The organism is Streptomyces sp. NPDC048473, from assembly GCF_043200155.1.
GTDB lineage: Bacteria > Actinomycetota > Actinomycetes > Streptomycetales > Streptomycetaceae > Streptomyces.
This window is the reverse complement of the sequence record NZ_JBICXE010000002.1, coordinates 565583-621235: the sequence shown is the minus strand read 5'-3', so window position 1 is coordinate 621235 and position 55653 is coordinate 565583. Positions and strand designations below refer to the sequence as shown.

Annotated in this window: 53 protein-coding genes and 1 pseudogene (2 of these 54 only partly in view); 29 read left to right on the top strand and 25 right to left on the bottom strand. The window is 70.0% G+C overall.

Annotated features, from left to right (window positions below; all coding sequences use genetic code 11):
• Positions 1 to 841 carry the 3' portion of a calcium-binding protein gene (locus ACGFU7_RS06265; protein ID WP_393692787.1) on the top strand. It extends 38 nt beyond the left edge of the window, so the window shows 841 of its 879 coding nt (coding positions 39-879); its start codon lies off the left edge, out of view; the stop codon is at positions 839 to 841.
• 101 nt (positions 842 to 942) lie between these two features.
• Positions 943 to 1743 carry a calcium-binding protein gene (locus tag ACGFU7_RS06260; protein ID WP_393692785.1) on the top strand — a complete coding sequence of 267 codons (801 nt, stop codon included), beginning with the start codon at positions 943 to 945 and terminating at the stop codon, positions 1741 to 1743.
• A 22-nt stretch (positions 1744 to 1765) separates the two neighbouring features.
• Here ACGFU7_RS06260 and ACGFU7_RS06255 read toward each other — a convergent pair whose 3' ends face one another.
• Positions 1766 to 4246: an HAD-IC family P-type ATPase gene (locus tag ACGFU7_RS06255; protein ID WP_393692783.1), complete on the bottom strand. Its 2481-nt coding sequence runs from the start codon at positions 4244 to 4246 to the stop codon at positions 1766 to 1768.
• A gap of 169 nt (positions 4247 to 4415) precedes the next feature.
• A complete protein-coding gene (locus ACGFU7_RS06250; RefSeq protein WP_393692781.1) occupies positions 4416 to 4730 on the bottom strand; it encodes a DUF2530 domain-containing protein in 315 nt (104 codons plus the stop codon).
• Positions 4731 to 4950: 220 nt separating this feature from the next.
• Here ACGFU7_RS06250 and ACGFU7_RS06245 point away from each other — a divergent pair, with 220 nt between their 5' ends.
• Positions 4951 to 6405, top strand: coding sequence for an NCS2 family permease (locus ACGFU7_RS06245; RefSeq protein ID WP_393692779.1), 1455 nt, complete (start codon positions 4951 to 4953; stop codon positions 6403 to 6405).
• Here ACGFU7_RS06245 and ACGFU7_RS06240 read toward each other — a convergent pair.
• On the bottom strand, positions 6398 to 6613 hold the full coding sequence (locus ACGFU7_RS06240; RefSeq protein WP_393692777.1) for a ribbon-helix-helix protein, CopG family: 216 nt from the start codon (positions 6611 to 6613) through the stop codon (positions 6398 to 6400). The two genes, ACGFU7_RS06245 and ACGFU7_RS06240, sit on opposite strands and share 8 nt — an antisense overlap.
• A gap of 145 nt (positions 6614 to 6758) precedes the next feature.
• On the opposite strand from ACGFU7_RS06240, the gene ACGFU7_RS06235 reads away from it, so the two are divergent.
• Both ACGFU7_RS06235 and ACGFU7_RS06230 read left to right on the top strand, forming a co-directional pair.
• Positions 6759 to 7199: a MarR family winged helix-turn-helix transcriptional regulator gene (locus ACGFU7_RS06235; RefSeq protein WP_093899797.1), complete on the top strand. Its 441-nt coding sequence runs from the start codon at positions 6759 to 6761 to the stop codon at positions 7197 to 7199.
• A gap of 96 nt (positions 7200 to 7295) precedes the next feature.
• Complete coding sequence (locus tag ACGFU7_RS06230) at positions 7296 to 8630, top strand: MFS transporter (protein ID WP_393692775.1); 1335 nt, start codon at positions 7296 to 7298, stop codon at positions 8628 to 8630.
• Between the two features lie 87 nt (positions 8631 to 8717).
• Here ACGFU7_RS06230 and ACGFU7_RS06225 read toward each other — a convergent pair whose 3' ends face one another.
• Positions 8718 to 9275 carry a Uma2 family endonuclease gene (locus tag ACGFU7_RS06225; protein WP_393692906.1) on the bottom strand — a complete coding sequence of 186 codons (558 nt, stop codon included), beginning with the start codon at positions 9273 to 9275 and terminating at the stop codon, positions 8718 to 8720.
• A 133-nt stretch (positions 9276 to 9408) separates the two neighbouring features.
• Between ACGFU7_RS06225 and thpR the strand changes: the two genes are divergently transcribed.
• Positions 9409 to 9981 carry an RNA 2',3'-cyclic phosphodiesterase gene (gene thpR / locus ACGFU7_RS06220; protein WP_393692773.1) on the top strand — a complete coding sequence of 191 codons (573 nt, stop codon included), beginning with the start codon at positions 9409 to 9411 and terminating at the stop codon, positions 9979 to 9981.
• Positions 9982 to 10265: 284 nt separating this feature from the next.
• Here thpR and ACGFU7_RS06215 read toward each other — a convergent pair whose 3' ends face one another.
• A complete protein-coding gene (locus ACGFU7_RS06215; protein ID WP_393692771.1) occupies positions 10266 to 11042 on the bottom strand; it encodes an alpha/beta fold hydrolase in 777 nt (258 codons plus the stop codon).
• Positions 11043 to 11129: 87 nt separating this feature from the next.
• On the opposite strand from ACGFU7_RS06215, the gene ACGFU7_RS06210 reads away from it, so the two are divergent.
• On the top strand, positions 11130 to 11660 hold the full coding sequence (locus ACGFU7_RS06210) for a PadR family transcriptional regulator (protein WP_393692769.1): 531 nt from the start codon (positions 11130 to 11132) through the stop codon (positions 11658 to 11660).
• Positions 11661 to 11771: 111 nt separating this feature from the next.
• Here ACGFU7_RS06210 and ACGFU7_RS06205 read toward each other — a convergent pair whose 3' ends face one another.
• Positions 11772 to 12767, bottom strand: coding sequence for an aldo/keto reductase (locus ACGFU7_RS06205; RefSeq protein WP_393692767.1), 996 nt, complete (start codon positions 12765 to 12767; stop codon positions 11772 to 11774).
• Positions 12768 to 13197: 430 nt separating this feature from the next.
• Complete coding sequence (locus ACGFU7_RS06200; protein ID WP_393692766.1) at positions 13198 to 14652, bottom strand: DUF4157 domain-containing protein; 1455 nt, start codon at positions 14650 to 14652, stop codon at positions 13198 to 13200.
• A 385-nt stretch (positions 14653 to 15037) separates the two neighbouring features.
• Here ACGFU7_RS06200 and ACGFU7_RS06195 point away from each other — a divergent pair, with 385 nt between their 5' ends.
• Genes ACGFU7_RS06195 through ACGFU7_RS06185 form a run of 3 tightly spaced genes read left to right on the top strand, consistent with a single transcriptional unit; the run spans position 15038 to position 17185 of the window.
• Complete coding sequence (locus ACGFU7_RS06195; RefSeq protein WP_393692764.1) at positions 15038 to 15496, top strand: MarR family winged helix-turn-helix transcriptional regulator; 459 nt, start codon at positions 15038 to 15040, stop codon at positions 15494 to 15496.
• On the top strand, positions 15493 to 16362 hold the full coding sequence (locus ACGFU7_RS06190; RefSeq protein WP_393692762.1) for an ABC transporter ATP-binding protein: 870 nt from the start codon (positions 15493 to 15495) through the stop codon (positions 16360 to 16362). The genes ACGFU7_RS06195 and ACGFU7_RS06190 overlap by 4 nt, the downstream gene beginning before the upstream one ends.
• On the top strand, positions 16322 to 17185 hold the full coding sequence (locus tag ACGFU7_RS06185; RefSeq protein WP_393692760.1) for an ABC transporter permease: 864 nt from the start codon (positions 16322 to 16324) through the stop codon (positions 17183 to 17185). The genes ACGFU7_RS06190 and ACGFU7_RS06185 overlap by 41 nt, the downstream gene beginning before the upstream one ends.
• A 376-nt stretch (positions 17186 to 17561) precedes the next feature.
• Here ACGFU7_RS06185 and ACGFU7_RS06180 read toward each other — a convergent pair whose 3' ends face one another.
• Both ACGFU7_RS06180 and ACGFU7_RS06175 read right to left on the bottom strand, forming a co-directional pair.
• Positions 17562 to 17741, bottom strand: a complete 180-nt coding sequence (locus tag ACGFU7_RS06180) for a DUF397 domain-containing protein (RefSeq protein ID WP_393692758.1) — start codon at positions 17739 to 17741, stop codon at positions 17562 to 17564.
• Positions 17738 to 18550: a helix-turn-helix domain-containing protein gene (locus tag ACGFU7_RS06175; protein ID WP_393692756.1), complete on the bottom strand. Its 813-nt coding sequence runs from the start codon at positions 18548 to 18550 to the stop codon at positions 17738 to 17740. The genes ACGFU7_RS06180 and ACGFU7_RS06175 overlap by 4 nt, the downstream gene beginning before the upstream one ends.
• Before the next feature lie 81 nt (positions 18551 to 18631).
• On the opposite strand from ACGFU7_RS06175, the gene ACGFU7_RS06170 reads away from it, so the two are divergent.
• Entirely contained in the window at positions 18632 to 19051 is a 420-nt protein-coding gene (locus ACGFU7_RS06170; RefSeq protein ID WP_393692754.1) for a hypothetical protein, read from the top strand.
• A 122-nt stretch (positions 19052 to 19173) separates the two neighbouring features.
• Positions 19174 to 21300, top strand: a complete 2127-nt coding sequence (locus ACGFU7_RS06165) for a serine/threonine-protein kinase (protein ID WP_393692752.1) — start codon at positions 19174 to 19176, stop codon at positions 21298 to 21300.
• Positions 21301 to 21384: 84 nt separating this feature from the next.
• Here the strand turns inward: ACGFU7_RS06165 and ACGFU7_RS06160 are convergent, their stop codons facing one another.
• On the bottom strand, positions 21385 to 22131 hold the full coding sequence (locus ACGFU7_RS06160) for an AraC family transcriptional regulator (protein ID WP_393692750.1): 747 nt from the start codon (positions 22129 to 22131) through the stop codon (positions 21385 to 21387).
• A gap of 250 nt (positions 22132 to 22381) precedes the next feature.
• Here ACGFU7_RS06160 and ACGFU7_RS06155 point away from each other — a divergent pair, with 250 nt between their 5' ends.
• Together ACGFU7_RS06155 and ACGFU7_RS06150 are read left to right on the top strand one after the other, a co-directional pair.
• The gene (locus tag ACGFU7_RS06155) at positions 22382 to 23050 is read left to right on the top strand and encodes an alpha/beta fold hydrolase (protein ID WP_393692748.1); all 669 of its coding nucleotides are present in this window, start codon (positions 22382 to 22384) and stop codon (positions 23048 to 23050) included.
• A gap of 129 nt (positions 23051 to 23179) precedes the next feature.
• Positions 23180 to 23368, top strand: a pseudogene (locus ACGFU7_RS06150) (transposase); the annotation flags it as partial.
• Here ACGFU7_RS06150 and ACGFU7_RS06145 read toward each other — a convergent pair.
• Together ACGFU7_RS06145 and ACGFU7_RS06140 are read right to left on the bottom strand one after the other, a co-directional pair.
• Complete coding sequence (locus ACGFU7_RS06145) at positions 23340 to 23624, bottom strand: nuclear transport factor 2 family protein (protein WP_393692746.1); 285 nt, start codon at positions 23622 to 23624, stop codon at positions 23340 to 23342. The pseudogene ACGFU7_RS06150 and the gene ACGFU7_RS06145 sit on opposite strands and share 29 nt — an antisense overlap.
• 110 nt (positions 23625 to 23734) lie before the next feature.
• Positions 23735 to 24634 (bottom strand): immunity 49 family protein, encoded by a 900-nt coding sequence (locus ACGFU7_RS06140; protein WP_393692744.1) that lies wholly within the window; start codon positions 24632 to 24634, stop codon positions 23735 to 23737.
• A 159-nt stretch (positions 24635 to 24793) separates the two neighbouring features.
• Here ACGFU7_RS06140 and ACGFU7_RS06135 point away from each other — a divergent pair, with 159 nt between their 5' ends.
• On the top strand, positions 24794 to 25378 hold the full coding sequence (locus ACGFU7_RS06135) for a cysteine hydrolase family protein (protein WP_393692742.1): 585 nt from the start codon (positions 24794 to 24796) through the stop codon (positions 25376 to 25378).
• 209 nt (positions 25379 to 25587) lie between these two features.
• Here the strand turns inward: ACGFU7_RS06135 and ACGFU7_RS06130 are convergent, their stop codons facing one another.
• Positions 25588 to 26355 carry a class I SAM-dependent methyltransferase gene (locus ACGFU7_RS06130; RefSeq protein WP_393692740.1) on the bottom strand — a complete coding sequence of 256 codons (768 nt, stop codon included), beginning with the start codon at positions 26353 to 26355 and terminating at the stop codon, positions 25588 to 25590.
• 451 nt (positions 26356 to 26806) lie between these two features.
• On the opposite strand from ACGFU7_RS06130, the gene ACGFU7_RS06125 reads away from it, so the two are divergent.
• On the top strand, positions 26807 to 27397 hold the full coding sequence (locus ACGFU7_RS06125) for a TetR/AcrR family transcriptional regulator (RefSeq protein WP_393692904.1): 591 nt from the start codon (positions 26807 to 26809) through the stop codon (positions 27395 to 27397).
• 35 nt (positions 27398 to 27432) lie between these two features.
• A complete protein-coding gene (locus ACGFU7_RS06120) occupies positions 27433 to 28053 on the top strand; it encodes a helix-turn-helix domain-containing protein (RefSeq protein ID WP_393692738.1) in 621 nt (206 codons plus the stop codon).
• Positions 28054 to 28450: 397 nt separating this feature from the next.
• On the opposite strand, the gene ACGFU7_RS06115 is transcribed toward ACGFU7_RS06120, so the two are convergent.
• Positions 28451 to 29197, bottom strand: a complete 747-nt coding sequence (locus tag ACGFU7_RS06115; protein WP_393692736.1) for a GDSL-type esterase/lipase family protein — start codon at positions 29195 to 29197, stop codon at positions 28451 to 28453.
• Between ACGFU7_RS06115 and ACGFU7_RS06110 the strand changes: the two genes are divergently transcribed.
• Positions 29196 to 30194 carry a WD40 repeat domain-containing protein gene (locus tag ACGFU7_RS06110; protein ID WP_393692734.1) on the top strand — a complete coding sequence of 333 codons (999 nt, stop codon included), beginning with the start codon at positions 29196 to 29198 and terminating at the stop codon, positions 30192 to 30194. The two genes, ACGFU7_RS06115 and ACGFU7_RS06110, sit on opposite strands and share 2 nt — an antisense overlap.
• 60 nt (positions 30195 to 30254) lie before the next feature.
• On the top strand, positions 30255 to 30761 hold the full coding sequence (locus tag ACGFU7_RS06105; RefSeq protein ID WP_393692732.1) for a GNAT family N-acetyltransferase: 507 nt from the start codon (positions 30255 to 30257) through the stop codon (positions 30759 to 30761).
• Here ACGFU7_RS06105 and ACGFU7_RS06100 read toward each other — a convergent pair whose 3' ends face one another.
• From ACGFU7_RS06100 to ACGFU7_RS06065, 8 genes are all read right to left on the bottom strand, one after another.
• On the bottom strand, positions 30762 to 31373 hold the full coding sequence (locus tag ACGFU7_RS06100) for a Uma2 family endonuclease (RefSeq protein WP_393692730.1): 612 nt from the start codon (positions 31371 to 31373) through the stop codon (positions 30762 to 30764).
• Between the two features lie 147 nt (positions 31374 to 31520).
• A complete protein-coding gene (gene serC / locus ACGFU7_RS06095; protein WP_393692729.1) occupies positions 31521 to 32639 on the bottom strand; it encodes a phosphoserine transaminase in 1119 nt (372 codons plus the stop codon).
• 99 nt (positions 32640 to 32738) lie between these two features.
• Entirely contained in the window at positions 32739 to 33947 is a 1209-nt protein-coding gene (locus ACGFU7_RS06090; protein ID WP_393692727.1) for a cytochrome P450, read from the bottom strand.
• Positions 33944 to 35224: a cytochrome P450 gene (locus ACGFU7_RS06085; RefSeq protein WP_393692725.1), complete on the bottom strand. Its 1281-nt coding sequence runs from the start codon at positions 35222 to 35224 to the stop codon at positions 33944 to 33946. Before ACGFU7_RS06085 ends, ACGFU7_RS06090 begins: the two co-directional genes overlap by 4 nt.
• The gene (locus tag ACGFU7_RS06080) at positions 35221 to 35883 is read right to left on the bottom strand and encodes an ATP/GTP-binding protein (RefSeq protein WP_393692723.1); all 663 of its coding nucleotides are present in this window, start codon (positions 35881 to 35883) and stop codon (positions 35221 to 35223) included. Before ACGFU7_RS06080 ends, ACGFU7_RS06085 begins: the two co-directional genes overlap by 4 nt.
• On the bottom strand, positions 35864 to 36226 hold the full coding sequence (locus tag ACGFU7_RS06075; RefSeq protein WP_393692721.1) for a DUF742 domain-containing protein: 363 nt from the start codon (positions 36224 to 36226) through the stop codon (positions 35864 to 35866). The genes ACGFU7_RS06080 and ACGFU7_RS06075 overlap by 20 nt, the downstream gene beginning before the upstream one ends.
• A complete protein-coding gene (locus tag ACGFU7_RS06070; RefSeq protein WP_393692719.1) occupies positions 36223 to 36669 on the bottom strand; it encodes a roadblock/LC7 domain-containing protein in 447 nt (148 codons plus the stop codon). The genes ACGFU7_RS06075 and ACGFU7_RS06070 overlap by 4 nt, the downstream gene beginning before the upstream one ends.
• Complete coding sequence (locus tag ACGFU7_RS06065) at positions 36666 to 38126, bottom strand: sensor histidine kinase (RefSeq protein ID WP_393692717.1); 1461 nt, start codon at positions 38124 to 38126, stop codon at positions 36666 to 36668. The genes ACGFU7_RS06070 and ACGFU7_RS06065 overlap by 4 nt, the downstream gene beginning before the upstream one ends.
• A gap of 276 nt (positions 38127 to 38402) precedes the next feature.
• On the opposite strand from ACGFU7_RS06065, the gene ACGFU7_RS06060 reads away from it, so the two are divergent.
• Positions 38403 to 41294 carry an FAD-binding and (Fe-S)-binding domain-containing protein gene (locus ACGFU7_RS06060; protein WP_393692715.1) on the top strand — a complete coding sequence of 964 codons (2892 nt, stop codon included), beginning with the start codon at positions 38403 to 38405 and terminating at the stop codon, positions 41292 to 41294.
• A gap of 132 nt (positions 41295 to 41426) precedes the next feature.
• Here ACGFU7_RS06060 and ACGFU7_RS06055 read toward each other — a convergent pair whose 3' ends face one another.
• Positions 41427 to 42365, bottom strand: coding sequence for a LysR family transcriptional regulator (locus ACGFU7_RS06055; RefSeq protein WP_393692713.1), 939 nt, complete (start codon positions 42363 to 42365; stop codon positions 41427 to 41429).
• 150 nt (positions 42366 to 42515) lie between these two features.
• Here ACGFU7_RS06055 and ACGFU7_RS06050 point away from each other — a divergent pair, with 150 nt between their 5' ends.
• Positions 42516 to 43493 (top strand): DMT family transporter, encoded by a 978-nt coding sequence (locus ACGFU7_RS06050; RefSeq protein ID WP_393692711.1) that lies wholly within the window; start codon positions 42516 to 42518, stop codon positions 43491 to 43493.
• A gap of 18 nt (positions 43494 to 43511) precedes the next feature.
• Here ACGFU7_RS06050 and ACGFU7_RS06045 read toward each other — a convergent pair whose 3' ends face one another.
• Positions 43512 to 44042, bottom strand: coding sequence for a GNAT family N-acetyltransferase (locus ACGFU7_RS06045; RefSeq protein WP_393692709.1), 531 nt, complete (start codon positions 44040 to 44042; stop codon positions 43512 to 43514).
• 125 nt (positions 44043 to 44167) lie between these two features.
• Between ACGFU7_RS06045 and ACGFU7_RS06040 the strand changes: the two genes are divergently transcribed.
• From ACGFU7_RS06040 to ACGFU7_RS06005, 8 genes are all read left to right on the top strand, one after another.
• Entirely contained in the window at positions 44168 to 44962 is a 795-nt protein-coding gene (locus ACGFU7_RS06040) for a TIGR03084 family metal-binding protein (RefSeq protein ID WP_393692707.1), read from the top strand.
• Positions 44959 to 46674, top strand: a complete 1716-nt coding sequence (locus tag ACGFU7_RS06035) for an acyclic terpene utilization AtuA family protein (RefSeq protein ID WP_393692705.1) — start codon at positions 44959 to 44961, stop codon at positions 46672 to 46674. Before ACGFU7_RS06040 ends, ACGFU7_RS06035 begins: the two co-directional genes overlap by 4 nt.
• A complete protein-coding gene (locus ACGFU7_RS06030) occupies positions 46671 to 48278 on the top strand; it encodes an acyl-CoA carboxylase subunit beta (RefSeq protein ID WP_393692703.1) in 1608 nt (535 codons plus the stop codon). The genes ACGFU7_RS06035 and ACGFU7_RS06030 overlap by 4 nt, the downstream gene beginning before the upstream one ends.
• Before the next feature lie 8 nt (positions 48279 to 48286).
• Positions 48287 to 50302, top strand: a complete 2016-nt coding sequence (locus ACGFU7_RS06025; RefSeq protein ID WP_393692701.1) for an acetyl/propionyl/methylcrotonyl-CoA carboxylase subunit alpha — start codon at positions 48287 to 48289, stop codon at positions 50300 to 50302.
• Positions 50299 to 51462, top strand: coding sequence for an acyl-CoA dehydrogenase family protein (locus ACGFU7_RS06020; protein WP_393692699.1), 1164 nt, complete (start codon positions 50299 to 50301; stop codon positions 51460 to 51462). Before ACGFU7_RS06025 ends, ACGFU7_RS06020 begins: the two co-directional genes overlap by 4 nt.
• A gap of 84 nt (positions 51463 to 51546) precedes the next feature.
• Positions 51547 to 53163: a 4-coumarate--CoA ligase family protein gene (locus ACGFU7_RS06015; RefSeq protein WP_393692697.1), complete on the top strand. Its 1617-nt coding sequence runs from the start codon at positions 51547 to 51549 to the stop codon at positions 53161 to 53163.
• A gap of 58 nt (positions 53164 to 53221) precedes the next feature.
• Entirely contained in the window at positions 53222 to 53971 is a 750-nt protein-coding gene (locus ACGFU7_RS06010) for an enoyl-CoA hydratase family protein (protein ID WP_393692902.1), read from the top strand.
• The gene (locus ACGFU7_RS06005) at positions 53959 to 54552 is read left to right on the top strand and encodes a TetR/AcrR family transcriptional regulator (protein ID WP_393692695.1); all 594 of its coding nucleotides are present in this window, start codon (positions 53959 to 53961) and stop codon (positions 54550 to 54552) included. The genes ACGFU7_RS06010 and ACGFU7_RS06005 overlap by 13 nt, the downstream gene beginning before the upstream one ends.
• A 33-nt stretch (positions 54553 to 54585) precedes the next feature.
• Here the strand turns inward: ACGFU7_RS06005 and ACGFU7_RS06000 are convergent, their stop codons facing one another.
• Positions 54586 to 55653, bottom strand: partial view of a citrate synthase 2 gene (locus tag ACGFU7_RS06000; RefSeq protein ID WP_393692693.1) — the 3' portion only. 42 nt of this gene lie beyond the right edge of the window; 1068 of the gene's 1110 nt are visible here — the last part of the coding sequence; its start codon lies off the right edge, out of view — the gene reads right to left on this strand; it ends in the stop codon at positions 54586 to 54588.

Sequence of the window (55653 nt, the reverse complement as noted above, 5' to 3'; positions counted from 1 at the left end):
CCTGGCTCTGTCCGCTCTGGCCGTCCCGGCCGCCCACGCGGGCGACCACTCTGCTGCGAACCTGCACAAGCCGACGTCGGCCGCCGAGGTCTTCGGCACCGCCGCCAAGGGTTCGTCGAAGGCCGGCGCGCGCTCTCTCGCGGCCGCGGCGGAACCCGTCATCTCCAAGGTCGTCGTCAACGGCGGCAAGGACATCGTCCTGGGCACCACCAACTCGAAGACGATCTCCGTCTCGGTCACGGCGTCGCACGCGTCCGGTGTCGTCGACGCCTACGCCGACCTGTGGCACGGCACGGACCCGTCCTCGGAGGACACCATCGACGGGGCCATCCTGCCGAACGACGCGGCGACGTGCACCAAGGTCAACGCGACGACCTCGACCTGCAAGCTGACCTTCACGATCTACCCGCGCTACGACCTGTACAAGAACTCCCTGGCCGGCAGCTGGCACGTCTCCGCGGGCGCCGCCAGCGCCACCGACGACGTCGCCTACACCAACTTCTACAGCACCACCCATGTGCAGCGGTTGTCGAAGCTGACGGTGAACGCGGCCCCCGAGCCCGTGAAGAAGGGCGGGACGATCACGGTCACGGGGAAGCTTTCGCGGGCGAACTGGGAGGACCACGCGTACCACGGCTACACCGGGCAGTCGGTGAAGCTCCAGTTCCGCAAGAAGACCAGCTCCACGTACACCACGGTCAAGACAATCAAGACGAACAGCACCGGCAACCTGAAGACGACGGTCAAGGCGTCGGTCGACGGTTACTGGCGCTACAGCTTCGCCGGTACGTCCACCACCCCGGCCGTCACGACCGCGGGCGACTTCGTCGACGTGAAGTAGTTCCTCCGTACGCATAAGCACCACCGCGCACCACTCCGGGCCGTGTCCGGGGACGGCTCCCGTCCTCCCGGCACGGCCCGTTCAGCAGACTGGAGAAACTCATGCGTATCCGTGCCACAGTGGCCGCCGCTTCCGGTGCTCTCGCTCTGTCCGCCCTGTTCGTCCTGACCGCGCCGGCCGCTCACGCGGGCGAGGCCGTGAAACCCGACTCCGCGCTCCCCGTCATCTCCAAGGTCTCCGTCAACGGCGGCAAGGACACCGTCCTGGGGACGACGGCCCCCAAGACGATCACCCTCTCGGTCACCGCCTCGCACGCCTCCGGCATCGTCGACGGCTGGGTGCTCCTGTGGCACGGGACCGACCTGGACGAGGGCCTGGACGGCGTGCTGGTGCCCGCAGGGGGTGTGACCTGCAAGAACACGAACGTCGCCACCACCGCCACCTGCTCGGTCGGCCTCACGATCGACCCGAGGACCGACCTGCGGAAGAACAAGCTCGCGGGCACCTGGCACGTCCTCACGGGCGTGACCGCCAAGGACGGCAGCAGCACGTACTACGACTCCTACGCCACCGCCCGCGTCCAGCGGTTGTCGAAGCTGACGGTGAACGCGGCCCCCGAGCCCGTGAGGAAGAGCGGGACGATCACGGTCACGGGGAAGCTTTCGCGGGCGAACTGGGAGGACCACGCGTACCACGGCTACACCGGGCAGTCGGTGAAGCTCCAGTTCCGCAAGAAGACCAGCTCCACGTACACCACGGTCAAGACGATCAGGACGAACAGCACCGGCAACCTGAAGACGACGGTCAAGGCGTCGGTCGACGGTTACTGGCGTTACAGCTTCGCCGGTACGTCCACCACCCCGGCCGTCACGACCGCGGGCGACTTCGTCGACGTGAAGTAGACCGTACGGAGCAGCACCGGTACTACACCGGGAAGCGGCGGCTGACCAGCCGCCAGGCGAACTCCAGGCCGGCCGCCGCCACCACCGCGATCCCCACCGCGGTCCATGGCATCGCCGTTCCCACCAGCTTCAGGGCGAAGAAGTCCTGCAGCCACGGCACCACCAGCACGATCAGGAACGCCAGCCCCATCGCCGCCACCAGGCAGATCCGCCACCAGGTGTACGGGCGGGCGATGATCGCCAGGACCCACATCGAGACCAGGAACAGCGTGAGTGTGGCCACGCTGGTCTCCGCGTCCAGCGCGCCCGTACCGGAGTAGTGGTTCCGGGCGATCAGATACATCACGAAGGTCGCGACGGCCGCGATGACGCCCGAGGGGATCGCGTACCGCATGACACGGCGCACGAAGTGCGGATGGGCCCGTTCCTTGTTGGGGGCGAGGGCCAGGAAGAACGCCGGGATGCCGATCGTCAGCGTCGACAGCAGGGTCAGATGGCGCGGCAGGAACGGGTAGTCGACCTGGAAGCAGACCACCAGGACCGCCAGCAGCACCGAGTAGACGGTCTTGGTCAGGAACAGGGTGGCGACCCGGGTGATGTTGCCGATCACCCGGCGGCCCTCGGCGACGACGGACGGCAGCGTCGCGAAGCTGTTGTTGAGCAGCACGATCTGGGCGACGGCCCGGGTCGCCTCGGAGCCCGAACCCATGGAGACGCCGATGTCGGCGTCCTTCAGCGCCAGCACGTCGTTGACGCCGTCGCCGGTCATGGCGACGGTGTGGCCGCGGGACTGGAGCGCGCCGACCATGTCCCGCTTCTGCTGCGGGGTGACCCGGCCGAAGACCGCGTTCTCCTCCATGGCCGTGGCCATGTCGTCCGGGTCGGTGGGGAGCCGACGCGCGTCCAGGGTGTTCTCGGCGCCCGGCAGGCCGAGCTTTCCGGCGACCGCGCCGACGGAGACCGCGTTGTCGCCGGAGATGACCTTCGCGGCGACCCGCTGGTCGGCGAAGTAGGCCAGCGTCTCCCCGGCGTCCGGCCGCAGCCGTTGTTCCAGCACGACCAGCGCGCTCGGTACGGCTCCGGCGGCGATGTCCTGCCCTTCGAGCCCGCCCTGCGCGCGGGCCAGCAGCAGCACCCGCAGCCCCTGTTCGTTGAGCTGCTCGATCTCGGTGAGCGCCGGGTCCTGGTCGGGCAGCAGCACATCGGGGGCGCCCAGCAGCCAGGCCGACGCCCGGCCGCCGCCCTCGTCGAACGCGGCGCCGCTGTACTTGCGGGCCGAGGAGAACGGCAGCGACTGCGTGCACCGCCACTCCTCGCCGTCCGGGTAGGCGTCGACGATGGCCTGCAGGCTGGCGTTGGGCCGGGGGTCGGACGCGCCGAGGGCGCCCAGCACTCGCTGTACGTACGTGTCGTCCGCACCGCCCAGCGCCCGCACCTCGGTGACGTCCATGCCGCCCTCGGTGAGGGTGCCGGTCTTGTCCAGGCAGACGACGTCGACGCGGGCCAGACCCTCGATGGCGGGGAGCTCCTGCACCAGGCACTGCTTGCGGCCGAGCCGCACGACCCCGATCGCGAAGGCGACCGAGGTGAGCAGCACCAGGCCCTCCGGGATCATAGGGACGATGCCGCCGACGGTCCGGGCGACCGACTCCTTGAAGTCGTTGTTCTTGACGACGAGCTGGCTGATGATGAGGCCGATCGCGGTCGGCACCATCATCCAGGTGACGTACTTGAGGATGGTGGAGATGCCGGTGCGCAGCTCGGACTGGACGAGGGTGAAGCGGGACGCCTCCTCGGCGAGCTGTGCGGCGTAGGCCTCGCGGCCGACCTTGGTGGCGGCGAACGAGCCGCCGCCCGCGACGACGAAGCTGCCGGACATCACGGGGTCGCCGGGCTGCTTCAGCACCGGGTCGGCCTCGCCGGTGAGCAGCGACTCGTCGATCTCCAGGCTGTCGGCCTCGGCGACGGTGCCGTCCACGACGACTTTGTCGCCGGGGCCCAGCTCGACGAGATCGCCGAGGACGATCTCGGAGGTGGAGATCTCGGCCGAGACGCCGTCGCGCCGCACCGTGGGTTTGGCCTCGCCGATGACCGCGAGGCTGTCCAGGGTCTTCTTGGCCCGCCACTCCTGGACGATGCCGATGCCGGTGTTGGCGATGATCACGAAGCCGAAGAGGCTGTCCTGGATCGGCGCGACGAACAGCATGATCAGCCAGAGCACGCCGATGATCAGGTTGAACCGGGTGAAGACGTTCGCGTGGACGATCTCGCGGACGGAACGGGACGAGCGGACGGGTACGTCGTTGACCTCACCGCGGGCGATCCGCTCGGCCACCTCGGCCGCGGTCAGCCCGCGGGTGTTCACGGCCGGGGCCGGCAGTTTCATCGGGTGGACCGGGTCGAGCTCGGACCCGGCGTCGATCATGGCCGGCCCGGGGCGGCCGGCGGAGCCGGATGCCCCGGGGGTCTGCTCGCCGAAGGAGTGGGGTGCCCGCTGCGTCATGGTTCCGACGGTACGGGTGGATCGTCCGATTCACCCACCGGGGGTCCGAAGATCAGACCGGGGGAGGAGGGGAATGGTCCTGCGGTGGTACGGAGGCCCTGATGCCGGGCGGTTTCAGGACGCGGTGTCAGGCGGCGTCAGGCGGCCGCGCCCGACGTGCCGGACGGCTTCACGCCGTGGCGCCCGACGTGCCCTCCGCGTCCGTCCCGGCGCCCGGCGCGGAAGCTCCGGAAGCCGCAGCCGCGGCCGCCCGCTTGATCGCCGCATCGCGCCCCCGTACGTACCAGATGCCGATCAGGCCGAGCCCCGCACCGGCCAGGCAGGTCCACACCCACCACAGGTGCCCGTGGTCGTCGAACCAGCCGTAGAACGGCAGCTGGACCAGGAAGAGGACGAACCAGAGGATCGTGCCGCCGGTGATGGTGGCGACGACGGGCCCCTCCAGGGGCTCGGGTGCCTCGTGCTTCGGTGTCCACTTAGCCATGACCTCAGTGTATGGGCCCACCTCCGGCCCCCTCCCGTACCCCGTAAAGACGGCATACATAAAGGCCGGCAGGCCAGGTGGCCCAAGGGTCTACGCGCGGAGATAGCGATCTTCGCCTTATGTATTCATACTGAATCTGCTTACGACTGTCTCGAATTATTCGTGTGAAAGTCCAAAGCTGATCACTTTTAAACCCCCCTACGTACGACTGAGGTCATACATGTCCCCCTCGGCCACCGCTTCGGTCGACTCCCAGCAGTCTCCGGCCCCTCAGCCGCACAACGGCCTGGATCGTTTCTTCAAGATCTCCGAGCGGGGGTCGTCGGTCGCACGCGAGATCCGTGGCGGATTCGCCACGTTCTTTGCGATGGCGTACATCATCGTGCTGAACCCGATCATTCTCGGCAGCGCGAAGGACATGTACGGGCACCAGCTCGACGGCGGCCAGTTGGTCACCGCCACCGTGCTGACCGCCGCGTTCTCCACGCTCCTGATGGGCGTCATCGGCAATGTGCCGATCGCGCTGGCCGCCGGCCTCGGCGTCAACACCGTCGTGGCCCTCCAGCTCGCCCCCAGGATGAGCTGGCCGGACGCGATGGGCATGGTCGTCCTCGCGGGCATCGTGGTCATGCTGCTGGTCGCGACCGGGCTGCGGGAGCGCGTGATGCACGCCGTACCGAAGTCGCTCCGCAAGGGCATCGCGATCGGTATCGGTCTCTTCATCCTGCTGATCGGCCTGGTCGACTCGGGCTTCGTCTCCCGTATCCCGGACGCCGCGCACACCACCGTGCCGCTCCAGCTCGGCAGTGACGGCCACCTCAACGGCTGGCCGGTCCTCGTCTTCATCCTCGGCGCGCTGCTCACTCTCGCTCTGATCGTCCGCAAGGTGCCGGGCGCCATCCTGATCTCCATCGTCGCGATGACGGTCCTCGCGCTGATCATCGATGCGATCGCCGATCTGCCGGGCGGGGCGTGGGGGCTGACCGTTCCGCAGTGGCCGGGCAATCCGGTCGCCACCCCGGACTTCGGGCTGATCGGCAAGGTCAGTCTGTTCGGCGGCTTCGACAAGGTCGGTGTGCTCACCGGCATCCTGTTCGTCTTCACCGTGCTGCTGTCCTGCTTCTTCGACGCGATGGGCACCATCCTCGGCGTCGGCGACGAGGCGAAGCTGACGGACAAGGACGGCAACTTCCCCGGCATCAACAAGGTGCTGTTCGTGGACGGCATCGCGGTCGCCGCGGGCGGTGCGAGCTCCGCCTCCGCGGGCACCTGCTTCGTGGAGTCCACGGCGGGTGTCGGCGAGGGCGCCCGCACCGGCTTCGCGAGCATCGTGACGGGTCTGCTGTTCACGGCGGCGCTGTTCCTGACGCCGCTGGCGACCATGGTCCCGTCGCAGGCGGCCACCCCGGCGCTGCTGGCGGTCGGCTTCCTGATCATCTCGGGTTCGGTGCGGGACATCGACTGGAGCGACTACACGCTCGCCATCCCGGCCTTCCTGGCCATGCTGATGATGCCGTTCACGTACTCGATCACCAACGGCATCGGTATCGGCTTCATCGCCTTCTCCGTGCTGCGGATCGTGGCCGGGCGCTGGCGCGAGGTGCCGGCGGCCATGTACGTGGTGTCGGCGGTCTTCGTCTTCTACTACGCGATGCCGGCCCTCGGCCTCACGTGACCTCTTCCGCCCCGATCCCGGCGGTCCCTTCCTGCCCGTAGAACTTCTCCGTCTCGTCGACGGCCGCCTTGAAGCGCTCGTCGAAGTCATCGCGAATGAGCGTCCGGACGACATAGTCCTGGACGCTCATTCCGCGTTTGGCGGCATGCTGCCTGAGCCGGTCGAGCAGCTCACCGTCTATCCGCAGGCTGAGCACAGTCGATCCCATGGCAAGCAGGGTTACGGCCCACGAGGTCGTTTCGCGTCACTTTACGGATCCGACTCACTCGTTCGGGTGATCGATTGGGTGATGTGGCTCTCGCGCGTGTAACACGAATGGTCTTTAGGGTAGGTAATGAGTTACGCTAATAAACATGCCTGACCTGATCCACGACGGCGACAGTGCGGCCGCCGTGAGCTCCCTTCGTTCCGCCGTGATGCTGCTCGGCCGACGCCTGAAGCACCAGCGCGTCGACGAGTCGCTGAGCCCCACCGAGATGTCGGTGCTCGGCACGCTCGCCCGGTGCGGTTCGGCCACGCCCGGTGAGCTGGCCCGCAAGGAGCATGTGCAGCCTCCGTCGATGACTCGCATCGTCGCGCTGCTGGAAGCGAAGGGGCTGGTCAGACTGGAACCGCACCCCGATGACCGTCGCCAGAAGATGGTCAGCCAGACCGAACAGGCGGAAGCCATGCTCGAAGAGAGCCGCTCCAAACGGAACGCCTGGCTGACCACCCTCGCCGAGGGCCTGGACGAGGAAGAGTGGGAGACGCTGCGCAAGGCGGCGCCCGTGCTGGAGAAGCTCGCCCACCTGTAGCGGGGCCGGCCGCGCCGGATCACAACCGGCGCACCGCCCGCACCGCCGCATCCCCGTCAGTCAGCGAAATGTATACGCCCGAGGAGGCGAACCCTTTTGAGTACGGGATCCGGAGCAGACTCCGCCCCCGCACCGACTTCCGCCCACGAGAGCAAGCCCGGCGGGACCTTCTCGTCGCTGAAGATCCGTAACTACCGCCTGTTCGCCACGGGCGCCGTGATCTCCAACACCGGTACCTGGATGTCCCGCATCACGCAGGACTGGCTCGTCCTGAGCCTCACCGGGTCCGCCGCCGCCGTCGGCATCACCACGGCCCTCCAGTTTCTTCCGATGCTTCTGTTCGGCCTGTACGGCGGCGTCATCGCCGACCGTCTCCCGAAGCGGAAGCTTCTTCTCGTCAGCCAGGCGGCTCTCGGCCTGTGCGGGATCGCCCTTGCGGTGCTCACGCTCTCCGGTGTCGTCCAGGTGTGGCACGTCTACCTCATCGCGTTCCTGCTCGGCATGGTGACGGTCGTGGACAACCCGGCCCGTCAGTCGTTCGTCTCCGAGATGGTCGGCCCGGCCCAGCTGCGGAACGCGGTCAGTCTCAACTCGGCGAACTTCCAGTCCGCCCGGCTCATCGGCCCCGCCGTCGCGGGTGTCCTGATCACCACGGTCGGCAGCGGCTGGGCCTTCATGTTCAACGGCCTGTCCTTCGCCGCCCCGCTCGTCGGCCTGATGCTGATGCGTACGAGCGAGCTGCACAAGACCATCGTCGTGCCGCGCGCCAAGGGGCAGCTGCGGGAGGGCCTGCGCTATGTCTCCGGCCGCCCCGAGCTGATCTGGCCGATCGTCCTGGTCGGCTTCGTCGGCACGTTCGGGTTCAACTTCCCGATCTGGCTCACGGCCTTCGCGGACGAGATCTTCCACGGCGGCGCCGGGATGTACTCGTTCTTCAACATCCTCATGGCGGCCGGCTCCCTCGCCGGTGCCCTGCTCGCCGCCCGCCGCCGCTCCTCGCGGCTGCGGATGCTGGTGGCCGCGGGCACGGCGTTCGGTCTGCTGGAGATCATCGCGTCCCTGTCGCCGTCCGTCTGGCTCTTCGCGATCCTGCTGGTCCCGATCGGCATGATCGGTCTGACGACCAACATCAGCGCGAACACGAGCGTCCAGATGGCCGCCGACCCGGCGATGCGCGGCCGGGTCATGAGCCTGTACATGATGGTCTTCGCCGGTGGTACGCCGGTGGGCGCCCCGATCGTCGGCTGGATCAGCGACGCCTACGGGGTCCGTACGGCCATGGCGGTCGGCGGTGCGTTCTCACTGGTGGCCGCACTGGGCGTCGGTTTCATGCTGGCCCGCGTGGGCGGCCTCCGCCTCAAGGTCGACCTCCGGCCGGGCCGCCCGCACGTGCGGTTCGTTCCGCGTGAAGAGCTGGCTACGGCGGCCTGAGGGCCGGCCGTGAAGCACGCGACACGGGCCCCGACCGGTATCCCACCGGGTCGGGGCCCGTGTCGCGTACGGCGTACGGGGGACGTGTCAGTCGCGGGGGAACCGGCCCGTCCTGAGCGTCAGGTCGACGGCGGTGCCGGTCAGGTCGACGTCCAGGCCGAAGTCCACGGAGATCTGCTTATGGTAATCGCCGTCCTTGGGCTCACTGTGGACGTGGCACCGGCCGACATAGGGGTCGACGATCAGATAAACGGGGATGCCCGCAGCCGCGTACGCGAGCTTCTTCGGGCCGTAGTCCGTGGCGGACGTCCCCTTGGAGATCACTTCGGCGACGAACTCGATGTCCCGTGGCAGCCAGCGCCCCCGACTGTCCTTCTTGGCGACCGCGGCAAGCTTGACCACGTCCGGCGCGAAGCCGTTCTGCTCCCCGAAGTCGATCCGTACGTCCGACAGCACATTGACGTCCATGCCGAACCGGTCTTCCAGCTCGCGAACGATCCTGCGGATGATCTTCCAGTGGACGTCCCGCTGCGGCGACATCGTGATGGCCCCCTCGACGATCTGAACCTTGTATCCCTCGGGGACAGGCATCTGCTCCAGCCGCTCGAACAGTTCGTCCAAGCTGAACTCGTAGCTGTCGGCCATGTCGGTCCTGTCGTCGTCAAGTGCGATGGTCACCGTGGCGCTCCTTCCCGCTGCCGCACAGGCGCAGGCAGTCGCGCAGTACAACGATACGCACGGAGCCCGGGACACGCCGTGACGGTGCGACACTCTGCCCATGAGCCGCCTCAGACTCTTTGTCGCCGTTCTGCCGCCCGACCACGCGGTCCAGGAACTGCGCCGTGCCGTCGACCCGCTGCGCACGCTCCCCGGTGCCGGGAATCTGCGCTGGACCGGTACGCCCAGCTGGCACTTCACGCTCGCGTTCCTCGGGTCCGTGGACGAGGAGGTACTGCCCGAGCTGCGTGCGCGCCTCGAACGGGCGGCCCGCCGTACCGAACCCTTCCCGCTGCGCATCCACGGCGCCGGCCGGTTCGGCGGGCGGGCGCTGTGGGCGGGGGCCGCGGGTGAGATCGACACGTTGCGGCTTCTGGCCGAACGGGCCGACGCCGCCGCCCGCCGCACCGGCATCCCGATGGAGGAGCACCGCCGCTACACCGCGCACCTCACTCTCGCCCGCAGCCGCACCGACGCCGACCTGCGCCCCTTCGCCGAGGCACTTGCGGGCTTCGAGGGCACCCCGTGGGAAGTCGGCGAGGTCGCCCTCGTACGCAGCAACCTGCCGGTTGCCGGGGTGCCGGGCGAGCAGCCGCGGTACGAGGCGATCGCATCCTGGTCGCTGGGCCACTGAGACCTGCGGTTACGCTCGGAGGGTGGATCCGAAGACCAGAAACCGCATCATGGCCGTTGTGCTCGTGCTGATGTTCGTCGTCGTCGCCGTGGCAGCCGCCGTCGGAGGGTGACGTGAGCGGCCGTGCCGCAGGCGGCCGATCGGCGACGGCTGCGCGCGACGATCGCCGGCCGGATGAAGAAGCCCATGACCGCGGCGACGGCTCCGGCGACCACCAGGAGCGGTACGAACCGACCCATGGGCGCGAGCCCGGGTCCGTCGCGTCCGACGTGCACCCCTCCGTCTCAGACGTTGAGGGCCAGTGCCGTCTCCTTGGCGAACGCCTCCGGGTTGTCCAGCATGATGTTGTGCCCGCAGTCCGGGACCGCCACGACCCGCACCCCGTTCTCGATCAGCGCGTCCTCGCCGGGCAGCGGTCCGTTGTCCCGGGGGCGCAGATACGTACGCGGAATCTTCAGGTCCAGCAGTAGCTCGCGCATCGTCGGCGTCGTCCCGCGGGCGAGATGCACCCCGGTGCGGTGCAGTGCCTCGGGACCCGCGAGGCGCATGGTCGCCCACCAGTGGGGCCCCACCCGGTCGCGCACTTCCTCCAGGCCGCCGGCCAGGAACTCCTCCTCCGTGTACCGGGCGAGGCCGCTGCTGGCCGGCCGCGTCGGGTCCGGGGCGGTCGGGTCCAGATTGGCGTCGACCAGCACCAGCCGGGCCACCAACTCCGGGTGGCGTGCAGCGAGCACGATGGCCACCGCGCCGCCCATGCTGTGCGCGACCACGTCCGTGTCGTACGCGTCGGCCGCCTTCAGTGCCGCCGCCACCGCGTCGGCGTGCTCTTCCAGGGTGTAGCCGAAGGTCGTGGGGCGGTCACTGATTCCGAAGCCGAGCAGGTCCAGGAGCAGCGACCGGCTGTCGGCCAGCAGGGGATGCACGGCGCTCGCGGTGAAGTACGGGCCGGACGAGGCCCCGAGCCCGTGCAGATAGACGCGGGTACGGGACGTGCCGGGGCGGCCGGGGAGCTCCACCCACCGGATGCACGCACCGTCGGCCGTCACCTGAGCGTTCTGCATGTTTCCTCCTCCTTGCCCCACAACCGATAACCTCGGTGAGACTATACATCGGCATCGATGTATAACGCCATGGGGGAGGATGCTTGCATGCTGGAACTGGCCATCCTGGGATTTCTGTACGAACAGCCGCTGCACGGCTATGAGCTGAAGCGGCGGGTCGCCCACCTCACCGGACACGTCCGCCCCATCGCGGACGGCACGCTGTACCCGGCGATCAAGCGTCTGGAGCGAGCCGGATGGCTGGAGCGCCGGACGGAGCCGGGCAGCAGGGCCGCCCCCCGTCACACGTTGACCCTGACCGAGCAGGGGCGCGAGGAGCTGCGGCGCCGGCTGCGGGAGGCCGACGAGACGGACATCAGTGACGAGAACCGCTGGTTCACCGTCCTCGCCTTCCTGCGCCATCTGGCGTCCCCGGCCGAGCAGGCGGAGGTGCTGCGGCGCCGGCTCGCGTTCCTGGAGGAGCCGAGCAGCTTCTTCTACGAGGGAGAGCAGCCGCTCGGCGCCGAGACGTTCGAGGACCCGTTCCGGCAGGGTCTGCTGAGGATCGCCCGTGCGACCAGCCAGGCGGAGCTGAGCTGGCTCGGGGAGACGCTCAAGGAACTCGAAGCGTCGCTCTGACGCGGACACGGAAACGGGCCACCGTTGCCCTCGCCCCCGAACGGGGACGGGGCAGCGGCGGCCCGTTGCGTATCGGACGGACAGCCCGTCAGACCGTCCGTCGGATCACCTTCACCAGGCGAACGCCTCCGGCGACGGCCCCGGACCCGGGAAGATCTCGTCCAGCGACGCCAGCACCTCCGCGGAGAGTTCCAGCTCCAGCGCCCGCAGCGCCGAGTCCAGCTGCTCCTGGTTGCGCGGTCCGACGATCGGCCCCGTCACCCCCGGCTGCGCGAGCAGCCATGCCAGGCCGACCTCGCCCGGCTCCAGGCCGTGCTTGTCGAGCAGGTCCTCGTACGCCTGGATCTTCTCGCGCTGCGCCGAGTTCTTCAGCGCGTCCGCGCTGCGGCCGGTGGCCGAACGCCCTGCCGTGCCCTCGCGCTCCTTCTTCAGCACGCCGCCCAGCAGACCGCCGTGCAGCGGGGACCACGGGATGACACCGAGGCCGTACTCCTGCGCGGCCGGGATGACTTCCATCTCGGCGCGGCGCTCCATCAGGTTGTAGATGCACTGCTCGCTGACCAGGCCCAACGAGCCATTGCGGGCGGCCAGTTCATTGGCCTGGGCGATCTTGTAACCAGCGAAGTTCGACGAACCCGCGTAGAGGATCTTGCCCTGCTGGACCAGGACGTCGATCGCCTGCCAGATCTCCTCGAAGGGGGTGTTCCGGTCGACGTGGTGGAACTGGTAAAGGTCGATGTAGTCCGTCTGGAGCCGCTTCAGCGACGCGTCGACCGAGCGCCGGATGTTCACGGCGGAGAGCTTGTCGTGGTTGGGCCAGGCCTCGCCGTCGGCGGCCATGTTCCCGTACATCTTGGTGGCCAGGACCACCTTGTCGCGGCGTTCGCCGCCCTTGGCGAACCAGGTGCCGATGATCTCCTCGGTACGGCCCTTGTTCTCGCCCCAGCCGTAGACATTCGCGGTGTCGAAGAAGTTCAGGCCCGTGTCCAGCGCCGCGTCCATGATGGCGTGGCTGTCCACCTCATTGGTCTGCGGGCCGAAGTTCATGGTGCCGAGGACGAGGCGGCTGACCTTGAGTCCGGTGCGTCCGAGCTGCGTGTACTTCATGGGCACCAAGCCAACGCCTTCGAGTCCGCTCGAAGCAAGGGTGAGCCCGAACGTCCGTCACTGTCCAGGGTCAGTGAGGCGCTTGCGCAGGTCGGACGGCGCTCCAATGATGGAGGCACGTAAGGCACGTGGCTGATCGGAAACGGTTCGGCCGAACCGTTTCCTGGACATCTGACACGGCCCCGCTGCGCGCCCCCTCGGCGTGGGGCGCACGCTGCAGCAGCCCCTGCCCCTCCCCATCCGCCGCGGCGAGGACTGCACCGTCGACCCGATGTACGACCACGAACGGGCCGCACTGCCGGCCGGACTCGACAGGCCGTAGCCGCGCCCTTGCGGGGCGGCTACGGGCCGGCTTCGGGTGCTACGGGCGGGCGTTCGGGGTCAGGGCGGGCAGGTCGGATCAGGTCGGGTCGGGTCGGATCAGGTCGGGTCACATGAGCTTCCGGCGGCCGGTCTCCCTTCTGAGACCGCCCACATTGATCGGCTGGAGGATGACGGTGATCGCGCCGACCGAGAAGTGCTGCACCGGACCGCCGGTGTTTCGCCCGTGGAAGCTGTGCGGCAGCGCCTGCCCGTTGGTCGGGTCCGTGCCCGACGTATACATGTCGACGATGCCCTCGTGCCCCTGGCGGGCCCTTGCGTCGGTGCCGTCCGCGGCCTGCTCCACGGTGATGCGGTCATCGCCGTCCACGGCGACCACGGCCGCCACGTGGTAGGGCCACCCGCTGGTGTTGGCGGGCAGCTCGTAATCCTCGTCCCACGCGGTCTCCACGATGGCGAACGCCTGGCCGGGGCCCGGCCGTTCCTCGCCGTTCGCGTGCCGGCCGCCGGGCCTGGCATGCGCGTAGGCCAGGGCGCCCTCCGCGTTTTCCCTTTCGCCCAAGCCGAACTGATTGCCGCCCAAGGCGAATTCGCTGGCGTCCTGCCCCAGGGCCAGCCGCTGCCGGTGCATGATCTCCTCGGCGGTGTGGGCACAGTCCGCGAGGAAGGACGTCGACGGCTCGTACTCCGCGTACGTGCGCCCCCCGATGTCCCCGCTCTGCCCGGTCGCCGTGCAGTACCGGGGCGCTGGGGCGCCCTCCGCAACCCAGACAACGGTGGTGTCCGCCCCGGGAACGACGGTCATGAGATAGAGGCCGTTCTCCGAGACCCGCGCGGACCCCAACTCCACGGTGGTGACCTGGGAAAAGCGCTGGAGGACCGTCGCGTCGGTGCCGCGCGCCGTGCCCCGGGCCATGGCGTCGGCTTCCCGCTGTACGAAGGCACCTTGGGGGCCCTGGTCGCTCTGGGCGCTCTGCTCGGGCGTCCGCCTCATCACCCGGACCGCGTTGGTCTCGGCCTCGCGCTCGAAGCGGTCGCCGGGGTCGGAGACGCTCAGCCCCGACCCGTTGTCCGTACCGGCCACCGGACCCTGGCGCTGCTGGATGACGTGCGTCAGCTCATGGGCGAGGGTGTGCTTGTCGCCGCCGCCGTCGCCGATGACGACATGGCTGCCGGAGGTGTAGGCACGGGCACCCACCTCGGCGGCGGAGTCGCGGGCCGCGGAGTCGGTGTGCAGGCGGACGTCGGAGAAGTCGGCGCCGAGGCGGGATTCCATTTCCTGGCGCAGCGGTTCGTCCAGCGGCTTGCCCGGCGAGCGCAGCACGTCGTGCACGGCGGAGCGCTGCACCGGCTCCGCCGTGGGCTGTTGGTGGCCGCAACCCGCGCCGTGCTGGTGCCGGTCCCGCTGGAGCATACGGACGACGACCGCGTTGCCGATGGTGCGCTGAAGCTCGAGAAGCGCACCGGGCACCCGACTGCTCGGGGCCTCCCCCGGCCGCGTGGCCGCGCTCTTGGCGGGGCGCTGCGGCTGCTTTTCGTTCATTGTCGGCTCTTGCGCACGCATGGACTTCCGCTCGTAGGGCTGGCAGTTTCGCTGTGCTCTCCCTGCTTACCCGGTGCAGCGGTCGCGGGTAAGAGGTGTACAGGGCACGATGCAGTGGCCCGTATGGGCAGCGCGTCCGCCTGGCGGGTATCGGCGGGGGCTGCCCGGGGCGTGGGTACTACCAGCGCGCTCCCGGCCCGCTTCAGCCGGCGCGCCCGCTGCAGCGCCGCCTCCGTCTGCCGCTGACGGGGGGAAGACGCACAGCCGGTCGACGAGGACTTCGTCGTCCAGGTGCCCGTCTTTGTCGCCGAGCTCTCCTGGACGATGACCGGCGTGCCGGAGACCGATGCGGCGGCGGCCCCGCTTGCGTACAGGCTTAGCTCGCATACAGAGCTAAAATGGACAGATGGCGGCGGGTGATCTACCTGATGAGCTCGCCGGACTTCTGCCCCGCATCCAGAGGCTCGCCCGGCGACGTCTGTGGAGCGGCCTGAGCGCTCCCCGGCTGCGCGGGGCGCACGCCGAACTGCTGCGGCTGGTGGTTGCCGAGCCCGGCGTCCGGGTCTCGACGGCCGCACACCGCCTCTGTCTCGCGCCCAACTCGGTCAGCACCCTGGTGAACCACCTCGTCGCCGAAGGACTGCTGCGACGGGAGAAGGACCCCGGAGACGGGAGGGCCGCGCTGCTGTGTCCGACCCCAGCGGGGGTCGGGAAGCTGAGCGACTGGCACGCCCGTCGCGAGGCGCTCTTCCGGGAACACCTGGCCGGACTCGACGCGGCCGACCGGGCGGCACTCGCCGCCGCACTCCCGGCCCTGCACAGACTCGCCGCCTCACTGCGAAGCGAAGGGGATGAGACCGCGTGACCACGGAAACCGCCCCCGCCCTCAACTGCACCGGACTGAGCTACAGCTTCGGCGACGCGAAGGCCGTCGACGGCCTGGACCTGCTGGTCGGCGAGGGGGAGGTGTTCGGCCTCCTGGGGCCCAACGGCGCGGGCAAGACCACCACGATGCGCGCGATCACCACACTCCTTCCCGTGCCGCCCGGCGTCATCGAGGTGTTCGGCCATGACGCGGCCAGGCACAAGATGGCGGTACGGCGCCTGCTCGGATACGTACCGCAGCAGCTGTCTGCCGACGCCGGCCTCACCGGCCGGGAGAACGTCCAGCTCTTCGCCCGCGTCTTCGACGTGCCCCGCCGCGAGCGTGCCGTGCGGGTCTCCCAGGCGCTGGACGCGGTCGGACTCGGCGATGTCGCGCACCGGCTCGCCGCCACGTACTCCGGCGGCATGGTCCGCCGCCTCGAACTCGCGCAGGCACTGGTCAGCGCGCCCCGGCTGATGATCCTGGACGAGCCGACCATCGGCCTGGACCCGATCGCGCGCGACAGCGTCTGGGACCGCATCACCGAGATACGGGTCGGCACCGGCATGACCGTACTGGTCACCACCCACTCCATGGACGAGGCCGACCAGCGCTGCGACCGGCTCGCGCTGATGCACCTCGGCCGACTCCGCGCGCTCGGCACCCCCGCCCAGCTCAAGAGCGAACTCGTCGCCCACCGAAGGGAATCGGGCGAGACGGGCCTTCCGCCACCGTCCCTTGAGGACGTCTTCCGGTACCACTCCGGAAGCGGACTGAACGACCCCGGTTCCGCCGCGGAGAACGAGGAGAGAGGAGCGTTCCGAGATGTCCGCCGTACCCGTCGCACCGCATCCCGCCTCGGCTGAGTCCGGCCCGCCGGATCAGCGCTTCGCGCTGCTGCTGACCCCGCCACCACCCCGCACCGGCTGGCGCGTCGTGCCCGCGCGTGTCATCGCGATGTGCGTGGTCGAAATGCAGAAGCTGCGCCACGACCGCACCGAGATCTACACCCGCGCCGTACAGCCCGCGCTCTGGCTGCTGATCTTCGGCGTGACGTTCTCCCGTATCCACGCCATCCCCACCGGCGGCGTTCCCTATCTCGACTTCCTCGCGCCCGGCATCATCGCCCAGTCCGCCATGTTCATCGCGATCTTCTACGGAATCATGATCATCTGGGAGCGGGACTCCGGCGTCCTCACCAAACTCATGGTCACACCGACGCCCCGGACCGCCCTGGTGACCGGCAAGGCCTTCGCCGCCGGGGTGAAAGCCGTGATCCAGGCGGCTGTCGTCATCGTGATCGCCGCCCTGCTGGGTGTCGGCATGACATGGAACCCACTGCGGCTGCTCGGCGTCGTCGTGGTGGTCGTCCTCGCCTCGGCGTTCTTCTCCTGCCTGTCGATGTCGATCGCCGGGATCGTCCTGACCCGTGACCGCTTGATGGGCATCGGTCAGGCCATCACGATGCCGCTCTTCTTCGCCTCCAACGCGCTCTACCCGGTCGCCCTGATGCCCGGCTGGCTCCAGGCCGTCAGCAAGGTGAACCCGCTGAGCTACGAGGTCGACGCCCTGCGCGGGCTGCTCATCGGCACCCAGGCCCACCTCGGCCTCGACCTCGCGGTCCTCGCCTTCGCGGCACTGGTCGGCATCGTCGCCGCCGGTTCGCTGCTGGGCCGCCTGGCCCGCTGAGCGGCCTGGGCTGCTGGGGCTCACCAGCGGTCCGAGGCTCCCTGGGAGGGGCGGGGGCGCGGCGGGTTGCTCCGGCTCTTCGGCCTTCTGGGGCTCCTCGGCCTTTCCCGCCTGCTCGTCGGCCGGGGCGGGCGGCCCCATTGCCCGCATCATGAGCGCCCGCGCCCCTGAGTCCCCGGGCGCGTGCTGCAACGCCACGGCTGCCTCGGCGACGGCGGCCTCGCCCAGCCCCTCACCGAGCAACAGCTCGGCGAGGTCCAGGCGCAGCGGTACGTCGGCGGGCGCGGCGACAGCGGTCCGCATGCTCTGGATCAGGGGCGACTCGTTGGACATGCCGCCACCCTACGGAGCGGGTACGACAGCCTGGGATGCCGCCTTACTGCGCGGCGTGCGTGAGGAAGTCGGCCCAGGCGGCGGGGGAGAGGGCGAGGGCGGGGATGGCGAGGTCCTTGGAGTCACGGACGTGCACGGTCTCGGGGCACGTGGCGACCTCAACGCAGTTGCCGCTGTCGTCGCCGCTGTAGCTGCTCTTGACCCAGTTGAGGCCGGTGATCATACGTCTTTCGCCACCTGTTCAATCACGTCTCTGGACTCTTCGGGGCTGAGAGCCTGCGCCCGCAGAATGCCATATTTTCCGAACAGGTTTCCCAGTGCCGGTTGCTCGCTGACGAGGAAGTTGTGGCCCTGCACTTCGAGGTAGGCAAGTTGGCGCCGTACCTTGGTCTCCAGCAGAACGAACGGGCCACTGAGACCGGCGTGAGTCTGCCGATGTGGTGACATCACCTGCATCTGCACATGTCGCAGCTTCCCGACCTCCAGGATGTGGTTGAGCTGCTCCTTGTGCACCCGAGGACCCCCGATGGGGCGGGTAAGAGCGGCGAGTTCCAGGACAAAGCCGATGTCCGGCACGGGCTTTCGGGACAGGAGCCTCTGGCGTGCCAAGCGGGCCGCGACTCGCCCCTCGACCTCATCGTCGTCGACGGGTGGGTAGCCGCTGCTCAATACAGTGCGGGCGTAGTCCTCCGTCTGCAAGATTCCGGGCACGACGTGATTGCCGTATTCGTGCCTGGCGGATGCGGTGATCTCTTCCTTGGCGAACGGCTCGAACCAGGACGCCAGATAGCCGAACGTCACCCCCTCGCCTGCGGCCGTCAGTGCACCTTGTGCACCCAACGCGCAGTCCACCTCCGCGATGAATTCGTCCTTGGGAGGCCGTTGCCCCCGTTCGACCATCGCCACCTGTGACTTGGAATAGCCGATCTTCAAGCCGAGGGCCTCCTGCGAGAGCCCGGCCCGTTCACGGAAGAAACGCAGCATTTTGCCGAACATTTCGGCGTTGCTGCTGCCACGACCACTGGAGTGCACAATCTCTCCCCTGCGAACACAACAGTGCACAGACGTCCTGTGTCCCTGGTCACGGTAGGTGTTGGCCGGGACGCTTTCCGCATGGAACGGAAAAGTTCACTCACCCCGGTGCCGTCGTGGGTCCCGGCGTCCGGGCACGCCCTGCGGCACGTCGGCATTCACTTCGACGCGGTACGGATCCCCGGCGTACTCGGCGAGCAAGTCGCTTACGAAATCATGCAGTTCACGGACTTCCAGGCGGGCCCGATCGTGCGGTCGGGGATCGGGGAGCGCAGCATGTACTTCCTGTTGCCACCGCAAAGCGCCCGCGCACACCGGTGGCCGTCGGGGGCGCAGATGATGGGGTGCTACGGGCAGAACGCGGCGTTCGTCGGGGTGCCCGCGCTGCACGGACTGACCTGGCCGCTCGACTGGCGCTCACTGCCCACGGCCGGGGCTCCGTTCGTCGACGGCGACCTGCTGCACGAATTGGTGCTGAAGACTCGGAACGGCGTTCGGTGAACGGCCTGTTCGGAAAGACCGGGAGGGCGCCCGGGATACGGCTGAATAGCAAGTACCGCTGGCCAGTGCATATGTGACTGAACGTCTAGTCTGTTGCCTCCATGTAGTGCACAGGGGGTCGCATGCGCAGCGATGGTACGGCCGGCCGTGATTCGGACGACAGGTGGGACAAGGGTTCACCCAGCGCGTCCGACGGTGGCTGGGTGGGCGACCACCTCCAGGGCGACTCGACCGAGGGGGCTCAGTCGCTGCCGCCCACAGTGGCGGGATCGTCTGCGCCCGACGTCCCGGATGCCGTGCGAGGAGAAGCGGCCTCTGAGCCGCCCGCAGTGATCGACTCCCGCTATCAGCTTCTGCGCCGGATCGGACACGGCGGGATGGGCGAGGTCTGGGAGGCCCTGGACACCCGCCTCAACCGCAAGGTCGCCGTGAAGGGCCTGCTCGACCGGGGCGCCATGGGAGCGGCCACGCAGGCGCAGTTGATGAAGCGGGCGCGGCGCGAGGCCGAGGCCATCGCCAGGATCAAGCACCAGAACGTGGTGGCGGTGCACGACAGGGTCGAGACCGACAGCCAGGTCTGGATCGTGATGGAGCTGCTCGACGCCCATTCGCTGGCGGATCTGTTGCGTGCGGAGCAGCAGCTCACGGTGCGGCGGACGGCGCGGATCGGCCTTCAGGTTCTGCGCGGGCTGCGGGCCGTGCATGACGCGGGGGTCGTCCACCGCGATGTGAAGCCGCACAATGTGCTGTTCCGCCCGAATGAGTTCGCGATTCTGACGGACTTCGGGATCGCCACCTTCGACGGCGCCGTACCGGTCACCCGGTCCGGAGAGCTGGTCGGGACGATGAAGTATCTGGCGCCCGAGCTGTTCGACCGTTTGTCCGGCCAGTCGCGGGCTGCGACGCCCGCGTCCGACCTGTGGGCGCTGGGCATCACGCTGTACGAGATGGTCGAGGGCAGGACCCCCTTCGACGGGCTGTCGCCGGTGGAGTTCCTGATCTCTGTGTGCGAGTCGCCCCTGCCGCGCATGAGGTACGCCGGGCCGCTGGTCCCGGTCGTGGAGGAGCTGCTGCGCAAGGATCCTCAGCAACGCCTGAGCGCGGCGGAGGCGGAGGAGATGCTCCGGGCGATCGTCCAGGAGTCCCAGACACCGGACGCACCGTCGCAGAACTCCGCCTCGGTCCGCCCGCCGGACCCCGTATCCGCACCACCTGCGCACCCCGTACAGCCCGCACAGCCCTCAGCGCCACCGTCTGCGCCATCGTCTGCACCGCCGTCCGTACCGCCGTCGGCTGTCGTCCCGGCGCCGAAGGGACGAGGCAGGGGCCGGCAGAAGGTCTCGGCCGCGGCGCTGTGCGTCGCGCTGCTGGCCGGTCTCGGCTGGTATGCCGTGGACCGGTTCCAGCGAGGCGACGAGACGAACGCGAACGCCGGACCGGGCAAGGGTGCCGAAGCGGAGAAGTACAGGGAGACGCACAAGACTCTGAAGATCGGCGTCAAAGCCGATCAGCCGGGTCTGGGCGAGAAGCCGGGGAAGAAGCCGTACCGGGGCTACGAGATCGATATGGCCTACACGATCGCGGAAGACATGGGCTACGGCCGCGATGAGGTCGAATTCAAGCCGGTGAGCACCGAGAACCGGAGCAGTCTTCTGGAGAGCGGGGCGGTGGATCTGGTCATTGCCACCTACAGCATCACGGACAAGCGGAAGCACGCGAAGCCGCCGGAGTACAGCGTCGCCTTCGCCGGTCCGTACTACGTGGCCAACCGGAGCTTTCTGGTGAGCACGAAAACGAAGTTGCACAAGGTCGAGGACTCCAGCGACCTGATCCGCGACAACCTCGAGGTGTGCACCGCCAGGGGGTCGACGTACGTGGACTGGCTCGCCGAGGAGAAGTTCAACATGACGAAATCGCGGCCGAACGGCTACGAGGGGTGTGTGCAGCGCCTGCTGAGTCCGGCCTCGGATGTGTACGCGGTGAGCACGGACGACGTCATTGTCGCCGGATTCGTCAAGAACAACCCGACCCAGCTCAAGCGGCTCCCGAGCGGTCCGGGGGCGGAGGGCTATGGCGTGGCGATGAAGCCCGAGGCGAAGGGGCTGAAGGCGGAGGTGTGTTCCGCTCTGCGCAAGATCATGACGGACGGGCAGTGGGAGAGGCTCTACAAGGAACACCTCTACCCCTTGATGGACAAGGCGGGCGCACCGAACAAGCCGGACCTGACCGAATGCCCGAAATCCGGGTGACCCGTCAGGCGTCAGGATCGTCATGAGGTGGTGCGAGAGCCGCCTGCGGCCCGCAGCCTGGGCCGGCCCGGATGCGAGTACGAATCACCCCGAGGACTTGACCACTGTCGGGAGGTGAGATGCGTGGGCGGTGGTCCGGCGACTGGTTCGGTAGCGGCCCGGGGTCGTTCCGATGATGTTGGTGAACGCTGCGATGAAGCTGCTGGGGTTGGCCCATCCGCAGGCGTAGGCGGTTTGGATGGTGTCGTGGCCGTCGGCGAGGAGCACGAGCGCGTGGTAGATGCGTAGCTGCGTGCGCCACTCATAGAAGGTCATGCCGAGTTCGTTGCGGAACAGTCGGCTGAGGGTGCGGGTGCTGGCTCCGATCGTCTTCCCGAGTTCGGCCAGTGTGGCGTTGTCCGCCGGCGTCTCGTGCAGCATCCGGGCGATGGCTTGCAGTCGGTCGTCCCGTGGTTCGGGCAGGTGCAGTGGCTGTTCGGGTGCTTCGCGGAGTTCATCGACGAGGACTCGAAGGAGGCGGGAGCGCGCGGAGCGGCTGTAGTCAGGCGCGGCGTCGTCGTAGTTGCGGGGGCCGGTCAGGGCGAGCAGGACCTCGCGGGCGAGGCCGGAGGCCAGGAACACGGCGGGATGGTCTGGCATGAGCCGGGCGAGGGATGGCGCGAGAAAGACGATCCGCATATCGGTGTCGCCGTGGGCGCGGTGATAGTGCGTGAACCCGGTGGGGGTCCAGGCGACCCGGTTGGCGGGAACGATCGACGTGCCGCGCTCGGTGTGAACTGCCAGGACGCCGCTGGCTGCGTATACCAGGTGCCCTCGTGCGTGCGACTGCACGGCGCTTTTTTCGCCGGATGGCCACAGGTGGCGCCCGCCGGACGGCCACATATGTGACGTCACACCGGCGATTTGGCGAGGTTGGCGGCGAACAGGCATCAGTTGGCATCTTAGCGGTAGCAAGCCACACCTCGATCTGGTGAGACTGCCTCCATGCCCAGTGGTCTTCAGTCGCGCAGAGCGCCCGACCGCACCACATGTCATCGGGGCAGCGTGCCTCGATGCCGCGGCTTGAGAGAAGGAGAATCCCATGGCGACGTTCGTCCTTGTGCCCGGCGCTTGGAAGGGCTCCTGGTCGTTTGAGGCGGTGGTTCCGTTGCTGGAGCGTGCCGGTCATGCCGTTCACGCCCTGACCCTGACCGGTCTGCGGCCGGACGACGACAACGCGACGGTCGCGACCGCCAACCTCGACACGCACGCCGACGACGTATTGCGGCACCTCGATCGCAACCACATCACCAGCGCGACGCTGGTCGGCCACAGCTACGCCGGGATGGTGATCGCCGCCGCCGCCGACCGCGCTGACGGCCGGATCTCACGACTGGTGCATCTCGACGCCTACGTACCGCGCGATGGCGAGTCGTGCTGGTCGTCAACGAACGAGCACTTCCGGGAAGTGTTCGCTGCCGGCGCTGCGGCCACCGGCTACGCCGTCCGACCGCCGGACGGCGGCGATCCCCGCCGCCGTTCCCATCCCCTCGCCTCGTTCTTGCAAACGATCCGGCTCACAGGCGCGCTCGCCCAGGTCCCCCGTCGGGAGTTCGTCTACTGCTCGGGATGGGAAGACCGGACGCCGTTCGCTGAACTCCGCACCCGACTCCAAGCCGATCCCGACTGGCAGGTCCACGACCTCCCCACCGGACACGACGCAATGCATGAGGCCCCGGAGGCGGTCGCTGCACTACTGCTCGGCGAATGAACCGCGGATGCATCGACGCACGGACGACAGGCCTGCCGTTGAGGGCCGCACAAGTCCAGTTCATCCGGCCTCCAATCATTCATGCCGTCGTCTGGGGTCACAGCGTCCCCGGGGGCCACTTACTCCGACAAGCGCGCCGCCGACGTACTGGCCTACTTCGACCGGCCCGGCACGTCCAACGGACCGACCGAGGCCATCAACGGCCGACTCGAGCACCTGCGCGGCTCCGCCCTCGGGTTCCGCAACCTCACCAACTACATCGCCAGGAGCCTGCTCGAAGCCGGCGGGTTCAGACCGCAACTACACCCTCAACTGTGAAGAGCCACGAATCCTCAGCCGGGTGGGGCGGCGAGCCGGCCAGCGGCGAGGTGTCTTCGTGTCGGACCTCGTAGACGCGCTCGGCGAACTTCCAGCCGTCGCCGGTGCGCTGGTAACGGTCGTGGTAGATGGCGTAGTTCAGCCCTCCGCGGCCGTCGCGGCCACGCCCGACCTCTGACATATACGCACGGGCGGACGCGGTGTCGCCGTCAAGCCGGATCATGCCCGGGTGCGTGTTCTGCACGAGGAAGTCCACAACATCCGGCACCCGCCTGCCCCGGCCGGGGTGATGGCCACGTGCTCGGTGCCGATGTAGTTGTGCCGCATGGTGACGCGTCCTGAACCCGCACTTGTCCGGGCGCGGGATCAGGTGTCGATCTCGCCAACCCAGGCGGACTCCAGGAGGGCCTTGGGCAGGTAATCGGACTCGATCTCGATGGGGAAGCCCGCATCGTAGGCCAGGCAGGCCATCGCCAACGGTCCGAGCGCCACCAGCCCCTCGCTGCTCGAAGCGCGGTCCGCGTCTGCGGTCCAGTACTCCTTGTGCCACTGCACGGCGTCGACGAGCGCCGCGTTGAACTGCTCATGGTCCTGACGCAGATACCGATGGAACAGGTCGAGCGGCGGACAGAGAATTTTGAGCATCAGCTCACGACTGGCGATCTCTACCGATTCCGGGGCAGTGCCGTCGACCGCGGCCACCATTTTTTCACCCACGTTGCCGCGATTGAGCCAGTAGCTCTGCAGGGCGTCGATCCAGGCATAGATGTACTCGTCGTATTCCGCCCCGGATCCACGCAGCACCGATATCGGAACATTGCACAGTTCCGTCATGCGGTCCTGCTCGCGGCAGATGACGGAGAGCCAGAACGCCTTGATCCAGTTTCCGGCATTTGCGCTGCGCAGCGGACCTGAAGGTGTCAGAGACCTGACCTTGCCCGCAATGCGCGCCGCGACGCCACCGTCGGTGGCGGTCGCGACGGCGAACATCGCGGAACCAATCTGCATGGACGCAACCCAAGCCCGCCACGTCGGAGCGTTCCCGGCCACTGGATCCAGTACGGACCGGCATTCCGCCTCGGTGAGCGCCAGAAGGAGCGCTTGGTCAATGACCTTCGAGTCTCCCTCCAGGTCGTCGATCGCTTGAAGTGCTGCCGTATGAAGCAGTTCCCCATCCTCAGCAGCGCCATCCGTGGGGTATTCATGGCGGGGAATGCTCGCGACCACTGGTTCTCTCCTCTGGCTGATCTCGAAGTGTTCGAGCATGACCCCAGCGCGATCTGAGCCTGCGGGAGCGCTGCCCACAGGACCGCGCCTCGGCATGTGATCTTGAGAGAGGCCGGGGCCGCGGGTCGGATTTCGGGGCGTCGGTGCCGGTCCGAAATCATGTGGAGGTGCGCGGTGCCGACGGTCATGATGGCGGCCATGAGCGATCGCGCGAACCCCGTAGAGGCCCTGCTCGTTGTGGACGTTCAGAAGGCCGCCGTCTCCGGTGACAGGGCAGTTCCCGAGACGGCACGGCTCCTGGACCGGACGGCGGACCTGATCGCACGGGCACGAAGGAGCGGGGCGCTCGTCGTCCACATTCAGAACGACGGGCCGGCCGGAGCGGGCGACGAGCCCCACACACCTGGCTGGGAACTCCACCATCCCGTCGAGGCCGGCCCCACCGAGGTCGTGATCCGCAAGACCAAGGACGACGGGTTCGACGGGACTTCGCTGGGCGGCCTCTTGACCGAATCGCGGATACAGGCGCTCGCCATCTGCGGTGTGATGTCCGAGATGTGTGTCCAGGCGACGGCCCGCACAGCCCTGGCACTGGGGTATCGGGTCGTCATGCCGCACGACGCCCACGCGACGCAGGACATTCCGGCGGCCCCCGGAATCAGCGACCGCATCCCGGCCGCCACGGTCTCGCGGGTCGCCGAATGGGCCCTCGGCAGCGAGCTCGAAGTCACCGCTCGTGCCGCGGACGTCATGTTCACGTCCCCGCCCTTGCGGTCGCATTGAAGCTCCCGGGTATGCGGACGGCGCCGCCGAGGGCCGCACAGTGGCGCTGTCGGAACGTGTCACTTGGGTATCGGGGTGTCACGTTCTTCACGGGAGGACATCCAGGGCCGGAATGACCCGAGGCGTGATCGGATGGATGTCACGCCCCCCGCGGTGGGCGGTGGCGCCGGTCTGCGTATACGCGGCCGGTCTGCTTTTCGTGGGCTCCGTCACCGATTGAGCTGATCTCTTGCCGGGGGCTGCGCGTTCCGGCGGAACAGGGCCGTCCAGAGGAACGGCTCACCGAAGCGCGGGGACTTCGGCGGTTCGTCGTACGTGCGCCGGAGCTCGATCTCCGTCAGGTCGGAGAAGATCCAGCGCAACGACTCCGGCGTGTAGGCGAGGCCGCCTTGCAGGCCGGCCCGGTCGTAGAAGGAGGCGTCGGGGAGGTCGGAGCCCATGCCCGTCTCGCCGGCTGCGAAGCAGGTGAGGGCGAGGTGGCCGCCAGGTGCGAGGCAGCGGTCCAGCAGGGCGAGGTAGCTGATGCGGCGGTGGGGCGGCAGGTGGTGGAAGCAGCCGGAGTCGTAGATCAGGTCGTACGGGCCGGTCAGCTCGGTCGTCGCGAGGGTGAACGCGTCACCGCAGTGGAATCGGACGTCGGCCCCCGCCTCGCGGGCGCGGTCCTCGGCCCATGTGATGGCCGCCTGGGACAGGTCCACCGCGTCGACCTCGAAGCCCAGGGAGGCGAGGTGGAGGGCGTTGCGGCCCGGGCCGCAGCCGAGGTCCAGGGCGCGGCCCGGGGCGATCAGGCCGCGGTCCACGTACGAGACGAGGGTCTCGTCGGGCTTCGCCACGAAGAACGGGACGGGCTTCGTCCGGTCCGCGTAGAAGCTGTCCCACCAGGAGGCCCCGTCGGCCGTCCACCGGTCGGCCTCCCGGGTGAACAGGCCGTCCAGAAGCCTGAGTACGTCGTCCACCGTGCGTATGTTCCGGTCCAATGCGGATCCCCTTTCCCGGAGGGGAATCGTGGATCCGCTCGGTGCCGGAGCCCAGTTCGGCACCCCTCGGCGGAGGCCGTCGGGGGATGCCTGGCGACCCGGCATGAGTGGGGTGGCATCCCCCCTCGTGCATGGTCTCTTTGGGGGTGCATATGCCTGCGCAAAGGCGTGAAGGAGGTTGTTTCGGATCCGCCGAGGCCTGTTTCTTTCGTGGCCTCCCGCGCTCTGGGTGTGCGTCGGGTTGGGAGCACTGCGAGTGATCCCGGTAGCAGCAACGATTCGATGGACAATCGGACTTGACTGCCGTGCCGCCCTGCGCGTGCCCGAGCGCGTGGCGGACACCCCACCGGCGGGGCGGAGCGTGGAGAGTGGGGGCAGCGGTACGGACGTCGAAGGAGGACCGATGGTGGGTGTCGTGGCGAACCGGCGGAACGGGTCGGTCGGGCAGGCCATGGAGGGCCCGGGGGCGCGGGACCGACTCCTGCGGGCCGGGCGCCAGTTGTTCGCCGCGTACGGGTACGCGCACACGAGCGTCGAGGCTCTGTGCGCCCAGGCGAAGGTGCCCGTCCACGTCTTCCAACAGGAGTTCGTCTCGCGGGAGGTGCTCCTGATGGCCATCTACGACGAGGTGGCGACCTACGGGCTGCGCGCCGCCGAGAACGCCCTGATGGCCGAGGGCATGGAGGACTGCCCGACGGCGGTACGGGTCCGGCTGCTCTTCGACGCCTATGTGAAGGCGGTCACCGAGGACCCCTGCGCGGCCCGGGTGGCGTTCGTCGAGGTGCTGGGCGTGAGCCGGGAGGTGGACAGGCACCTCGCGACATGGCGGGCGATGTGGATCGATTTCCTGACGTCCGAGGCCGAGCGTGCCGTGCGACGGGGCGAGGCGGTGCCGAGCGACCACACCGTGACCGTCACGGTGCTGAACCACTCGGTGGACGAACTCATGGCCCACCACGGCCGCAGGCCCCGCCAGGTCAACGCCGAGTGGCTTACCGATGAGCTGACCCGGCTCTCACTGGCCATGATCCTGCCGTCCTGACACACCCCGTTGCCGGGACGGCAAATAATGGCGGGATGGAAGAAGACGGAGAGCGCGGAAAACGTGCGGACGACGACGAGATCTCGACCGTCCTGACCGGCGTCGGGCCGCGGCTGCGCGTCCTGCGCCAGGAACGCGGCACAACCCTGGCGCAGCTCAGTGAGACGACCGGGATCTCCCTCAGCACCCTCTCGCGCCTGGAGTCGGGCGGCCGCAAACCCACGCTCGAACTGCTGCTGCCACTGGCCAAGGCGTACGGGGTGCAGTTGGACGAACTCGTCGGCGCCCCCGCCACCGGCGATCCACGCATCCACTTCCGCCCTTTCACCCGGGACGGCATGACCTTCGTGCCGCTCACCCGGCACCTCGGCGGGCTGCACGCGTACAAGCAGATCCTGCCCGGCGGCCGCGGGGCGACGGGGCCGCTGGAGCAACGGGTGCACGAGGGGTACGAGTGGGTGTACGTACTGGCGGGGCGGCTGCGGCTGGTGCTGGGCGAGCACGATCTGGTGCTCACGGCCGGCGAGGTCGCCGAATTCGACACGCGTACGCCGCATGCGTGGGCCAGTGCCGGGCCCGGTCCGGTCGAATTCCTCAGCCTGTTCGGGGAGCAGGGGGAGCGGATGCATGTGAGGGCCCGGCCTACGGGGCGGTGAGGCGCCGTGAACGCGGTGAGGGGCAGGGGTCAGGGGTCGGGGGCACAGGCCCGGCGGGAAGCCCGTCCAGCACAGCTCGTCGGGCAGGGGCCGCATGTCGTTGCAGACCAGGACCGACACCGGGTGGTCCGGGCTGTAACGGATGACCGCCGGCGACGCATTGCCGTGGTTCAGTCCGAGCCGGTGCCATTCCGGTGCGGCCATCGCGTGCCGTACCGGCCACGCCACCAGGAAGTTGTGGGTGACGGCCAGTTCATGGACGTCTTCGTCGCCCGCCGCCGGGCCCGTGTACGCCTCAAGAGTCCGGCGCGCCAACTCCTGTCCCTCTACGCGCTCTTCGGCCGTGCGCGGTCCATGTCAGGGGTCCATTGGTTTCCTCCGGCTCATTCGCGGCCGGCTACGGGTGGGCTGCGTACGGGCCGCCCAGGCCCCACGCCTGGTGCATCGCGTCGGCGAACGCGGCCGCCAGCTTGTGTTCGCCGGTGGGGCCGGGGTGCGTCCCGTCGTACGTGTCCGTGTGGATGTCGTACCCCGGCGGGCGGGAGGCCAGCAGGACCGGGGACATCGGGTCGTCGAGGTCGGCGACGGCCTTCGCCAGGAGCTCGTTGAAACGGTCGCACTCGGCGGCGAACGGGGTGTCCGACTCGGCCCGTATGTTCGGTATCACGGGCAGGAGCACCATCTTGACGTGCGGGTTCGCGGTGCGGGCCGCCGCGATGAACGCCCTTGCGTTCAGGGCGGTCTGACCGCTGTCCGTATAGAACCCGAGGTCTATCAGGCCGAGCGAGACGAGCAGGATGTCCGTGCGGTGCTCGGTGACCGTGCCGGCGATCACCGGGGCCATGTGGAGCCAGCCCTCGCCCCAGCCGGCCAGATGGGTGCGGGCCCCGACGGGGAAGTCCGGTGCACCGTACTCGTACGAGACAGGCGTGTTCGTCCCGGTGTCATACAGCTCGCTGCGCGGGCCGACGATCGCGAACGGGGCGCCGAAGGCGGAATCGAGGTGCTGCCACATCCGGTAGCGCCAGGTGAAGTCGCCGGCGCGGCCGATCGTCATGGAATCGCCGACAAACGTGAAACGCATGGCGTCATCATCGCGGATCACTCCGCCGACCTGCGACGTGACGATGGACACTTGTGTCATGCGTTCGTACCTGACTGTGTCCGGAGCCGCCGCGCTGCTCCTCCTCGCCGGGGCGGCTCCCGCCGTGGCGTCCGGAGACGGAGCCGATCGGAGCTTCACGATCGAGGACCCCCGGATCACCGAGTCCAGCGGCCTCGCCGCCAGCCGCGCCCACCCCGGCATCTACTGGACGCACAACGACAGCGACGACGGGCCGTACATCTACGCCGTCGACTCCCGGACCGGGAAGACCGTCGCGACCATCACCATGCAGGGGGTGGGGCGGCCACGCGATGTGGAGGCCATCTCGATCGGGCCCGACGGCAATCTGTACGTCGGTGACATCGGCGACAACCTGAACGGCAGCTGGGACCACGTCTGGATCTACCGCTTCCCGGAGCCGAAGCAGCTCAAGGACGCGACGGTCCGCGCCACACAGTTCGATGTGAAGTACGCGGACGGCCCGCGCAACGCTGAGGCGCTGATGGTCCACCCCACGACCGGACGCGTCTACATCGCGTCGAAGAACGAGGACGGCGGCGGACTGTACGAAGGCCCCGCGAAGCTCACCACCGGCGCGACCAATGTCTTCCGGCGGGTGGGGGAGGTGCCGTGGGTGACGGACGGGGCGTTCTCGCCGGACGGCAAGGAGCTGGTGCTGCGCTCGTACTTCAGCGCCCGTGGCTACGCCTTCGAGGACGGCAGGCTCGGCGCCGACCACGCGGTCCAGGCACCGCTCCAGCGGCAGGCCGAGTCGGTGACGTACACGGCGGACGGCTCGGCGCTGATGTTCGGCTCGGAGGGGGCGCAGAGCGATGTGGTGCGGGTGGACGTGAGCGGAAGCGGAGGCGGAGGCGACGGGAAGTCGCCGTCCCGGGGCGGCGACTCGTCGGCGGCGTCCGCCGGAGCGGGGGGCGGGGGCACCGGGGATGTGAAGGGCACGACCCTGACCGGTGTCCTGGTGCTCGCGGGGATCGGCTTCCTGGTCTTCATGGGGCGGCGCCGGAAGGGGCGCTGACGGTCCGGCCTGGTGCCCGCTGTGGCGCGTACGTAGGGTCGGGCACCTATGGAGAACCGAATGATTCCTGGACCCGGCCCCTTTGCCACTGCCCGGCTGGACGTACTGCCGCTGCGGGTCGCGTACGCGGACGAGATGGCGGCGGTGCTGGACGACCCGGCCCTGCACACGTACACCGGAGGCGCCCCGGAGACCGCCGACGAGCTGCGGGCCCGCTACGAACGCCAGACCGCCGGTTCGCCGGACCCCGGCGTGGGCTGGTGGAACTGGGTGCTGCGGGTACGGGACGAGGGCTGCCTGGCCGGCTACGTACAGGCGACGGTGAACGCGCGGGATGCGGAGGCGGAGATCGCCTGGGTGGTCGGGGCGAAGTGGCAGGGGCGCGGGTACGCGAAAGAGGCCGCGGTGGGGCTGGTGGCCCATCTGCTGGGGGCGGAGGTGGTGCGTACCGTCGTCGCCCATATCCATCCGGACCATGGCGCCTCCGCCGCCGTGGCCGCCGCGGCGGGGCTGGTGGCGACGGAGGAATGGTGCGACGGCGAACGGCGCTGGCAGCGGGCCGGGTGATCAGGTCCGGGGGCGGCCGGCCCGGATGAGCTCGGCGACGTCGAGTGTCACCGGGGCGCCGATCGAATCGGGCAGCGTGACCGTCTGCCCCGGGGCGTACACCTCGTGACTGTCGTAACCGCCGCCCATGGGTTCGGTCAGGACGTGCACCCGGCCGTGCCTGCGGTCGACGATCACGTACACCGGGATCTTGGCCTCGGCGTAGGCGGCGACCTTGTTGCGCAGGTCGTTCTTGTAGTTGCTGGAGGTGACCTCCAGAACGAGGCGGAAGACGGCGGGGTCGTAGCAGTTGTTCTCGATCAGATGCTCGTCGAGATCGGCGTCGAGGATCGCCAGGTCGGGGATGACGAAGTCCTCGCGGCCGCTGGGGAGCCACAGGCCGATTCCCTGAATGACCGCCGTCTCACCGTCGTCGAGGCCGGCTGCGATGAAGGGGCGCATGATCTTGGTCAGCGCTCGGCCGTGCGGGCCGTCCCGGGGTGGGGCCACGGTGATGACGCCTCCGATGATCTCGACACGGTAACCCGTGAGCTGCTCCATGAGGCTGTTGGCCGTTTCGAGCAGCGATTCCGGTTCACCGGCACGGCGGCGCTCGGCCCCTGCTGCAGACATTGCGGGCCTCCTGAGTGGGTGATGGCGAGGCCATCGTCGTTGGAAGATCCGGCCGCCCATGCCCGGAAGCCATTCCGCCACCCGGTCGAGTGAACGACGAAGGGCCCCGCGCACCGGCGCAGGGCCCTTCTCGTGTGTGCGTCCTCGTTACAGCTTCTCGATCACGTAGTCGATGCAGGCCGTCAGCGCCTGGATGTCCGACGGGTCGATCGCCGGGAACATCGCCACGCGCAGCTGGTTGCGGCCCAGCTTGCGGTACGGCTCGGTGTCGACGATGCCGTTGGCGCGCAGCACCTTGGCGACGGCCGAGGCGTCGATCTCGTCCGCGAAGTCGATCGTGCCGATGACCTGCGAGCGCTTCGCCGGGTCGGTGACGAACGGGGTCGCGTACTTCGACTCCTCCGCCCAGCCGTACAGGTTCCGCGCCGATGCGGCCGTGCGGCCGGTGGTGAAGTCCAGGCCGCCCTGGGTGTTCATCCAGGTCAGCTGCTCGTTCAGGAGGAAGAGCGTGGCCAGGGCCGGGGTGTTGTACGTCTGGTTCTTCAGGGAGTTGTCGATCGCCGTCGGCAGCGAGAAGAACTCCGGGATGTGCCGGCCGGACGCGTGGATGCGCGCGGCGCGCTCCAGGGCCGCCGGGGAGAACACGGCGATCCACAGGCCACCGTCGGACGCGAAGGACTTCTGAGGCGCGAAGTAGTAGACGTCCGTCTCGGTGATGTCGACCGGCAGACCGCCGGCGCCGGAGGTGGCGTCCACCACGACGAGGGAGCCCTCGTCGGCGCCCGCGACGCGCTTGATCGGCATGGCGACACCGGTCGACGTCTCGTTGTGCGTGAACGCGTAGACGTCGACGCCCGCCTCGGCCTGCGGCTCCGGGTGGGTGCCCGGGTCGGAGGCGATGACGCTCGGGTCGGCGAGCCACGGGGCGAGCTTGGCGGCCTTCGCGAACTTCGACGAGAACTCGCCGAAGTTGAGGTGCTGGGACTTCGTCTCGATCAGACCGTGCGTCGCGATGTCCCAGAAGGCGGTGGAGCCGCCGTTGCCCAGGATCACCTCGTAGCCCTCGGGGAGGGAGAAGAGGTCGCGCACGCCCTGACGCACCGCGCCGACCAGGTTCTTGACCGGGGCCTGGCGGTGGGACGTACCGAGAAGAGACGTACCGGTGGCGGCCAGCGCGTCGAGCGCCTCCGTCCGCACCTTGGAAGGACCGGCGCCGAAGCGTCCGTCGGCGGGCTTGATGTCAGCGGGAATCTGGATATCGGCCACGAACCGGAGCGTAGTACCTCACGGACACGGTCGAGGACCGTGTCCGTCGGATGAGACGCCCGCTCCGGCCCGTGGACGGCGTACGGGGAGCCGCGCCGGTCAGCCCAGTTCCACCGGCAGGTCGTACAGGTCGTTCTGAGTGACGATCGGCTTGTTCCGCAGCTCGGACGCCGGGACGGCGAGCTCCAGCTCCGGGAACCGCTCGTACAGCGCGGGCAGCGCCACCCCCGCCTCCAGCCGGGAGAGCGCCGCACCCGGGCAGACGTGCGGGCCGTGGCCGAACGCGATGTGGCGGTTGGGGGAGCGGGTGATGTCGAAGTCACCGGCCGTCGGCCCGTGCTGGGCCTCGTCGCGGCCCAGCGCACCGAACGAGACGATCAGCGCCTCGCCCTTCGGCAGGACCCTGTCGCCCACCTCGACGTCCTCAGCGGCGAATCGGATCAGGACATGCGAAGTGGGGGTGTTCCAGCGCAGGGTCTCCTCGATCACGTTCTCCCACGGCACCTCCCCGTTCAGTACCTGCTTGCGCTGCTCGGGGTGGGTCTGGAGCGCGACGACCGCGTTCACGACCAGGCTGATCGTGGTCTCGTGACCGGCCGCGATGATCAGCTGGAGGGTGTTGACGATCTCCTCGTCGGTGAGGTGGTCGCCGTCCTCCGAGGCCGCGATCAGGGCGCTGGTGAGGTCGTCGCCCGGGTTCTCCCGCTTGGAGTCGACGATCTTCGTGAAGAGCGCGCCGAGGTCCGCCATCATCTGCGGAACCTCCTCCGGCGGCGTCTGCGTCGAGAAGAACTTCTCGAAGAGTTCCTTCAGCCGCGGGTGGTCCGCGCTGTCCACGCCCATCAGCTCGCTGATCACGTTCATCGGCAGCGGGTACGCGAACTCCGCCTTCAGGTCGACCTTCCCGCCCCGGGGCAGCGCGGCCAGCCGGTCCAGGCTCGCCGTGGTCAGCGCCTCGATGCCGGCCCGCAGCCGCTCCACCCGCTTCACGGTCAGCGCCTGCGCGACCAGGCTGCGCAGCCGGCGGTGGTCCGCGCCGTCGACCGTGAGCATGGAGCGGCCCGGGTTGGCGAGGCCGATCAGCGGCCAGTCCATCGGTATCTCGCCGCGCTGCCAGGCGCCCCAGACGTTGATGTCCTTCACGATCCGGCTGTCGGTGAGCAGCTGCCGCGCCTCCGCGTGGCGGGTGACCGCGTAGCAGTGCACCCCGCCCGGCAGTTCCACCTCGGCGAGCGGGCCCGCCGCCCGCAGCCGGGCGCTCTCGTCGTCGAGGTCGGCGACGAAGGGGTCGAGGGCGATGCGGGTCATCTCTGGCCTCCGATGGCAGTACCGAGGGTGCTTCCGATGGCGGGGGTGGGTGTGAAGGTCACCGGCAGGTCCGTCAGGCCCCGCAGCCACGGGGACGGGCGGCGGGTCAACTGCTCGGCGGGGACGGCGAGGTCGATGTCCGGGAGCCGGTCCAGCAGCACCTCGATGCCGGTCCGGGCGATGACCTCGGCGGTCTCCTGGGCCGTGAACGGGCAGCGGTGCTCGCCGTGGCCGAAGGAGAGGAACGCGTTGTTGCCGCCGGTCAGCGCGGAACCGTCGGTGCGGATCTGCGGGTCCGCGTTGGCGGCGGCGATGCCCAGCAGCAGCAGGTCGCCCGCCTGGATGTGGCGCCCGCCGAGATGGGTGTCGCGCGATGCCCAGCGGCCCGCGATGTTCTGCGTCGGGGTGTCCTCCCAGAGCACCTCGTTCATGGCCTCGGCGACGCTGTGCCTGCCGCCCGAGAGGGAAGCGGCGAACCGGTCGTCGGTGAGCATCAGCCGCAGCGAGTTGCCGATCCAGTCGGCGGTCGGCTGGTGGCCCGCGGCCATCATGACCATCAGGTCCTGGGCGATCTCCTCGTCGGTGAAACCGCCGGTGTCGGCGAGCATCCGCGTCGCGACGTCGTCGCCGGGCGCGGCGTGCTTGTCGACCAGCAGCTGGACCATGGACGAGGCGAGGTGCTGCTGCCCGGCGAGGGCCCGCTCCCGGCCGTCGATCATGTCGTTGATCGAGCCCACGAGCGCCGCGCCGACGGCGTTGCCGAAGCCGTAGATCTTCGCCAGTACGAGAGCGGGGAGCAGCATCGCGTACTCGGCGATGATCTCGGTTTTGCCCGTGGAGCAGAACCGGTCGACGAGACCGTCGGCGAACTCCTCGGCGTACCGCTTCAGTGCGAACGGGTCGACGGCCTCCAGCGCATTGCTGATCATCCCGGCGCGCTCGGTGTGCCGCGGGCCGACCGTGTAGAGGATCGACGGCTGCTTGCGGCCGATCATCGGCAGCAGCGGCCAGTCGTCGGGGATGCGGTCCCACTGGTTCCACAGGTCGGAGTCGCGGCTGAACAGCACCGGGTCGGCGGTGAGCTGGTGCAGTTCGCGGTAGCCGAGCACGAGCCAGGCGGGGACGTCGCCGTCGAGAGCGACGGGTGCCACGGCCCCGTGGTCGCGGCGCATCTCCCGGTACAGCCGGGTCGGTTCGGTCTGGAACCGGGGGCCGGAGAGCGGCGCGCGGCCCTGGGACACGGGGCAGCCGGTGGGCGGCGCCGGGGGCTGGGTCACGAGGTGGGCTCCGGGGTCTTCTCCGGCGTGGTCTCCGGACGGGCGGCGGGCGTATCGGCGGTGCTGGTGGAAGCCTTGACCTGCGACAGGGTGTGCAGGTACTCGACCAGCGTGATCAGTACGTACTTGCTGGACGAACGGTCCCGGGCGTCGCACTCCACCAGGGGTACGTCGTCCGAGATGTCGAGCGCCTCCCGTATCTGCTGTTCGGTGTGGAGCGGGCCGCCGAAGTCGTTGCACGCCACGATGAACGGCGTGCCGTGGTGCTCCAGGCGGTCGATCGCGTACCAGGAGTCGGAGAGCCTGCGGGTGTCGACGAGGACGACGGCACCGAGCGTGCCCGAGAACAGCCGGTCCCACAGGAACCAGAACCGTTCCTGACCGGGGGCGCCGAAGAGGTACAGCACCGAGCGTTCGTCGAGCGAGATCCGGCCGAAGTCGAAGGCGACGGTCGTGGACGTCTTCGAATGCACACCGTCGAGGTGGTCGACGGCCTCGCCCGCGCGGGTCATGGTCTCTTCCGTGTTCAGCGGACGGATCTCGCTGACGGAGCGGACCATGGTGGTCTTGCCGACCCCGAAGCCGCCGACGACGACGATCTTCAGTCCGTTGTCGGCCGTCGCCTGCAGGGCGGCACGGTCAGAGGTTGCGGAGTCCAACGAGCACCTGTTCCAGGATGTCGGGGTCGGGGAGCCGGTCCGCGACACGGGCGGTACGGGGGTGACGGGCGCTGATCCGGCTGGTGTCCAGCAGATCGGACAGCATGATCCGGACGATGCTGACGGGCAGGCCGAGGCCCGCCGCGATCTCCACGACCGCGGTGGGCCGCCTGCACATCCGCAGGATCGTGACGTGCTCCGACTGCATGCCGGGGGCCGGCTCGCACTCGGAGACCACCAGCGTCACCAGGTCGAAAGCGTCCGAATCGGACCGGCTGCGGCCACCGGTGAGGGTGTACAGCCGGTCCGGGTCGTCGTCCCGGCCGGGGCGGGGGCGGGTCATACGTTCGCTGTCGCGTCGACGACTGCGGCGGCCTCGGGGGCCGAGGGGGAACGCGGCGGGGTGCTCAGGTGCTCGCCGAGCTGTTCGACGAGTTCGCTCATGTTGTGGCCGATGAGGCCGACGTCGGCGTCCTCGGAGGCGACGACCGCGAGATGGGCGCCCGCGCCCGCCTCGACGATGAACAGCACACCGCCGTAGAACTCGGCCATCGCGGACCGTACTCCGCCGGTGCCGTCACCGAACTCGACGGACGCGCCGTGCGACAGGCTCTGGATACCGGCCGAGATCGCGGCCAGCTGGTCGGCCTGGTCGACGGAGAGCTCGGGGGTACGGCACAGCTTGAGGCCGTCCCTGGACAGGACGAGGGCATGGCGGGTGCCCGGGGTGCGCTCCAGGAGCCCCTCCAGCAGCCAGTTGAGCTTCTCGTCGGTGGTCGCGGTCATCGGGTGTTGCCTTCTTCCGGGTGCGGGGAGTTGGCCCGAACAGCCTGGCGGAAGCTGCTGAAGCGGGCTGCCTGTTCCTTGGGGTCGGAGGTACGGGGCCGGGGAGCTGCGGTGGCACCGTTGGCGTTGGTACGGGCCTCGGCGGCGGCGAGGGTGCGGCCGCGCGAGCGCTTGGGGAGCCCGCTCTCGCCGAACCGGGGCAGGTTGCCGGTGGTCTCGGAGGCGGGGGAGTCCGAGGGGGCGGGGCCGGCTCCCGTTGCCGTCGTGGCCGCCGTTTCGTGGGTGGGCTCCGGCTCGGGCCTCGGCTGGGGCGTCGCCTCGGACGGCGGCTCCGGGAGCGGCACCGGGGCCCGGCTGAGGAGCTCCTGCGGGAGCATCATCAGGGCGCCCGTGCCGCCGCGCGCGGACGGCCGGAACGACACGGTCAGACCGTGCTTACGGGCCAGCCGGCCGACGACGGCGAGGCCGAGCCGGGTGCCGGAGAGGCCCGTCAGGTCCTGGTTGGTGGCCGACACCGCACGCTCGGCGCGGCGCAGCTGCACATCGCTCATGACCAGGCCGCTGTCCTCGACGGTCAGGACGATGCCGGCCGGCACCTCCTCGACGTACACATGGACCTCTGCCGTGGGCGGCGAGAAGTTGGCGGCGTTGTCGAGGAGTTCGGCGAGTGCGTGCATGACGCCCTCGGCGGCGTGGCCGGCGACCGCGACATCACTGGTCGAGTGGAGACGTACCCGCTGATAGCCGCTGATCCGGCCCATCGCGCCGCGCAGGATCGACTCCATCACGATCGGCTTCGCCCAGCGCCGCCCGGAGCGGGCGCCGGTCAGCACGGCGATGGAGTCGGCGAGCCGGCCCGCCTGGGCGGTGCGGTGGTCCAGATGGAGCAGATCGCCCAGCACGTCCTCGGCGGGGTGCCGGTGCTCCATCTCGCGCAGGTCGGCGAGCATGCTGGTGGCCAGGGCCTGCATCCGGCCCGCGGCGTTGGCGCAGGCGGCGATCGCGGCGGAACGCTCGGTGTCGCTGCGGGCCGCGCGGGTGGTGAGACGTTCGACCTCGGCGGTGAGCCGTTCGGAATCGGCGGTGAGCCGTTCGGAATCGGCGACGGCCTGCGAGGTGACCCGTGCGGTCTCGGTCTCGGCTGCGGCCTTGATCCGGGCGGTCTCGGCGGTGAACCGCTGGCCCTCGGCCGCGGAGGAGGAGACGAGACGGCTGATCTCGCCGGTGAACCGCTGGGTCTCCGCCGCGAGACGGGCGCGCAACCGGTTCGCGGTGGCGCGGGCATGGACGGTGGCGGCCACGGCGGCGGACAGCAGCACGGCGGCGGTGCCCGCCCCCCAGGCCGACGCGGTCCGTACCGAGTCGGGGGCAGCGGCGACCGCCCACAGGCACAGGGATCCGGTGACGGCCAGTGAGATCAGCAGGGCCAGTGCGGTCGGCCGGGATGAGGGGCTCAAGTGGAGTCCTTGGGGGCGGGCAGGGCGGGCGGAGGCAACGCGGGTCTGATCGGGACAGTTCGGTACAGCGGGGGCGAAAGCGACAACTGGAGCTGATGATTCCCAGGCAAGTCGTGGTCACTATATGAGAATTGACGCTCCATTTGGGAAGCGCTTGTGGCGTTCTCTGTCACGTATGTGACTACGCGTCCGACGTATTCCGACGTATTGACGTGTTCGGGGGACTCGCGCGGGCGCGGGGCTGCCGAGTGACCGGATCAACGGCATCCTGGGCCCATGGCCGCACATCAGAAACCGACGGAACGCACCGCACTCGCACAGGCGCTGAGTACCGCGGTCCGCGGAGAGGTCGACTTCGGCCCCACCGCACGGGCGTTGACGACGATGGACGCCTCCAACTACCGCCGCGTACCGCTCGGCGTCGTCACCCCGCGCGACGCCGACGACGTGGCCGCCGCGCTCGCCGTCTGCCGTGCGCACGCCGTGCCCGTGGTCCCCCGCGGCGGCGGCACTTCCATCGCCGGGCAGGCCACCGGCACCGGTGTCGTCCTCGACCTCACCCGCCATATGCAAAAGATCGTCGAGCTGGACGCCGAATCCCGTACCGCCCTCGTCCAGCCCGGCGTGGTCCTGGACGACCTGCGCACCGCCGCGGCCCCGCACGGCCTCACCTTCGGCCCCGACCCCGCCACGCACAGCCGCTGCACGCTGGGCGGCATGATCGGCAACAACTCCTGCGGCGCGCACTCGGTCGCGTGGGGCACCACGGCCGACAATGTGCACGCCCTGACCGTGGCCCGCTACGGCGGCGGGCCCGCCCTGCGCCTCGGCCGGGGCCGGTGGGACGACAGTGCCCCGGCCGGTCTGCGCGAACTGGTCGACACCCACCTCGCCCTCCTGCGCACCGGATTCCCCGAACTCCCGCGCCGCATCTCCGGATACGCCCTGGACGCACTCCTGCCCGAACGCGGAACCGATCTCGCCCGCGCCTTCTGCGGCAGCGAGGGCACGCTCGGTGTGGTGACGGAGGCGACCGTACGACTGGTCGAGGCACCGGCGGCCCGCGCGCTCGCCGTACTCGCCTACGCCGACGAGTCCGCGGCAGCCGAAGCCGCCCCCGGCCTGCTCCCGTACCACCCCCTGACCGTGGAGGGCATGGCCGCCGATCTCGTACGGGAACCGGCCGGGCTGCCGCGCGGCGGCGCCTGGCTCTTCGTCGAGACGGGCGGCGCCACCCCCGCCGAGGCGCGGGCGCACGCCGAGCGCATCCTCCGGGCGGCCGACGCGCTGGACGGTGCGGTCGTCACCGACCCGGCCGGACAGCGGGCCCTGTGGCGCATCCGCGAGGACGCCGCCGGCACCGCGACCCGTATGCCGGACGGCACGGAGGCCTGGCCCGGCTGGGAGGACTGCGCCGTACCGCCCGCCCGCCTCGGCCCGTACCTCCGCGACTTCCGCGCCCTGCTCGCCGCCCATGGGCTGCGCGGCACCCCGTACGGGCACTTCGGCGACGGCTGCGTCCACGTCCGGATCGACTTCGACCTGCTGAACGCCGAGGGCGTGGCCCGCTTCCGCCGCTTCTCCGAGGAGCTGGCGGACCTGGTCGTCGCGCACGGCGGATCACTGAGCGGGGAACACGGCGACGGCCAGGCCCGCGCCGAACTGCTCCCGCGCATGTACGGAGACGAACTGGTCGCCCTCTTCTCCCGGTTCAAGGACATCTGGGATCCGTACGGCGGCATGAACCCCGGCATCCTCACCCACGCAGCCCGGCTCGACGAGAACCTCCGCTTCGAGGTGCTGCCGAAGCGCCCGGTGGACGTCGCGTTCGGCTACCCGCACGACGGCGGCGACTTCTCCGCGGCGGTACGCAGATGCGTGGGCGTCGCCAAGTGCCGTACGACGGTGCCGACGGGCGCGGGCGTGATGTGCCCGTCGTTCCGGGCGACCGGCGAGGAGGCCCACTCCACCCGCGGCCGGGCCCGGCTGCTGCACGAGATGCTCGCGGGCGAGGTGATCACGGACGGCTGGCGGTCGAAGGAGGTGCGCGACGCGCTCGATCTCTGCCTGTCCTGCAAGGGCTGCCGCAGCGACTGCCCGGTCGGCGTCGACATGGCCACGTACAAGGCGGAGTTCCTGCACCACCACTACCGGGGGCGGCTGCGCCCGGCCGCCCACTACGCGATGGGACGGCTGCCGGCCTGGCTGCGTGCGGCGGCCCCGTTCGCACCCGCCCTGAACGCCCTGGCCCGGGTGGGCCCGCTGGCGGCCCTGGTCAAACGACTGGCGGGCATCGCTCCGGAGCGGACGCTTCCGGTACTGGCGCGGGAGACGTTCACCCGGTGGGTGCGCAAGGGCCGGGACGGGAAGACGCGGATCCTGTCGAGCGACCAGTGGAGGGCCCGGACGGTGACCGTCTGGCCGGACACCTTCACCACGTACCTGTCCCCGGAGGTCGCAAAGGCGGCGGTCCGGGTCCTTGAGGCGGCGGGCCGTACAGCCGTGTACCCCGGCCGGGGCGTGTGCTGCGGCCTCACGTACGTGTCCACGGGCCAGCTCGACAAGGCCCGCAAGGTCATGCGCCGGACCCTGGACCGGATGGGCGTTTCCCTCGGCGACCCGCTCGTCGTCCTCGAACCGAGCTGCGCCGCGACGCTCCGCACGGACCTGCCCGAGCTCCTCCCCGACGACCCGCGTGCCGCGCAACTGGCGTCCTCGGTCCGCACATTGGCGCAGTACCTGGAGGAGTACGCCCCCGACTGGCAACCACCCCGCCTGGACCGCCCGGCCACCGGCCAGACCCACTGCCACCAGCATGCGGTCCTGGGCGACGCGGCGGACCGCCGCCTGCGCGAACGCGCCGGGCTGACCGGCGAGTTGAGCGGCGGTTGCTGCGGACTGGCCGGAAACTTCGGCTTCGAACGGGGCCACTGGGAGGTATCGGCGGCCTGCGCGGAGGAAACCCTGCTGCCCTCGGTACGGGCCGCGGAGCCCGGCACGGAGTTCCTGGCGGACGGCTTCTCCTGCCGGACGCAGTTGGAGCAGCTGGGCGGTGTGAGGGCACGGCATCTGGCGGAGGTCCTGGCGGAGGGCCTGAACAACGAGCTCCCACCGCCCGCCGGACCCCCCAGCCCCTCCACCGAACCACCCAGCCCCCTAGCCCCCTAGGCCCCCCAGCCCCTCCACCGAACCACCCAGCCCCCTAGGTCTCCCCACGGTGGTGGGTGCCCCCCTGGTGGTCCGTGCGACCTTCGTACGGCCTTCGCAGCACCCCAACTGGGCTGTCGCGCACGGAAACCCTCATTCCGCGGCGTCCCGCCCCACGATCTCGCGGGCGAGCGCGGCGAGTTTCGGCAGTGCGGGATGGCCGGGGGCGTCGCGCCGGGCGAGCAGCACCGGGACGGTCGGGGCGTCGACGAGCGGGCGGTAGGCGACCCCGGAGTGCGGGTGCATGTCGGCGGTGGACGCGGCGGAGACCCCGACGCCGCGCCCCGCCGCGATCGCGGCCAGCCAGTCGTCGGTGTTGGCGACGGTGAGGGTCGCGGCGGGCCTGGCGTCCGACGGCCACAGATCGACGGTGGTGATGCCGGAGACGGTGTTGAGGACGACGGTGCCGCGCGCCAGATCGGCGAGACGGAGCGTGGCGCGGGCGGCGAGCGGCCCGTCCGCGGCCACCGCCGCCACCCGGTCCTCGTCGAACAGCACCTCGGTGATGAGCCCCGGCGCCTCGACGGGCCCCCGCAGCAGCGCGGCATCGACCTCGCCACGGGTGAGCCCGGCGGTGCGGTCGTCGATCCGCAGCAGTTCGAGCGGGGTCTGCGGATACCGCTCCTGCCAGCGGCGGAGCAGGGGCGTGGTGTACGGGCCGAACGCGGACCAGGGGTGCCCGAGCCGCAGCGGCCGGTGGCGCAGACCGCCGGAGTCGAGCGCCTCGTCGAACGCGGCGACCGCGGCGGCGGCCTTGTCCCGGAAGACGACGCCTTCGGGGGTGAGGACGAGATGGTGGGTGGACCGGTCGACGAGCCGGATGCCGAGGTGCTGCTCCAGCGCGGCGAGGGTGCGCGAGACCGCGGGCTGGGTGAGGCGGAGGCGGGCGGCGGCGCGGGTGACGTTGCCCTCGTCGGCGATCGCGAGGAAGGCGCGCAGATGGCGGACCTCGATACCGCGGCCGGAACCCCGGCCGGAGCCCCGGCCCGCATGGCTCTCCGTACGGCCGTCACCACTGCGTCCAAGGCTCATGCGCGGGAAGCATAACGGGAGCCCAATAGGCATTTCACGTGCCACGCGGAGGTACCTACCGTAAGAGGGGATGCGGCAGGGCGGGAGTGCAGTATCTTCAATCAAGTAGTGCATTGAAATGCACTATCGGACTCGGGAGGAACACCGCAGGTGAACGACCAGCGCAGTGCAGCAGGGGCAGCGGCCGCGGAGCAGGCCGCAGCCGTCGCCGTGCCGGAGGCGGTGTCGGTCCTGGGCGGGGCGGCGGGCCCTGCACATTCCGAGGGCCGAAGGGCGGCGCTCGCCCCGGTCGCGCTGGTCGTCGCGGGCGGCCTCTCCGTCCAGTTCGGCTCCGCGATCGCGGTCCTGCTGATGCCGCGGGCCGGCGCGCTCGGGGTCGTCACCCTGCGCCTGGCCGTTGCCGCGCTCGTCCTGATGGTCTTCTGCCGCCCGAAGCTGGGCGGCTACTCGCGCGCCGACTGGGGCACGGTCCTCGCGTTCGGGGTGGCCATGGGCGGCATGAACACGCTCTTCTACCAGGCCGCCGACCGCATCCCGCTGGGCGCGGCCGTCACCCTGGAGGTGCTGGGCCCGCTCGCCCTCTCGGTGATCGCCTCGCGCCGACTGATCAACATGGTGTGGGCGGGCCTCGCGCTGGGCGGTGTCGTGCTGCTGAGCGGGGGTGGCTTCGACCGCCTCGATCCGGTGGGCGCCGCGTACGCACTGAGTGCGGGCGCCATGTGGGCCACGTACATCGTCTTCAGTGCCCGCACCGGCCGCCGCTTCCCCCAGGCGGACGGCCTGGCCCTGGCCATGGTGGTCGCCGCGCTCCTCTCCCTGCCACTCGGCATCCTGGAGTCGGGCTCGAAACTGCTGGTCCCGTCCACGCTGGGACTGGGCGCGGCGGTGGCGCTGATGAGCTCGGTCCTCCCGTACACCCTCGAACTCATGGCGCTGCGCCGCCTGCCCGCGCCCACCTTCGCGATCCTGATGAGCCTGGAACCGGCGATAGCGGCCACGGCCGGCTTCCTCATCCTCGACCAGGCCCTTTCCACGACGGACGCCCTGGCCATCGCCCTGGTCATCGGGGCGAGCATGGGCGCGGTACGAAGCCAGGTGCGGGGCGTGAAGAGCCGCAACCACGCCTGACGGCCCCGCCGGGACGGATCACCGGATCCCGGAGGGCTCCCCGGCCGGGCCGGCCGGGGCCGCGTACGCATGCATCCGGGCCGGACGCCCGTCGGCCGTGGTCCAGTCGTCGGTGCGGCTGCCGACGTAACGCCACCCGGCGCGTTCGTAGAGGGCGATGGCGGCCGTCCCGCCGTCCTCGACCTCCAGGACGAGCCGCACACCGTCGGCTGCTGCCGCCGCCGTCACCGCGTCGAGCAACGCGCCGGCCACCCCGCGCCGGCGGGCCCCGGCGCGCGCGAAGAGCCGGGCGACCGATGCCAGTTCTGCGGCGGGCATGCCGGCCTTCTTTGCCAGGACCTCCTCCGTGCGCGTGAGTGCCACATGCCCCAGCACCGTCGGGCCGTCCACGGCCACCCAGGCGTCGAGCAGCCCGTGCGGGGTGAGCCAGCTCCCCGGGTCGGCCGGCCACGCGGCTGGGTAACGGTCCGCCTCGTGCACGGTGGCCAGCGCGTCGATGCACGCCTTCATGTCGTCGCCGCGACGGCGGCGGATCTCTATCGCATCCATTGCTCGATCCTCACATGACGTCGTGCACGTCTCGCCGCTCCAAAAATAATGCAAGCATGCTTGCTTGTTTATGGGGCCGCTGCCATGCTCCTGGGCACACCGCCTTGCCCCGAGGGGAGCGAACCGTGCCCGATGTCGCAGCCGTGATCGACGACTTGCGCGAGGAGAGCCAGGAACTCGACGTACTCGTACGGGGGTTGAGCGCCGGGCAGTGGGCCGCTCCGACCCCCGCCGCAGGCTGGAGCATCGCGCACCAGATCGCCCATCTCACCTGGACCGACGAGGTCGCGCTGCTCGCCGCCACTGATGCCGACGCCTTCGCCGGGGAGGTGGCCAAGGCCATGGAGGCGCCCGAATCCTTTGTCGACCGGGGCGCCGAGGAGCTGGCCGTGCTCGCCCCCGACGCGCTGCTCGCGCGGTGGCGGGACGGGCGGGGGCGGCTCGATGCGGCGTTGCGGGATGCTCCGGCCGGTGCTCGTATCCCCTGGTACGGGCCGCCGATGAGCGTCGCTTCCATGGCGACCGCCCGGATCATGGAGACCTGGGCGCACGGTCAGGACATCGCCGACGCCCTCGGGGTCACCAGGACCCCCACCGCCCGGCTGCGGCACGTCGCCCGGATCGGGGTGCGGGCCAGGGACTACGCCTACCTGGTACGGGGCATCAAGGCGCCCGAGGAGGAGTTCCGGGTCGAACTCCACGCCCCGGACGGTGAGCTGATCGCGTTCGGGGCGCAAGACGCACCGCAGCGCGTCACCGGGCCGCTCGTCGACTTCTGCCTCCTCGTCACCCAGCGCGCCCACCGCGACGACCTCGCCGTCCGGGCCGTCGGGACCGACGCCGACCAGTGGCTCGGCATCGCCCAGGCGTTCGCCGGGCCCGCCGGCCCCGGCCGCGCACCCCGGGCAGGCGGCAAGTGAACGGACCGCTGCGGATCGGCAACGCCTCCGGGTTCTACGGCGACCGCTTCGACGCCGTACGCGAGATGCTCACCGGCGGGCCCCTCGACGTCCTCACCGGGGACTATCTCGCCGAGCTGACCATGCTCATCCTGGGCCGGAGCCGGCTCAAGGACCCCACGCGCGGGTACGCCACCACCTTCCTGCGCCAGCTCGAAGAGGGCCTCGGGCTCGCCCATGAGCGCGGCGTGAAGATCGTCACCAACGCCGGAGGGCTCAATCCGGCCGGACTGGCCGATGCCGTAAGGGAGCTGGCGCAGAAGGTGGGCGTGCCCGTGCGGGTCGCCCATGTGGAGGGCGACAGCCTCCCCGTACCCGAGGGGTACCTCACCGCCAACGCCTACCTCGGCGGTGCCGGGATCGCGGCCTGCCTCACCGCGGGCGCCGATGTCGTCGTCACCGGGCGGGTCACCGACGCCGCCCTCGTCACCGGGCCCGCCGCCGCCCATTTCGGCTGGGGGCCCGGCGACCACGACGCCCTCGCCGGGGCCGTCGTCGCCGGACACGTGCTGGAGTGCGGAACCCAGGCCACCGGGGGGAACTACTCGTTCTTCCGGGGCCATGACCTGCGCCGGCCCGGCTTCCCCATCGCCGAGATCCACGCCGACGGGTCGTCCGTCATCACCAAGCACGACGGCACGGGCGGCGTCGTCGACGTCGGCACCGTCACCGCCCAGCTGCTGTACGAGACCGGCGGGGCCCGGTACGCCGGACCGGACGTCACCGCGAGGCTCGACACCGTACGGCTGACCCAGGACGGCCCCGACCGGGTACGGATCTCCGGCGTGCGCGGTGAGGCCCCGCCGCCCACCCTCAAGGTCGGGCTCAACCGGCTCGGCGGCTGGCGCAACGAGGTCGTCTTCGTACTCACCGGGCTCGACATCGAAGCCAAGGCGCAGCTGGTCCAGGACCAGTTCGCACAGGCGCTCAGCCGGTCCCGTTCCCAACCCGGCGAAGTGAGCTGGGAGGTGGCCCGGACCGACCGCGCCGACGCCGACACCGAGGAGACCGCGAGCGCCCTGCTCCGGCTCGTCGTTCGCGACCAGGACCCGGAGGCCGTCGGACGCACGGTCTCCGGCGCCGCGATCGAGCTCGCGCTCGGCAGCTACCCCGGCTTCCATGTCACGGCCCCGCCCGGAAAGGGCGCACCGTACGGGGTGTTCGAGGCGAAGTACGTACCGGCCGGCGAGGTCCCGCATGTCGCCGTACTCCCGGACGGGCGGCGTCGGAGCCAGGAACCTCCCGTACGGACGCAGCCCCTCCGGGAAGTCGGGGAGCCGCCGCTGCCCGAGCCCCTGCCGTCCGCCGGACCCACCCTGACCGCCCCGCTCGGCCGGGTCGCGGGTGCCCGCAGCGGTGACAAGGGCGGGGACGCCAACGTGGGGGTGTGGGCCGTCGGCGACGACGCCTGGCGGTGGCTGGCCCATGAACTGACCGTCGAACGGTTCCGGGAGCTGCTGCCGGAGACCGCCCACCTCACCGTCGTACGCCATGTCCTGCCGAACCTCCGCGCCCTGAACTTCGTCGTCCACGGGTTGCTCGGCGAGGGCGTCGCCGCCCAGCACCGGTTCGATCCGCAGGCCAAGGCGGTGGGGGAGTGGCTGCGCTCCCGGCACCTCCCCATTCCCGTATCGCTGCTGGAAGCCGTCCACGCACCGGAGGTGAACACATGACCGTCCTGACCACCGGGCTCGACACCGCGAGCCCCGAATACGCTGCGAACCGCGCGGCCATGCTCGCGAAACTCGATGTACTGGCCGTCGAGCACACCAAGGCGCAGGCGGGCGGCGGCGAGAAGTACATCGAGCGGCACCGCTCGCGCGGCAAGCTCCTGGCCCGCGAACGGATCGAGCTGCTGATCGACGAGGACACCCCGTTCCTGGAGCTGTCGCCGCTCGCCGCCTGGGGGAGCGAGGCCCCCGAGTACGCGGTCGGCGCCTCGCTCGTCACCGGCATCGGGGTGGTGTCGGGCGTGGAGTGCCTGATCACCGCCAACGACCCGACCGTACGGGGCGGCGCCTCCAACCCCTGGACCCTGAAGAAGGCCCTGCGGGCGAACGAGATCGCCTTCGCCAACCGGCTGCCCTGCATCAGCCTCGTCGAGTCGGGAGGCGCCGATCTCCCGTCGCAGAAGGAGATCTTCATCCCGGGCGGGGCGCTGTTCCGCGACCTCACCCGGCTGTCGGCGGCCGGCATCCCGACCGTGGCCGTCGTCTTCGGAAACTCGACCGCCGGCGGGGCGTACGTCCCCGGCATGTCCGACCACACCGTCATGATCAAGGAACGGTCCAAGGTCTTCCTCGGCGGACCACCCCTGGTGAAGATGGCGACCGGCGAGGAGAGCGACGACGAATCGCTCGGCGGCGCCGAGATGCACGCCCGCACCTCCGGGCTCGCCGACCACTTCGCCGTCGACGAGCAGGACGCGCTGCGCCAGGCCCGCCGGATCGTCGCCCGCCTCAACTGGCGCAAGGCACACGCCGATCCGGGCCCCGCCGAACCGCCGAAGTACGACGAGGACGAGCTGATCGGCATCGTGCCCGGCGATCTGAAGGTGCCCTTCGACCCGCGCGAGGTCATCGCCCGGCTCGTCGACGGCTCCGACTTCGACGCGTTCAAGCCGCTGTACGGGACCAGCCTGGTGACCGGATGGGCCACGCTTCACGGCTATCCCGTCGGCATCGTCGCCAATGCGCAAGGGGTGCTGTTCAGCGAGGAGTCGCAGAAGGCCGCCCAGTTCATCCAGCTCGCCAACCAGCGCGACATCCCACTGCTCTTCCTGCACAACACCACCGGCTACATGGTCGGCAAGGAGTACGAACAGGGCGGCATCATCAAGCACGGCGCGATGATGATCAACGCGGTGTCGAACTCCAAGGTCCCGCATCTGTCCGTGCTGATGGGCGCCTCCTACGGGGCCGGGCACTACGGCATGTGCGGACGGGCGTACGACCCGCGCTTCCTCTTCGCCTGGCCCAGCAGCAAGTCCGCCGTCATGGGGCCGCAGCAGCTCGCCGGGGTGCTGTCCATCGTCGCCCGCGCATCCGCCGCCGCGAAGGGACGGCCCTACGACGACGAGGCCGACGCCGGGCTGCGCGCCATGGTCGAGCAGCAGATCGAGTCCGAGTCGCTGCCGATGTTCCTGTCCGGGCGGCTGTACGACGACGGGGTCATCGACCCGCGCGACACCAGGACCGTCCTCGGGATGTGCCTGTCCGCGATCCACACCGCCCCGGTCGAAGGCGTCCGCGGCGGCTTCGGAATCTTCCGGATGTGAGGACGAACATGATCAGCACCCTGCTCGTCGCCAATCGGGGCGAGATCGCCTGCCGGATCTTCCGCACGTGCCGCGCGCTGGGTATCGCCACCGTCGCCGTGTACTCGGACGCGGACGCCGACGCGATGCACGTACGGGAGGCGGACACCGCCGTACGGCTGCCGGGCGCCGCCCCGTCCGACACCTATCTGCGCGGTGACCTCGTCGTACGCGCCGCGCTCGCGGCGGGCGCCGATGCCGTCCACCCCGGCTACGGCTTCCTCTCCGAGAACGCCGGATTCGCCCAGGCCGTGCAGGACGCCGGTCTCGTGTGGGTGGGGCCGCCGGTCAAGGCCATCGAGCTGATGGCGTCCAAGACCCGCGCCAAGGAACTGATGGCCGCCGCCGGGGTGCCGCTGCTCGCGCCCGTCGACACGGAGAAGGTCACCGCCGGTGAACTTCCGCTGCTGCTGAAGGCGGCGGCGGGCGGGGGCGGCCGCGGAATGCGGATCGTACGTGAACTCGCCGAACTGCCAGGTGAGTTGACGGCCGCTGCCGCCGAGGCCGCTGCCGCCTTCGGGGACGGCGAGGTCTTCGCGGAGCCGTACGTGGAGCGCGGCCGGCACGTCGAGGTCCAGGTCATGGCCGACGAACACGGGGGGATCTGGGCACTGGGCACCCGGGACTGCTCGCTCCAGCGACGCCACCAGAAGGTCGTCGAGGAGGCCCCCGCACCCGGTCTCGACGACGCGCTGCGGACCCGGCTGCACGATGCCGCCGTGGCCGCCGCCCGCGCGGTCGGCTACCGGGGCGCGGGCACCGTCGAATTCCTCCTCGCCGCCGACGGACGGCCGTACTTCCTGGAGATGAACACCCGCCTCCAGGTCGAACACCCCGTCACCGAAGCCGTCTTCGGGCTCGACCTCGTCGCCCTGCAACTGCGCATCGCGGAAGGCGAACCGCTCCCCACCACCGCACCCCCCGAGCCACAGGGCCACGCCGTCGAGGCCCGCCTCTACGCCGAGGACCCCGCCCGCGACTGGCAGCCACAGACCGGAGCACTGCTCACACTTGATGTGCCGGACGAACCCGGACTGCGCCTCGACACCGGGTACACCGGCGGCGACACCATCGGCGTGCACTACGACCCGATGCTCGCCAAGGTCATCGCCCACGCCCCCACCCGGGGCGAAGCCGTACGCCTCCTCGCCCGCGCCCTGGAACGCGCCCGCATCCACGGCCCGGTCACCAACCGCGACCTGCTCGTACGGTCCCTGCGCCACCCCGACTTCCGCGCCGCCCGCCTCGACACCGGCTTCTACGACCGCCACCTCGACGCCCTCACCCCGCCCCCGGACGAAGCGGACCACCGCCTCGCCGCCCTGGCCGCCGTCCTCGCCGACGCCGCCGCCCGGCACCACGGCCCCGGACCCGGCCCCGCCCGCTTCGGCGCCTGGCGCAACATCTCCTCGCAACCCCAGGTCAAGCGCTACCGCGCCGAACCCGACGGCACCGAACACCAGACCGCCTACCGCACCACACGCACCGGCCCCGTCCCCGAGACCGGAGAACGGGTCATCGCCGCCCGCCCCGACCACGTCACCCTCGAAGCCGGCTCCGTCACCCGCCACTTCGCCATCACCGTCCACCAGGACAAGGCGTACGTGGACACCGCCACCGGCTCGTACACCTTCACCGCCCTGCCCCGCTTCACCGACCCCACCGACCGGACCGAACCCGGCTCACTGCTCGCCCCCATGCCCGGCACCGTCGTCCGCATCGCGGACGGGCTCGCGGCCGGGGCGACGGTCGAAGCCGGGCAGCCGCTGATCTGGCTGGAGGCGATGAAGATGGAACACCGCATCCTCGCCCCCGCCTCCGGCACCCTCACCGCACTGCACGCCACCCCCGGCCTCCAGGTGGAGGTCGGCGCCCTGCTCGCCGTCGTCACCGAACCCGCAGACGCCGCCACCGACCCCGAAGGCCCCGTCACCGACCCCGCAGACGCCGCCACCGAACCCGAAGACCCTGAGGAGAACGCATGAGCACCGTCCTCGAAACCGAAGAGCACCAGGCCCTGCGCGCAGCCGTCGCCGCCCTCGGAAAGCGCTACGGGCGGGACTACATGACCTCCGTCGTACGCGACGGAGCCCACCCGCGCGAGCTGTGGACCGAAGCCGCCAAGCTCGGCTACCTCGGCGTGAACCTCCCCGAGGAGTACGGCGGCGGAGGCGGCGGCATGGCCGAACTCTCCATCGTCCTGGAGGAGTTGGGCGCGGCGGGCAGTCCGCTGCTCATGATGGTCGTCTCCCCGGCCATCTGCGGCACCGTCATCGCCCGCTTCGGCACCGACACCCAGAAGCGGCAGTGGCTCCCCGGCCTCGCCGACGGCAGCCTCACCATGGCCTTCGGCATCACCGAACCCGACGCGGGCTCCAACTCCCACCGCATCACCACCACCGCCCACAAGGACGGCGAGGACTGGCTGCTCACCGGGCGCAAGGTCTTCGTCTCCGGCGTCGACATCGCCGACGCCACCCTCGTCGTCGGCCGCACCGAGGACGCCAGGTCCGGCAGGCTCAAGCCCTGCCTCTTCATCGTCCCGCGCGACGCACCCGGCTTCCGGCGCTCGCAGATCGACATGGAACTCCAGGCCCCGGAGAAACAGTTCGAGCTGGTCCTCGACGACGTACGGTTGCCCGCCGACGCCCTCGTAGGCGGGGGAGAGGACGCCGGACTGCTCCAGCTCTTCGCCGGACTCAACCCCGAACGCATCATGACCGCCGCATTCGGCATCGGGATGGGCCGCTACGCACTCGGCCGCGCCGTCGAGTACGCGAAGACCCGGCAGGTGTGGAAGGAACCCATCGGCTCCCACCAGGCCATCGCCCACCCCCTCGCCCAGGCCCACATCGAACTGGAACTCGCCCGGCTGATGATGCAGAAAGCCGCCCGGCTGTACGACGAGGGCGACGACATCGGGGCAGGCGAGGCCGCCAACATGGCGAAATACGCGGCCGGCGAAGCCTGCGTGAAGGCCGTCGACCAGGCCGTGCACACCCTCGGCGGCAACGGCCTCACCCGCGAATACGGCCTCGCGTCCCTGATCACGGCGGCCCGGGTCGCCCGGATCGCACCCGTCAGCCGGGAAATGATCCTGAACTACGTGTCCCATCAGTCCCTGGGTCTCCCCAAGTCGTACTGACGCACGACATTCTGTCTCTCCATGCCGCAGTTCCGGTCGCGGCTCCCGCCGCAGCTCCCCGCCGCATCGAAGGGACCTACCGCCATGGTGCACGTGTTCCACAGCGACCTCCCGGCCGTCCAGGCACTCGACGTACCCATCCATGACGCGGTCCTCGGGCAGGCCACCGCCGCATTCGGCGACACGGTCGCCCTGATCGACGGGACGAACGACAGCTCCACCCTCACCTACCGGCAACTCGACGCCTTCCACCGGAAGATCGCCGCGGCACTCGCTGCCGCCGGAGTGCGCAAGGGCGACGTGCTGGCCCTGCACAGCCCCAACACCATCGCCTACCCGGCGGTCTTCTTCGGGGCGACACGGGCCGGCGCCACCGTCACCACCGTCCACCCGCTGGCCACGGCGGAGGAGTTCGCCAAACAGCTCCGCGACTCCTCCGCCCGCTGGATCGTCACCGTCTCCCCGCTCCTCGAAGCGGCCCGCCGCGCCGCCGAACTCGTCGGCGGCATAGAGGAGATATTCGTCTGCGACCGGGCGCAGGGACACACCTCCGTACTCGACATGCTCGCCACCACCGCCCCCGAACCCCACATCGCCATCGACCCGGCCGAGGACACCGCCGCCCTGCCGTACTCCTCCGGCACCACCGGAACACCCAAGGGCGTCATGCTCACCCACCGCTCCATGGCCACCAACCTGGAGCAGCTGAGCCCCTTCATCCCCATGGGCCCCGGCGACCGCATCCTGGCCGTGCTCCCCTTCTTCCACATCTACGGGCTGACGGCCCTGATGAACGCCCCGCTGCGGACGGGCGCCACCGTCGTCGTACTGCCGCGCTTCGACCTCACCCAGTTCCTCGCCGCGATCGAGAAACACCGGATCAGCGGCCTGTACGTGGCCCCGCCGATCGTCCTCGCACTCGCCAAGCACCCCTCGGTCGCGCAGTACGACCTGTCCTCGCTGGAGTACGTCGTCAGCGCCGCCGCCCCGCTCGACGCATCGCTTGCCGCCGCCTGCTCACAGCGCCTGGGCCTGCCGCCCGTGCGCCAGGCGTACGGCATGACGGAACTCTCGCCCGGCACCCATGTCGTCCCCCTTTCCGCCGAGAACCCGCCCCCCGGCGCCGTGGGAAAACTCCTGCCCAGCACCGAGATGCGGATCATCTCCCTCGGCCACGACAGCGCGGACGCCCCGGCCGGCACCGACGGCGAGATCCTGATCCGCGGACCACAGGTGATGAAGGGCTACCTCGGCCGCCCCGAGGCCACCGCCGACATGATCGACGCCGACGGCTGGGTGCACACCGGCGACATCGGACACGTCGACACCGACGGCTGGCTGTTCGTCGTCGACCGGGTCAAGGAACTCATCAAGTACAAGGGCTACCAGGTCGCCCCCGCCGAACTCGAAGCACTGCTGCTCGGCCACGAAGCGATCGCGGACGCCGCCGTCATCGGGGTGTACGACGCCGACGGCAACGAGGTCCCCAAGGCATACCTGGTCCGCCGGCCCTCCGCGGCGGGCGAGAACCTCACGGCGGCGGACGTCATGGCGTACGTGGCCGAGCGCGTCGCCCCGTACAAGAAGGTCCGGCAGGTCGAATTCATCGCCGCGATACCGCGCGCGACCTCGGGAAAGATCCTCCGACGCGAACTGCGCGACAGGGAGAAGTCCCGCGAGAAGCAGGCCCACGAGGGGTAGTCCCGCGAGAAGCAGTCCCGCAAGAAGCAGAACCGTGCTTGAAAGGCAGGACCAATACATGACGCCGCCGCTCGCCGACCCCACCCACGACCGGGGCATCACCACCCTCACCCTCGACTCACCGGCCAACCGCAACGCACTCTCCGCACGGCTGGTCGGCGAGCTCTCCACCGCCCTGGACGCGTGCGCGGCCGACGACACCGTACGAGCAGTCGTCCTCACCCACACCGGCAACACGTTCTGCGCGGGCGCCGACCTCACCGGACCGCCCGACCCGGCAGCCTTCGTCGCCCTGATGCGGCAGATCGTCGACCTGCCCAAGCCCGTCGTCGCCCGGGTCACGGGACACGTCCGGGCGGGCGGCCTCGGACTCCTGAGCGCCTGCGACATCTCCGCGGCCGGCCCCGACGCCACGTTCGCCCTCACCGAATCCCGGCTCGGCCTCGCCCCCGCCGTCATCTCCATGCCGCTGCTGCCCCGCACCGACCCGCGCGCCGCCGCCCGCTACTACCTCACCGGCGAACGCTTCGACGCGGCCGAAGCAGCCCGCATCTCCCTGATCACGATCGCCGTCGGGTCCGCCGAGGACATCGACAAGGCACTCGTACCCGTACTGGACGGACTGCGCAGGGCCTCACCACAGGGGCTGGCAGCATCGAAGGAGCTGGTCACAGCTACTGTGCGAATGAGTTTCGACCAGTACGCCGAAGACCTCATCGCCCGCTCGGCAGCACTCTTCGCCTCCGCCGAGGCACGGGAAGGGATGACGGCCTTCCTCGAACGACGGGATCCCGCATGGGTGTTGTGACGCCCTCCACCGACAGGACCCCCAAGCAGGACCGCAGCCGCGCCACCCGCCGACGACTCCTCGAAGCCGCGGTCGCCTGCCTCGCCGAACACGGCTGGGCAGGCTCCACCGTCTCCGTCGTCGCCGAACGCGCAGGCGTCTCGCGCGGCGCCGCCCAGCACCACTTCCCGACCCGCGAGGACCTGTTCACCGCAGCCGTCGAATACGTCGCCGAGGAACGCTCCGCCGCTCTGCGCGCCCTGCCCGTCCAGGGCCGCACGGCCGTCGTCGCCGCCCTCGTCGACCTCTACACGGGCCCGCTCTTCCGCGCCGCACTCCAGCTCTGGGTCGCCGCGTCCAACGAGGAACAACTCCGCCCCCGTGTCACCGAACTCGAAGCCCGCGTCGGCCGCGAGACCCACCGCATCGCCGTCGAACTCCTCACCGCCGACGAAACCAGGCCCGGCGTACGCGAAACCGTCCAGGGCCTCCTCGACATGGCCCGCGGCCTGGGCCTGGCCAACGTACTCACCGACGACACCGCCCGACGCCGGAGAGTCGTGGCCCAATGGGCGGCACTGCTGGACGACGCCCTGGACTGAGCCGGGGGCAGACAGGACCAGTGACCCCGGGGTTCAGCTCGCCAGATCCGTGATCTGCTCGTACCCCTCGATATCCCGGGGATCACGCGACCCGGGCCCGATGTACCTCGCCGAAGGACGCACCAGCCGCCCCGTCCGCTTCTGCTCCAGAATGTGCGCCGACCAGCCCGCCGTACGCGCACACGTGAACATCGACGTGAACATGTGCGCCGGAACTTCCGCGAAGTCCAGCATGATCGCCGCCCAGAACTCCACGTTCGTCGCCAGCACCCGGTCCGGGCGACGCGCGTGCAACTCCTCCAGCGCGGCCTTCTCCAGCGCCTGCGCCACCTCGAAGCGCGGCGCACCCAACTCCTCCGCCGTACGCCGCAGCACGCGCGCCCGCGGGTCCTCCGCCCGGTAGACCCGGTGCCCGAAGCCCATCAGCCGCTCACCCTTGTCCAGGGCCTTCTTCACATACGCGGTGGCATCCCCGGTCCGCTCGATCTCCTCGATCATGCCGAGAACCCGGGACGGCGCACCACCGTGCAACGGCCCCGACATCGCACCCACCGCACCCGACAGCGCCGCCGCCACATCGGCACCGGTCGACGCGATGACGCGGGCGGTGAACGTGGAGGCGTTCATGCCGTGCTCGGCTGCCGACGTCCAGTACGCGTCGACGGCCTTGACATGCTTCGGGTCCGGCTCACCGCGCCAGCGGATCATGAACCGCTCGACCACGGACTGCGCCTTGTCGATCTCGCCCTGCGGAACCATCGGCAGCCCCTGCCCGCGCGCCGACTGGGCGACGTACGACAGCGCCATCACGGCGGCCCGCGCCAGATCGTTGCGCGCCGTCTCCTCGTCGATGTCGAGCAGCGGCTTCAGGCCCCACACGGGAGCGAGCATCGCCAGCGCGGACTGCACATCGACCCGGATGTCCCCCGAGTGCACCGGGATCGGGAACGGCTCGGCCGGCGGCAGACCCGGGTTGAACGCCCCGTCGACCAGCAGACCCCAGACATTTCCGAACGACACACGGCCGACGAGATCCTCGATGTCGACACCGCGGTAACGGAGCGAACCGCCTTCCTTGTCAGGTTCGGCGATCTCCGTCTC

Excerpts from the sequence above, each read along its gene's own strand:
- ACGFU7_RS06260 (WP_393692785.1), top strand. The coding sequence starts at position 943 with ATGCGTATCCGTGCCACAGTGGCCGCCGCTTCCGGTGCTCTCGCTCTG.
- ACGFU7_RS06255 (WP_393692783.1), bottom strand. The coding sequence starts at position 4,246 with ATGACGCAGCGGGCACCCCACTCCTTCGGCGAGCAGACCCCCGGGGCA.
- ACGFU7_RS06250 (WP_393692781.1), bottom strand. The coding sequence starts at position 4,730 with ATGGCTAAGTGGACACCGAAGCACGAGGCACCCGAGCCCCTGGAGGGG.
- ACGFU7_RS06245 (WP_393692779.1), top strand. The coding sequence starts at position 4,951 with ATGTCCCCCTCGGCCACCGCTTCGGTCGACTCCCAGCAGTCTCCGGCC.
- ACGFU7_RS06240 (WP_393692777.1), bottom strand. The coding sequence starts at position 6,613 with ATGGGATCGACTGTGCTCAGCCTGCGGATAGACGGTGAGCTGCTCGAC.
- ACGFU7_RS06235 (WP_093899797.1), top strand. The coding sequence starts at position 6,759 with ATGCCTGACCTGATCCACGACGGCGACAGTGCGGCCGCCGTGAGCTCC.
- ACGFU7_RS06225 (WP_393692906.1), bottom strand. The coding sequence starts at position 9,275 with ATGGCCGACAGCTACGAGTTCAGCTTGGACGAACTGTTCGAGCGGCTG.
- thpR (WP_393692773.1), top strand. The coding sequence starts at position 9,409 with ATGAGCCGCCTCAGACTCTTTGTCGCCGTTCTGCCGCCCGACCACGCG.
- ACGFU7_RS06215 (WP_393692771.1), bottom strand. The coding sequence starts at position 11,042 with ATGCAGAACGCTCAGGTGACGGCCGACGGTGCGTGCATCCGGTGGGTG.
- ACGFU7_RS06210 (WP_393692769.1), top strand. The coding sequence starts at position 11,130 with ATGCTGGAACTGGCCATCCTGGGATTTCTGTACGAACAGCCGCTGCAC.
- ACGFU7_RS06205 (WP_393692767.1), bottom strand. The coding sequence starts at position 12,767 with ATGAAGTACACGCAGCTCGGACGCACCGGACTCAAGGTCAGCCGCCTC.
- ACGFU7_RS06200 (WP_393692766.1), bottom strand. The coding sequence starts at position 14,652 with ATGCGTGCGCAAGAGCCGACAATGAACGAAAAGCAGCCGCAGCGCCCC.
- ACGFU7_RS06195 (WP_393692764.1), top strand. The coding sequence starts at position 15,038 with ATGGCGGCGGGTGATCTACCTGATGAGCTCGCCGGACTTCTGCCCCGC.
- ACGFU7_RS06185 (WP_393692760.1), top strand. The coding sequence starts at position 16,322 with ATGTCCGCCGTACCCGTCGCACCGCATCCCGCCTCGGCTGAGTCCGGC.
- ACGFU7_RS06180 (WP_393692758.1), bottom strand. The coding sequence starts at position 17,741 with ATGATCACCGGCCTCAACTGGGTCAAGAGCAGCTACAGCGGCGACGAC.
- ACGFU7_RS06170 (WP_393692754.1), top strand. The coding sequence starts at position 18,632 with ATGGAACGGAAAAGTTCACTCACCCCGGTGCCGTCGTGGGTCCCGGCG.
- ACGFU7_RS06165 (WP_393692752.1), top strand. The coding sequence starts at position 19,174 with ATGCGCAGCGATGGTACGGCCGGCCGTGATTCGGACGACAGGTGGGAC.
- ACGFU7_RS06155 (WP_393692748.1), top strand. The coding sequence starts at position 22,382 with ATGGCGACGTTCGTCCTTGTGCCCGGCGCTTGGAAGGGCTCCTGGTCG.
- ACGFU7_RS06140 (WP_393692744.1), bottom strand. The coding sequence starts at position 24,634 with ATGCTCGAACACTTCGAGATCAGCCAGAGGAGAGAACCAGTGGTCGCG.
- ACGFU7_RS06135 (WP_393692742.1), top strand. The coding sequence starts at position 24,794 with ATGAGCGATCGCGCGAACCCCGTAGAGGCCCTGCTCGTTGTGGACGTT.
- ACGFU7_RS06125 (WP_393692904.1), top strand. The coding sequence starts at position 26,807 with ATGGAGGGCCCGGGGGCGCGGGACCGACTCCTGCGGGCCGGGCGCCAG.
- ACGFU7_RS06120 (WP_393692738.1), top strand. The coding sequence starts at position 27,433 with ATGGAAGAAGACGGAGAGCGCGGAAAACGTGCGGACGACGACGAGATC.
- ACGFU7_RS06110 (WP_393692734.1), top strand. The coding sequence starts at position 29,196 with ATGCGTTCGTACCTGACTGTGTCCGGAGCCGCCGCGCTGCTCCTCCTC.
- ACGFU7_RS06115 (WP_393692736.1), bottom strand. The coding sequence starts at position 29,197 with ATGACACAAGTGTCCATCGTCACGTCGCAGGTCGGCGGAGTGATCCGC.
- ACGFU7_RS06105 (WP_393692732.1), top strand. The coding sequence starts at position 30,255 with ATGATTCCTGGACCCGGCCCCTTTGCCACTGCCCGGCTGGACGTACTG.
- ACGFU7_RS06100 (WP_393692730.1), bottom strand. The coding sequence starts at position 31,373 with ATGTCTGCAGCAGGGGCCGAGCGCCGCCGTGCCGGTGAACCGGAATCG.
- ACGFU7_RS06090 (WP_393692727.1), bottom strand. The coding sequence starts at position 33,947 with ATGACCCGCATCGCCCTCGACCCCTTCGTCGCCGACCTCGACGACGAG.
- ACGFU7_RS06075 (WP_393692721.1), bottom strand. The coding sequence starts at position 36,226 with ATGACCCGCCCCCGCCCCGGCCGGGACGACGACCCGGACCGGCTGTAC.
- ACGFU7_RS06070 (WP_393692719.1), bottom strand. The coding sequence starts at position 36,669 with ATGACCGCGACCACCGACGAGAAGCTCAACTGGCTGCTGGAGGGGCTC.
- ACGFU7_RS06060 (WP_393692715.1), top strand. The coding sequence starts at position 38,403 with ATGGCCGCACATCAGAAACCGACGGAACGCACCGCACTCGCACAGGCG.
- ACGFU7_RS06055 (WP_393692713.1), bottom strand. The coding sequence starts at position 42,365 with ATGAGCCTTGGACGCAGTGGTGACGGCCGTACGGAGAGCCATGCGGGC.
- ACGFU7_RS06045 (WP_393692709.1), bottom strand. The coding sequence starts at position 44,042 with ATGGATGCGATAGAGATCCGCCGCCGTCGCGGCGACGACATGAAGGCG.
- ACGFU7_RS06030 (WP_393692703.1), top strand. The coding sequence starts at position 46,671 with ATGACCGTCCTGACCACCGGGCTCGACACCGCGAGCCCCGAATACGCT.
- ACGFU7_RS06025 (WP_393692701.1), top strand. The coding sequence starts at position 48,287 with ATGATCAGCACCCTGCTCGTCGCCAATCGGGGCGAGATCGCCTGCCGG.
- ACGFU7_RS06020 (WP_393692699.1), top strand. The coding sequence starts at position 50,299 with ATGAGCACCGTCCTCGAAACCGAAGAGCACCAGGCCCTGCGCGCAGCC.
- ACGFU7_RS06015 (WP_393692697.1), top strand. The coding sequence starts at position 51,547 with ATGGTGCACGTGTTCCACAGCGACCTCCCGGCCGTCCAGGCACTCGAC.
- ACGFU7_RS06010 (WP_393692902.1), top strand. The coding sequence starts at position 53,222 with ATGACGCCGCCGCTCGCCGACCCCACCCACGACCGGGGCATCACCACC.
- ACGFU7_RS06005 (WP_393692695.1), top strand. The coding sequence starts at position 53,959 with ATGGGTGTTGTGACGCCCTCCACCGACAGGACCCCCAAGCAGGACCGC.